A 47,587-nucleotide genomic window follows, 5' to 3' on the forward strand; every position below is an offset into this window, starting at 1 on the left:
TGGCAGGACTGGGCGAACGCGGCCGGGTTCTGCGCCGCCTGACCGAAGCCACCGGACCACGTCCAGCCACCGAAGGACCAGATCACCTTCAGGTCCGGGTGCAGCCGCTTGAGCTCACGCAGCTGGTTGAAGTTGCCCCGCAACGGCTGGTCCCACGTGTCCGCCACACCGTCCACGCTCTGCTCGGCCGTGAACGCCTTCTCGTAGTCCGCGAACGCATCCCCGATCGTGCACCGACCGTTCTGCACGTTCCCGAACGCATACATGATGTGCGTCAGCTCATCCGCCGACCCCGACGTCTCGATGTTCTTCACCTGGTAGTTCCGCGCATAGGTCGCCCACTGCGCGTAGTAGCCGACGACGTACTCACCGGGCTCCGCGGGCTCGCCCGGGTCCGTGGGGTCGGTCGGGTCGGTGGGATCCGTCGGGTCGGTCGGGTCCGTCGGACCTGCGGCGCACGGACCGAGGTCCTTCCACACGCCCGAGCCGCCCGTGCTCGGGGCCTCGCCCTGCGTCCACCACCGGGCCTCCCAGTCGTGCCCCGCGTACGAGGCGCGCATGCCGCCCGTGTAGGTGGAGCCGGCCGCCCACGCGACCGCCGTGCACGCGCCCGGCTCTGTCGGGTCGGTCGGGTCGGTCGGGTCGGTCGGGTCGGTCGGGTCCGTGGGGTCCGTCGGGTCCGTGGGACCCGTCGGGTCGGCGGCGCACGGACCGAGGTCCTTCCACACGCCCGAGCCGCCGGTGCTCGGCGCCTCGCCCTGCGTCCACCACCGGGCCTCCCAGTCGCGCCCCGCGTACGAGGCGCGCTGGCCGCCCGTGTAGACCGTCGACGGCGCGTACGGCGCGGCGACGCACGCACCGGGCTCCGTCGGGTCGGGGTCGGTCGGGCCCGGGTCGACGACGCCGCCCACGTTGATGTCCACGCAGTTGTAGAAGGCCATCGCCGTGTTCGAGACGTTCCACCGTGCCAGCACGGTGTGCCTGCCCGCGGGCAGGTCGGTCAGGGTGTGCGTGACCGTCGACGGCGGCTGCTGCCCGTTCTGGTCGAACGTCCGGTGCAGCACCCCGTCGACGAAGTACTCCCACGTGCTCGTGTTGTGGGCCGCGGTCAGGTTCCAGCGGAAGTCCACCGTGCTGCCCACGTTCGTGACCGGCCACGGCTTGCTCGCGTCGTTGAGGACCTGGAACGCGGCCTGGCCGCCGTTGCACTGCGTCGAGCCCTTGGGCGCCTCGACGCTCTGCGGCTCGTACGTGATCTGCCCGCAGTCGAAGGACGTCGTGCGCTTGGCGCAGTGGTCCTGCCTGCTCGGCGGTGAGGTGACCCACCCGTGGGCCTCGGCACTCGGGGCTGTGCTGATCGGGACGGCCAGCGCTGCCACGAGCGCGACAGCCAGTGCTGCCGCGCGGAATCGCTTCATCGGGATTCTCGCTCTCCTGCTCGGTGTCGTGCGGTCGTCGCGCAGGCGGTCCGACCGTCGGACCCGCACGCTGCGCGGAGCGGCGTTCACCGTCCCTCCGGCATCGCCTTCGGCACCCCCGCGACCGACGTCGGGCGCGGCGAATGTGTATAGAAGCTTTCCTAACAAAAACGTCACCGGCGCGACACCCGGATGACCGCAGGAACGCAGAGGGAAACCCCGTAGCGGATTTCCCGTACCGGGCGCCATGCGCCACGTGCCTATGGTGAAGGAGTCCGAACAAATTCCGGCGCGACGCCGGCCGAAGAGCAACGAGGCCTTCATGAGACCCCTGCCCCCTCCCCTGCCGCCCTCGCCCGGCGCCCGCCTCCGGCGCGGCACGGCCCCGACGGCGGCCGCTGCCGCGGCCGTGCTCGGCGTCACGCTCCTGGCGACGCCGGCCTCCTCCGCACCGGTCGTGTCCGCGAAGCCCGCACCGGCCGTGGCCGGCCCCTCCGACATCAACGGGTACCGGAGCGTCGGGTACTACATGGCCGACGCGCCCGTGACCCGCGACTTCCACATCGCCGACCTCGTGACCTCGGGGGCGATCGAGGACCTCACGCACCTCAACTACGCCTTCGGCAACGTCACGACGGACCTGGTCTGCGACATCGCCGACGTCCCGGGCGAGGGCGACCCGCACAACGACTTCCTCCGGAGCGTCAGCGCGAAGGACTCCGTCGACGGCGTCGCCGACCAGCCGGGGCAGGCTCTGGCCGGCAACTTCAACCAGCTGCGCAAGCTCAAGGAGCTCAGCCCGGACACCAAGGTGCTCGTGTCCCTCGGCGGCTGGACCTGGTCGGACAACTTCTCCGAGGCCGCCTCGACGCCCGAGGGCCGCACCGCCCTGGTCGACTCGTGCCTCGACCTCTACATCGACGGCGACCTGCCCGAGCTCGAGGGTCGGGGCGGCGCCGGAGCCGCCGCGGGGCTCTTCGACGGCATCGACATCGACTGGGAGTGGCCCGTCACGGGCGGCGAGACGGCCAACGCCCGGCCGGAGGACAAGGAGAACTTCCTCCTGCTCATGGAGGAGTTCCGCGCCGAGCTGGACGCGCGTGGCGCGGCCGACGGGGAGGACTACCTGCTCACGGCGTTCGCGCCGGCCGGCGGCTGGAACGCCGGCGAGGGCGGCTGGCTCGACCCGCGCCTGTTCGCCGTCGTCGACTTCCTCAACGTCCAGGGCTACGACTTCCACGGCGGGTGGGTGCCGAACCAGACGGGCCACCAGGGCAACCTGCACCCCGACGGTGACCACAACTGGGGCCTGGGCCTCGACGGCGCGATGGGCATGTACGTGGCCGCGGGTGCCGCACCCGAGCAGCTCAACGCCGGCCTCGCCGCGTACGGCCACGGGTGGTTCGGGGTCGAGGACGGCTCGCAGGCGTGGCAGCCGGCGGCCGGCTACGTCGGCACCAGCACGTACGCCCAGCTGCGGAGCCTCGGGAAGGCGTACTTCGACGCCGAGCTCGGCGCCTCCTGGCGCTACGACGGCGACCAGTGGTGGAGCTACGACGACCCCGCGTCCGTGACGGCGAAGGCCGAGTGGCTCGCGGTCGAGGGCTACGGCGGTGCCATGTGGTGGGACCTCTCGGGCGACTACCGCAACGAGCTCGGCGACGCGCTCGGCAGCACGCTGCGCCTGGCGACCCCCGGACCGCAGGTCGACGAGAGCTGCGCGGCGCCCTGGTACGCGTCGGGCGTCTACACGGGCGGCGACGTCGTCGCCCACGAGGGCGTCGAGTACCGGGCGATGTGGTGGACGCGGGCGCAGACGCCCAGCGACCAGCCGTGGGGCCCCTGGAAGCCGGTCGGCCCGTGCGGCACGGTGCCCGCGGCGGACCCGGTCGACTGCGGCGACGCGTGGTCCCGCGAGACCGTCTACACGGGCGGACAGGTGGTCTCACGCGCAGGCGTGAACCACACGGCCCAGTGGTGGACCCGCGGCGAGCTGCCCGGCTCCGCCGTGCACGGCGCCTGGGATGCCGGGGTCCCGTGCGTCTGACCTGACCGACGACGGAGCCCGGCGCACCTCCCCCGGTGCGCCGGGCTCCGTCGTCCGTGCGGCGTCGTCAGCACGCGCGCAGCGGTCAGACGTGCTGCCAGGCGGGCTTGCTGGCCCAGGTCTCCCGGTAGTAGTCCGCGAGCTGCAGGCGGCTGGCGGCCGCCTCGTCGACGAGGACCGTGACGTGCGGGTGGTGCTGCAGGACCGTCGCGGGCCACAGCGCGCTCACCGGCCCCTCGACGAGCTGGTGCACCGCCTCGGCCTTGCCCCGCCCGGTGGCGAGGAGGATGAGGTGGCGGGCGTCGAGGATGGTCCGCAGCCCCTGCGTGAGGACGAGTCGCGGCACGGCCTCGACGTCGCCGTCGAAGAAGCGCGCGTTGTCCCGACGGGTCTGGGCGGTGAGCGTCTTGACCCGGGTCCGGGACCCGAGGGACGAGCCGGGCTCGTTGAAGGCGATGTGCCCGTCCGTGCCGACGCCGAGCAGCTGCACGTCGACCCCGCCGGACTCGACGATCGCGGCCTCGTAGCGCGCGCACGCGGCGACGAGGTCGTCGGCGGTCCCGTCCGGCCCCTGCACGGCATTCGGTGCGAAGTCGACGTGCTGCTCGAGCTCGCGCTCGATGACGCGGCGGTAGCGCTCGGGATGCTCCTCCGGCAGGCCGACGTACTCGTCGAGCAGGAAGGCCCGCGCCTCGCGGAACGACAGCGTCCCCGCGGCGCAGCGCGCCGCGAGCTCGCGGTAGACCAGGAGGGGTGACGAGCCGGTCGCGAGGCCGAGGACGGCGCGCGGGTTGCGCTGCAGCACCCGCTCGACCGCCTCGGCGGCGATCTCGGCGAGGCGCTCCGGGGATGCGTCGATGACGACTTCCATCAGCTGGCCACCTTCACGGTCGAGGGGTCGGTGTGCGCCATCCGTGCGGAGAGCGCCGCGCCGAGCGGCGCGAGCTGGCTGCCGCGAGGCGCGAGCAGCAGCCGGTCCGCGATGCGCAGGCTCGTCAGGAACGCGGACCCGACGGCCTGCCGCCGCAGCGCGGCCACGACGGCGGCCTGGAGCGGCGCACCGACCTCGGCCACACCACCGCCGAGCACCACGTGCGCGACGTCGCAGGTCAGCACGAGCGTACGCACACCCGCGGCGACGGCGTCGGCGTACTCGTCCCGCACCCGGACGGCGGCCGCGTCCCCGGCCTCGGCCGCCTCGAAGAGCTCGGCCGGCGCAGGCCTGCCCCAGCGGCTGGGCCACGCGGCGTCGAGCGCCGAGCCGGACGCGTACAGCTCGAGGCACCCGTGCTGGCCGCACGCGCAGCGCGCGCCGTCGGCGACGTACGGGATGTGCCCGACCTCGCCCGCGATGCCGAGGTGCCCGCGCCGGAGCCGACCGTCCAGGATCAGCCCCGCGGCCACGCCCGTGCCGAGCGCGAGGAACGCGAGGTCGCCCGTGAGCCGCAGCACCTGCGCGGCACCGAGGGCAGCGACGTTGAGGTCGTTCTCGACCCAGACCGGACGCCGGCCCATGCGGTTGCCCAGCAGGTCGCCGAGCGCGACCGGGACCCCGTCGATGCCGAGGTTCACCGCGTGCGAGACGGCGCCCGTGGTCGAGTCGACCATGCCCGGCACGCCCGCACCGACGACGTCGAGGTCGGCGGGGGTCAGGCCGGCAGCGGCGCACAGCCGCTCCGTCGCCTCCGCGGCGGAGTCCACGACGCCCTCGACACCCCGGCGGGTCGGCACACGCAGCGCGGACCGCGGCATGGCGTCGGCGTCGACCAGCACAGCGCTGATCTTCGTCCCGCCGATGTCGAGGCCAACCGACCAGCCGCGCCCGGGCTGGTCGGCCGCCGCCGTCAACCCTTCACCGCCCCGGCCACCAGCCCGCTCGTCATGCGGTGCTGGACGAAGAGGAAGAAGACGATCACCGGGACGGCGATCATGGTGGCGCCCGCCATGACGACGCCCCAGTCCGTCGCGCGGTTCGCCTCGACGAGCCCCTGGAGCCACAGCGGGAGCGTGCGCTTCGACGGGTCCGTCATGACGACGAGCGCGAGCGTGTACTCGTTCCACGCCTGGAGGAACCCGTAGACGCCGGAGGCGACGAGGCCGGGGGCGAGCAGCGGGAACGTGATGCGGAAGAACGCGCCGGTGCGGGACAGGCCGTCCACCATCCCGGCCTCCTCGAGCTCGATCGGGATGCCCGTCACGAAGCCGCGCAGCATCCAGATCGTGAACGGGACGATGGCGGCGACGTAGACGAGCGTCAGGCCGAGCACGTGGTTGACCAGGCCCCAGCTGTCGAGCATCTGGTACTGCGAGATGAACAGGCCCTCGGCAGGGATCATCTGCACGACGAGCACCGCGACGATGAAGGACTTGCGACCGCGGAACCGGAACCGGCTGACGGCGAGCGCGGCGAGGAACGCGAAGAGGATCGCGGCGACGAGCGTGATGCCCGTGACGACGATGGACACCCGGAACGACGCCGCGAAGGTGGGGTCGGAGAAGACCGCGCGGAAGTTCGCGAGCGTGCCGTCGACCGGGAAGAACGTGGGCGTCGGTGTCCGGAGCCGGTTCGTCGGCAGGAACGAGCTGCTGATCATCCAGTAGATCGGGAAGACCCAGACCAGGGCGATGACCACGGCGAGCAGCCCGAGGAGATGGCGGGCCACCGACCCCCTGCCGCCGGGCCGACGCTGCAGGGCGGCGGCCGCGGGGGCCGTACCCGGGGCGGGGAGCTCGGCCGGCTGAGGTGCGCCGGCCGGGCGGGTCGCGGGGCCGCCGTTCATCGGAGCCGTCGGTGCGCTCACAGTTCCTCCTCGCGCAGCATGCGGCGGATGTAGAAGGCGGTCAGGGCCAGCGTCAGGACGAGCATGATCGTGGCCATCGCCCCGGCCATGGAGAACTCCTTGGCCAGCGAGTAGATGTAGGTCCCGAGCAGGTGCGTCTCGCGCGTCGGTGCGCCCGCCCGCTGGAGCACGTAGATCTGCGTGAACACGCGCAGGTCCCAGATGATCTGCAGCAGCGCGACGACGAAGAGCACGGGCCGGACCATCGGGATGACGACGAGCCAGAACCGCTTCCACTCGCTCGCGCCGTCGAGCTGCGCCGCCTCGAGCGTCTCGCCCGGGACCTGCAGGAGGCCGGCGTAGACGGTGAAGACGACGAACGGGACGCTCATCCACACGACGATCACGGTGGCGACGCCGTAGAAGGACAGCGGCTCGATGAGCCACGAGTGGTAGCGCATGCCGCTCATGCCGAACGGCTCGGCGAGCAGCCAGTTGATGACGCCGTACTGGGAGTCGAAGAGCCACTGCCACACGGTCATCGTCGCGAGCACGGGCGTGCCCCACGCGAGGAGCATCGCGACCTGCAGCGTGATCCGCGCCGCACGGCCCACGCGGGACATGAGCACGGCGAGCGCCATGCCGATCGCCATCGTGAGGGCGGCGTTAGCGAGGCAGAACGCGACGGACCGCGCGATGACGGTCCACACGTAGCCGTCCGTGAGGAGCGCCACGTAGTTGTCGATCCCGACCCACTCGGCCGCTCGGCCGAACTGCTGGGCGAGGCCGTACTCCTGGAAGGAGCGGATCAGCTGCACCACGAGCGGGTACCCGAGGCCGACGGCGATCGGGAGCGTGGCCGGGAGGAGCAGCGCGTACCCGCCGAGGCGAGGAACTCGTGACCGGCGGACCGGGGTCGTGCGGGGTGGTACGGCGGGGGCGGGCGCCACGGACATCGACGGCGGAGCCGCGGCGACCGGACGGCCGGTGGACTGGCCGGGCATGGGTTGCTCCAAGGTAGTCGGGCGCCGAGAGCGGGCAGGTGGTGGTCCGTCGGAGGAGCGACGGGCCCGCTCTCGGCGCCCAGCGGGGTCAGTTGAGCGTGTCGGCGATCAACTGGTCGGTCGTCGCGGCCGCGTCCGCGATGTCGGCACCGCTGGCGACCTGCTGGAAGAAGTCCTCCAGGAGGCGCTCGCCCTCGACGTCGGCCCACCTCTCGGCCGGCGGCGTGAGCTTGGCGTCGAGCGCGGCGGCGAGGGCTGCCTGGGCGTAGACGTCGTCACCGAGCGCGCTGGCGAGGTCCGTGTTGGCCGGGATGAGCCCGTTCTGCGCGAGCATCGTCTGGTAGTCGTCGCTGAAGATGATCCGCAGCAGCTCCTGGGCCAGCTCCTGGTTCTCCGACATGGTCGGGATGGCGATGTTCGAGCCGCCCGCGAAGACCGTCGCCGGGGTACCCGCCTCCATGCCGGGGAGCGGGAAGATGCCCGTCTTGGACTCGTTGCAGGCCTGCTGCTCCGCGCGCAGCGCGTTGGCGGCGTCGGACGTGTCGTCCGCGGCGACGCCCTTGTTGCACTCGGGCAGGTCGATGCTCCACCGCGCCCACGTCGGCGCCGAGAACATCGCGGCCTCGCCGTTGTTGAACGGCACCCACGGCTCGTTCGAGTCCGCGTCACGCGGGGCGTTGGTGCCCTCGGTGAAGAGGCGCTGGATCTCGGTGAGGCCCTCCTGCGACTCGGGGCTGCTCAGCGCGCCGGCCCACTGGTCGCCCTCCTGGACGGCGAGCTCGCCGCCGTGCTCCCAGATCCAGGGCAGGCCGTTGTACCAGTCCTGCCCCGGGAACCAGAAGCCGGAGAAGTTCGCGACCCCGTTGGGGTTCGCCTGCTGGAGGGTGATCGCCGCCTGGGTGAACTCCTCGAGCGTGGTGGGCACCTCGACGCCCGCCGCGGCGAAGACGTCCTTGTTGTAGAAGACGGCTCGCGCACCCGAGTAGTACGGCAGCGCGAACACCTGGTCGCCCACGGAGCCGGCCTCGACGAAGCCCTGGAGGAGCGTCTCGCCACCGAGCTCGGCGTAGAGCTCGGTGAGGTCGGCGAAGGCACCCGCGTTGGTGAAGGTCGGGGCCTGCGTGTTGCCGATCTCGACCACGTCGGGCGTCTGCTCGGCCGACGTCAGCGCCGTCTGGAGGCGCGGCACGAGGCCGTTCCAGTCCTGCTCCTCGATGACGAGCGTCGCGCCGGTCTCGGCCGCGAACGTGTCGATGAGGTACTGGCGCAGCTCGTCGTTGGTGTCACCGCCGTTGAGCCAGAGCGTGATCTCGGTGTCCGCGTCCGCGGTGGCGGGGGCGTCGTCGCCCGGCTCCTCCGCGGTGCCGTTGCTGCACGCCGTCAGGGCGAGAGCCCCGATCGCGAGGACCGCTGCCTTTCGTACAATTCGCATGGGGGTTCCCTCTCCCAGTCGCGGCGGTGCCTGGCAGCACCGCTGTGTGGTGTGTGTCCTGTTCGGTCGGCTCGGCGACATCAGCTGAAACCGAGCTGACCGGACAGCACGAGGACGGCGGCTCCCAGCAGGGTTCCGTCCTCGCCGAGTTGCGTCATCCGCAGCTGGACGCCGCTGCTGATGACCGGGATGGTCCGCTCCTCGATCGTGTCCAGCGCGGCGTCGCGCAGCGGACCGTCGAGGAGCTCTGGGGGGCCGCTGAGGATCACCTCGGAGAGGTTCAGCGCACTGACAACCGGCGCGAGGGCGATGCCCAGGCGCCGACCGACCGACGCCAGGGCGGCGTCGGAGGCTTGGGGGTCGAGCCCTGCGACCCGGCGCCGGAGCGCGGGCACCGAGAGCACGGTCTCGAGGCAGCCGCGGCGGCCGCACGCGCAGGCCTCGGCCTGCCCGAGCGGGGCGCTCGCCACGTCGTCGCGGTCGTCGATCACGGTGACGTGACCGAGCTCGCCGGCCGCGAAGGCGCGGCCCTGGACCAGGGCGCCGTCGAGGACGATGCCGGCACCCACACCCTGGCCGACCGTGAGGGCGAGCACGCCCTTGACGGACGCGCCGCCGTACGTCAGCTCGCCGAGCACGGCGGCGTTGGCGTCGTTCGCGACGTGGACGGGCAGGGCGACGGCGTCGGCCACCGTCCGGGCCAGCGGCACGTCGTACCAGCCGCGGTTGGGCGCCTGGACGACGGTGCCCCGGGGGTCCACGACGCCCGGGGAGCCGATGCCCACGCCGAGCAGCGGGCGGTCCGCACGTGCGACGAGGTCGCGGGTGAGGTCGACGACCGCGTCCACGGCGTCCGCGCCGGTCACGCCGTCGACGCCGACGGAGGTCCGTGCGAGCCGCTCCCCCGTGAGGTCGAGCACGGCCCCGTGGATCCGCGCGTCGTCCGTCAGGTCGAGGGCGACGATCTGGAACGCCTCGGTGCGGAAGCGGAGCCTCGTCGCGGGCTTGCCGACGCGTCCCTCCGGCTGGGCGCTGAGCTCGGCCACGAGCTCCTCCGCCATGAGCGAGTTGACGAGGTCCGAGACGGTGACGCGCGTGAGCCCCGTCGACCGGGCGAGCTCGGCACGCGAGGTCGGGCCGGAGTGGAACAGGTGCTGGAGCAGCATCGCCCGGTTGTGCGCACGGCCGTCCTCAGGGAGGACCTTGCTCGTAGGTCGAAGCGTGCGCGCCGTCGTCACGTTTGTTAGTAGACCTTCCTTACAGATCCGGTGTCAAGGGTCACATTCGCGTCCGGGCGACTTCGTGGCAGGACGGCGCGTGCCCGCCGACGCGGCCGCTGCCACACTCGAGCATGGGCACGCGGACCGCATGGGTGCTGCACGTCGACCTCGACCAGTTCGTCGCGGCGGTCGAGCTCCTCCGGCGGCCCGAGCTGGCCGGTCGACCCGTCGTCGTCGGCGGTCGCGGGGACCCGACCGAGCGCGCGGTGGTCTCCACCGCCTCCTACGAGGCCCGCGCCTTCGGCGTCCGGTCGGGCATGCCGCTGAAGATCGCCGCGCGCAAGCTGCCCGACGCCGTCTTCCTCCCGGTCGACGCGCACGCGTACGAGGCGGCGTCGGAGGAGGTGATGACGGCGCTGCGCACCCTCGGCGCCGTGGTCGAGGTGCTCGGCTGGGACGAGGCGTTCCTCGGTGCGGAGACCGACGACCCGGAGGGGCTCGCGCGGCGGGCCCAGGAGGTGGTCCTCGACGCGACCCGGTTGCACTGCTCCGTCGGGATCGGCGACACCAAGGTCCGCGCGAAGATCGCGACGGGCTTCGGCAAGCCCGCCGGCGTCTTCCGGCTCACCGCCGAGAACTGGTTCGACGTCATGGGTGACCGCGCCACGATCGAGCTCTGGGGCGTGGGCACCAAGGTCTCGCGCCGGCTCGCCGGGCTCGGCGTCCGCACGGTGCGCGAGCTCGCCGAGGCGCCGGTCGAGACGCTCGTGGCGGAGTTCGGCCCGCGCATGGGCGTCTGGTACCGCGACCTCGGGCAGGGCCTGGGGCCGACGACGGTCGACGACAGCCCGTGGGTGCCGCGCGGCCACAGCCGCGAGACGACTTTCCAGCAGAACCTCACGAGCCGCGACGAGGTGCGCGCGGCCGTCGACGTCCTGACGCGTCAGGTCCTCGAGGACGTCGCGGCGGACGGCCGCGCCGTCCTCCGCATCGGCCTCAAGGTGCGGTACGCGCCGTTCATCACCAAGGTCATGAGCCGCAAGCTGCCGGGGCCGACGCGCGAGGGCGACGTCGTCGTCGCTGCGGCCCTGGCGCTCGCCGACGAGCTCGAGGACCGTGAGGTCCGGCTCCTGGGCGTGCGGGCGGAGATGGTCATGCCCGACGAGGCCGACCGCGGCGAGCGCACGCCCGTGCGCGGGCGCATCTGAGCCTGCGGCGACGGCGCCGCCACCGCGGCTGCGGGCATCCCCGCGCGCGCGAGGCGGCGTCGGTCACCGCTCGGCGGCGACGAGCCCCGCGACGACCGGCCCGGCGACCGCGACGTACATGAGGCCGAGGAACACGGTGTGCGTCGCGCAGAACCCCAGCAGGGCGGTCCACTGCCGGTCGACGACGACGTGCCGGTGCACCCTGCGCACCAGCGCGCCCGGATGGGCCACGTCCCAGCTGTTGAGGCGCAGGTAGCGCCCGAGGTACATCCCGAGCGAGACGAGCAGCAGCAGGACGAGGACGAGCACCTGGCCGTCGCTCTGCTCGAGCCCCTCCGCGTGGTCGCCGTGCCGCAGCAGCGCAAACGAGAGGTGCGCGGTGAAGACGTTCAGCACGGTCGTCAGGACCCCCGCCATGGCGAGTGCGATCACGAGCGCGATGTCGAACCACATCGGCACCCCGTCGCCGTCGACGCGGTGGCTCAGGTTGAGCTCCGTGATCAGGTACCCGGCGTTGGGGAGCAGGAGGAGCCAGACGATCGTGGTGACCGCCGCGACGACGAGCACGGACCACCGCGGCGCACCGGCCACGACGAGCACCACCGACACCAGCAGGCCGAGCAGCAGCACGAGGAGCGGCAGCGCGCAGAGGACGAGGTTGAGCACCATCGGCCGGTAGAGCCGCGTCCCGTACACGCGTGCCCGGGCCAGGACGAGGAGCGCCGCGAACACGTCCATGCCCACGACACCGGTGACCAGGCTGGTGAGCATGCCGGGCTCCCGTCGTCCGCGCCTGTGATCGACCGCACCCAGGTCTAGCCCATGGCGGCGTCGTCGCACCACGGCCGCCGCGTCGACGGCGTCACGACGCACCTGCAGCACGTCGACGACCAGCTCGACGTCCGCGACCGCGCAGCGGCCGTGGGCGAGGGCTACCGCCGCGGGCTCCTGCGGTAGTCGGTGGGCCGCGCGTCCGACGCACGTCGCCGGGGTTCTGCGGCGGATCCCGCGGGCGCGATCAGTCGACCGGCGTGGCCGGTACGACCTCGTCCGGGTAGCACGGTCCGTCGTTCACGCTCATGCCGTACTCCACGGCCCCGTCCCCGGGTGTCTCGACGACCAAGGTGCGCACCCCTGATGTGTCGCCCACGGCTCCGAGCTCGGCGCGCTCCTCCGAGGTCACGTACCAGATGCTGACCATCTTCCACGCGCCGTCAGCAGTGCGCCGATGCGCCTTGTACGAGTACGTGTCGGCCCCGGGCGATGCGCCGTCGCGCCACGTCAGCACGAGACGGTCCGCCGACACCAGCGCGGTCACGTCCTGCGGACGGATCGCAGCGCAGTGCTCAGCGACCGTCAGCGCCGGTGACACCCACCCCTCCGGTGCCGGGATGGCCGGCACCGCGTCGTCCTCGACTGCACCTGCCCTGACCGGATCGCCCTCGACGACACCGTCGGAGCCGCAGTCGAGGACCAGCCGAAGCCGGTACTCGGGCGAGCCGGCCGGCGGGTCGGGGTCGACGAACCGGGCGGCGGACCCGCCCGGCAGCTCCACCTCGGCCAGGAGCTCCCACGATCCGGCAGCGGGCCGGCGGTACAACCGTCCGCGGAAGTCGTCATCCAGGTACCCCGGGCCCCACGTGAGCTCGACGGCACCGTCGACCGCCACTGCGGCGAGGTCGACCGGCTCGTCCGCGAAGTCGGAGCACACGTCCTCCCACGCCAGCTCGTCCTCCGGCTCGAACGCACGTGGCCCGGCCACACACCCGGCCGACATCGCGGCGACGACGACCGCCGCACCTGCGCGCACGCAGACCTGAGCGACACGACCCACCGCCGCCCCCTCTCGCGCGCACCTCGGCTCGTCGTGCCGGACGCTACCGGCGCGCGTCGCCAGGCTGCGACGAAACCTAGACAAGGCCACTCCAACGGTCTAGCGGTCACACCCGTGCGCGCGGCGCTCGGCGGGCAGCGGTCACCGAGCTCATGACGCGCGTTTCGCCGCGGCCGCGGGGCGACGCCGTGCCGGGACCGTCGGCATCGGCTCCTCGCAGGAAACGACGAAGGCCCGGACCATCAGGTCCGGGCCTTCGTCACTGTGTAGCGGGGGCAGGATTTGAACCTGCGACCTCTGGGTTATGAGCCGAGCGCACTAGCATCCACGGGTCCCGCTGACTAGCCTCGTTGCACATGAATGTGCAGGTCAGGGCCGCTTTCGCGTTCGCTTCGGTATGCCGACGTCCGCCGGTGACCGTGCACGTTCGCGTACATGCTGCGTACACAGAGGCGGGGAGAGCCGATGGGCTGGGTGGCGATGCGTCCGGCGTCCGACGGTCGTCCGCGGTACATGGCGATGTACCGGGATCTGCACGGGCGTACTCGCTCCGCTGGGACGTTCGCCAGGGAGCGCGATGCCCTGCGTGCGGCGCAGCGGCAGGATGACCAGCTTGCCGAAGGCAAGTGGCTGGATCCGGTCGCGGGCAAGGTGACGTTCGGCGAGTACGCCGTGGAGATCTGGCTTCCGTCCAGGCATCTGGAGGTCAGCACCCGTGCCGGCTACTCCTCCTACCTGCGCAATCACTTCGTGCCGTTCTTCGGTGCAATGACGCTGGCGCGCATCATGCCCTCGACCGTCCAGGACTGGGTGACTCGAGCCGTCGACCAGGGCTTGTCGCCTCGCTCGATCGCCAAGTACCACGTGATGCTGCATTCGGTCTTCGCGCGTGCGGTCCGTGACCGGCTCATCGCCTTCAACCCCTGTGAGGACACCGAGCTGCCGAAGGTCGTGACGAAGAAGGCAAGGACGCTGACGCCCGAGGAGTTCGCCGGCGTGCTCGCCGAGATCCCCGACCGCTTCAAGCCGCTCGTCATGACGGCGATCGAGACCGGCCTGCGGTGGGGCGAGCTTGTCGCGCTCCGGCCGCGGCACGTCGACTTCCTCCGCCGCACGATCACCGTCGAGGAGACGATCGTCGAGGTGTCGCGGAAGGACTCACCGACGGGCGAACGGATGATCGTCAAGCCCTACCCGAAGGACGACGAGCCCCGGACGCTCCGCGTCTCTCGGGCACTCCTCGACGTCCTGGCTGCCCGGATCGCCGAACTGGGCCTAGCGAGGGACGACCTGCTGTTCCCGTCGCGCGAGATGGCCGGTGGCCAACCTCTTTCGCGCGCCACGTTCAACACGCGCCACTGGAGACCGGCCATCCAGCGCTCGGGTGTCGAGTTCGACCTGCGCATGCACGACCTTCGCCATGCGCACGCCTCGTGGCTCCTGGCCGGGGGGGCCGATCTCAAGACGGTCATGGAGCGCATGGGGCACTCCCAGATCATGACGACGCAGCGGTACCTGCACACGCTTCCCGAGGCGCAGGACGAGGCGCTAGCCGCCTTCGAGAGGATCCGGAAGCGGTAGCCCGCGTCACGGCGGACACGTCGGTGACCGAATGCCGACGTCCACCACGACGCTCTTCACGGATCCTTCATCGGACCGCGATCGCTGATGGAGGGCGAACGGCCGACCCTGGGCACTCGAGGCCGCGGAGAGCGAGCCCATCGGACGAGGAGAAGCCATGTCATGGTGCCTGAACGGCGGCGGCTGGCTGATGGTCGGTGCGACGGCCCTGGTGGTGCTCACGGCAGTGTGGGCAGTGACCCGCCTGTTCCCGACGTCAGTCGTTGCTGACCCCGCCGGCATCCTCGACGCGCGCCTTGCCCGCGGGGAGGTCGACGTGGACACCTACCGTCGACTCCGCGCCGAGCTGGCCGGGACAGCGTCGAGTGTGGAGGCACACCGATGACGCCGCACAGGAACGCAATGACGGCGGGCCGCTCAGCGGACGCCCGACCGACCCGTGCTCAGCTAGCGGTAGCGGGCAGGACCACAGTGAAGGTCGCACCGTGTCCGAGACCCCTGCTGCCCGCTGCGATCGTGCCGCCGTGCGCCTCGACCAGCGCCTTGCTGATCGCCAGCCCGATCCCTGAACCACCGTGGGCACGGTCACGCGCCGTGTCGGCGCGGTAGAACCTCTCGAAGATGTGCGGCAGGTGCTCGGCCGCGATGCCTTCCCCCGTGTCGGTGACGGTGACGCGCACGAAGCACGAGCCCGCGGGCGCCGCGGCGAGGAAGACTTCGCCACCCGCCGGCGTGTGGCGTATGGCGTTGGCGACGAGGTTGTCCAGAACCTGTGCGAGCCGCGTGCGGTCGACGGAGACCCGCACAGTGGGAGCGCCGGTCGCGACGCGCAGCTCGACGCCCGACGTGGAGGCGCGCTCACGGGCGGCCGATGCCGCAGCTTGGAGGAGCTCGCCAGCGGCAACGTCCTCGATGTCGAGAGTGAGGTCGCCCGCCTCGGCGTGTGTGACCTCCGCGAGGTCCTGGGCCAGTCGGGTCAAGCGGTTGGCCTGATCGCGGAGTATCGCGATGGTGGCCGAGTTCAAGGGTTCTACCCCGTCCTCGACCGCCTCGAGGTAGCCGCTGAGGGTCGCGACGGGGGTACGTACCTCGTGGGCAACGTCGGCGAGCAACCGCCCGCGCAAGCGGTCGGCCTCCTGGAGGCGGGCAGCCATCGCGTTGAACGACTCGGCGAGTTCCTCGAACTCGGTCCCCAGCCCGGTGCTGGGCACCCGTGAGTCGTAGCGGCCCGCACCGAGGCGCGTCGCCGCGGAGGACACCGCGGACAGCGACCGTGCGATCCGTCGGGTCAGGAACACGCTGACAAGTACTGATGCCACCGCAGCCGCCCCCAGGGCAAGCGACAGGGCGACGGTGCTGGCGTCGCGAAAGGCCCGTTCCGCGTGCAGGACGGCGCTGTCCGTGTCGCCTAGTCCCGCGGCGACCATGTGCTCGTGGAACAAGCCCGGGCCGACCGATGCGGCCACGAGCCACGCCGTGATCGCAGCGGTGAGCAGCACGATGACGATGGCGGCGAACAGACGGGTCGCCAAGCCCCATCGAACCGTGCCAGGGGCGCCCGTCGCCGTGGTCACGACCCTGTGCCGATCCGATAGCCGACGCCACGGACCGTGCGGACGAACCGCTGGGCCTCTGCGCTGTCACCGAGCTTCTGGCGCACATGGAGCACGTGCACGTCGACGAGGTGCTCGTCGCCGACCCAGTTCAGGCCCCAGACGGTGTCGATCAGCGCGCGCCGAGAGAAGACGCGCGCCGGCTTTGCTGCGAGTGCTGACAGGACATCGAACTCGGTGCGCGTCAGCGGGATCGCTTCGCCGTCGAGCCAGACCTCGCGCCCGTCCACGTCGATGCGCAGAGCGCCGACCTCGAACACCGCAGGCGCCTCGCCGGGGAGCTGGTCCGCGGGAGCCGCTCGGCGAGGGCGACGCAGGAGCACCTGGATACGAGCCATGAGCTCTCGGGGGCTGAACGGCTTCGTCATGTAGTCGTCCGCCCCGACCGACAGACCGATCAGCGTGTCCACTTCCTCAGCCCGCGCGGTCAGCATGATCACGTAGCAGTCGGAGAACGTGCGCAGCTGACGGCACACCTCGACCCCGTCCAGTCCGGGAAGACCGAGGTCAAGGACGACGACGTCGGGGTCCACCTCGCGCAGCACGGCGACGGCCTGGGCGCCGTCGTGGGTCACGGTGACCTCGAACCCGTCGCGTTCGAGGTACCCGGCCACCAACCGGGCCAGGGCCCGCTCGTCGTCGACGACGACCGCGCGCCGCGACGACGGCAGGGTGGGGTCTGGGGAGCTGGTCACGGACCCATTGTGTGCTGGCTCCGAGTACCGGTGGGGACCTTCATCGAACCTTGATCCAAGGGCGACCGGCCCTTCGGTGCTGCGCGTCGACGCTCTACACGTCCGAACCCGCGCAAGCCTGCAGGAGAACCCGTGTCCCCCTCCGATCCCGTCGACCCGCCGGTCGTCACCGTCGTCCACGCCCCGGCGTGCCACTTCTGCCACGACGCCGAGGAGGCACTGGCTGCCCTGACGCAGGAGTACTCGCTGGTGATCCGCCGTGTCGGTATCGAGACGATGGAGGGCAGGGCGCTCGTGGCCGAGCACGGCCCGCCGATGAATCCGCTGGTGCTGGTGGACGGTCAGTTCTTCTCCGCTGGGCGGCTGCCGCGCAAGAAGCTGGCCAAGGTCCTGCAGGGCCGGCACGCCGTCGCGGTCGGCGCCTGAGATGGGCAGCGAGCTGCTGACGACCGGCAGCATCCTGGCGGCGTTCTTCGCCGGCGGGGTGGCCCTGTTCGCCCCGTGCTGCATCGTGTTCCTCGCGCCGTCCTACTTGGCCGGTGCGGTCAAGAACGCCCGCTGGCGACTGCTGCCGCTGACGTTCGTCTTCGCCGCGGGCCTGGCGGTGGTGCTGGTGCCGATCACGCTGGGGATGAGCTTGCTCGCCGGCGCTATCGCCCGATACCACGCGCCGCTGTACTGGGCCGGCGGGCTGCTGATGATCGCGCTCGCAGCACTGGCCCTGTCGGGTCGGATGTGGTCGCTGCCGTCGTTCCTGCGCGCCCCGGACACCACCCGTGGTGACACGGCGAGCTTCTTCTCCCTCGGTGTGTTCTCCGGCATCGCGTCGTCGTGCTGTGCACCGGTCCTGGCCGGGGTGATGACCCTGTCGGTCCTCTCAGGATCGCCGATCGGGGGCCTGGCCCTGGGTCTGGCGTACGTCTTCGGGATGGTCTTCCCGCTGTTCGTCATGGCTCTCGTCTGGGACAAGGCCCGGCTGGGCGAACGCAAGCTCCTCCAGGCCAAGACCGTCCGGCTGCACCTGGCGGGCCGCACCCTGGTCACCAACACCCTGAACATCGCGGTCGCGGTCGGTTTCGCCGTGATGGGCGTGTTCGTCATCGCCCTTGCCGGCAGCGAGGACATGACGGGCGGGTCGGCGTTCCAGGATGCCACCAGCCGCACGCTGACCGACGTGTTCGGCGCCGTCCAGGAGTTCCTGTCTCCGGTGCCCGAGCCCCTCCAGGCGTTGGCGCTGCTCGCGGTCGCCGCCGGCTTCATCTGGGTGACCCTCGCCGACCGCCGCCGCTCAGCGCGCCCGTTGAGCACCGCACCGGCCTCCTCCATCGAGGACTGCGCCGCCGCGGCCGGCGACGACGATGCCGCGCCCGTCCCGTCCTGCCACGCCGCCCCGACCTCGGAAGAAGTGACCCGATGACCTCCGGAACCGCTACCCGCCGCCTCGCCGAACGTCAGCAGGCTCTGCTGGAGGTCCAGGCCGCACAGGCAGAACAGACCCGGCGCCGCCAGCGCATCAGCCGGGGCGCCTGGGGCATCGGCCTGCTGATCGTCGCCGCCGCGGTCGCGTTCGGGTTGGCCACCTCGCGACCGACCACGTCCAGCGACGTGCGGGCCGCGCCGGACTTCACGCTCCCCGCCTCGGACGGCTCGACCGTGTCCTTGACCGACTACCGCGGTGAGCCGGTCGTCCTGTACTTCAATGAGGGCGCCGGGTGCGACAGCTGCCTGCTGCAGATGGCCGAGATCGAGAAGGACCCCGCGTTCGCCGAGGCCGGCATCGCCGTGCTACCGATCGTGATGAACACCTCTGAGCAGATCAACGCGGACCGCGAACGCCTCGGGGTCCAGGCGCCGTTCCTGCTCGACGACGGGACCGTGTCCGCCGCCTACGACACCCTCGGCAAGGGCATGCACGAAGGCCTCCCAGGCCACGGGTTCGTCCTGATCGACGCCGACGGGAACCAGTTGTGGCACGGCAACTACCCGTCCATGTGGCTCGCCCCGTCCGACCTGCTCAAGGAGGTCTCGAGCCGACTCTGACCACCACCTCTTCAGATCCGAGCACGTCACGACATCACGAAGGAGGGCCCGATGGGCTGCTGCCAGGACACCACCACGGCGATCACCACGACCGAGAGCACCGAGACGACGGCCGGCGACGGCTGCTGCGGCGGCGGCGCTCAGGGCACGGACACCTGCTGCGCGACCAGCACCCCTGCCTGACCGACCCGAACACCGATCCTGGGAAGGAACCAACCTTGACAACCACGACACGCCGGCGCCTCGCCGCAACGACCGCAGTGCTGGCTTTGGCAGCCACTTTGACGGCCTGCTCCAACGCCGATGAGCCAGCGAGCGAATCTCCCGCTGCACAGGAGTCCGCGAGCAGCGAGGAAACCGGGGAGGCGACCGAGCACAACGCTGCGGATGTGGAGTTCGCCCAGATGATGATCGTCCACCACCAGGGGGCGCTCGAGATGGCCGAACTGGCGGTCGAGCGGGCATCAGCCGACGAGGTGCGCACGCTGGCCGAGCGGATCGCTGCAGCGCAGGGCCCGGAGATCGAGCTCATGTCCAGCTGGCTGGTGACCTGGGACGAGGAGCTGGCCGCCGACGCCGAGCACGGCGGCATGGACCACGGTGGGATGGACATGGACGGCATGGACCAGGGGGAGGCCATGGCTGCCCTCTCCGAGCTCGAAGGGGTCGAGTTCGACCGCAAGTTCCTCGAGCTCATGGTGGCCCACCACCGCGGCGCCACCGAGATGGCTCAGACCCAGCTCGCCGAGGGCGCAGATCCGGACGCTCTGGCACTCGCCCGGTCGATCAGGGACGACCAGAACGCGGAGATCACTGAGATGGAGAACCTGCTCCGCAACCTGTGAAGAGCCCGCGTCGACCGCAGGAGGCCGCCCGACCACGAGAGGGGCGGCCTCCTGCCGTACGCGTCGGACGCCGGCGATGCAGCGACGGAGTCGGCTCGGACGTATCGTCGCCCCGTGTCCAGCCCGCGCCCGATCGGTAACGACCTCCCCGGGCTCACCGCGTGCAGCCTGTGCGCTGGGGAAACGCTGGGCGAGCGCGACACCGAGGCGGGTGGCCAGCTGCAGCGGCTGGAGCGCCTCGACGACTCCGGCGTCGCGCGCTTGACGACGGTGGAGTGCCTCGACGAGTGCGAGCGCGGCGACGTCGTGGTCGCTCGTCCGACCGGTGCCAACCGCCGTGCCGGCGCACGACCGGTGTGGTTCGAGCGCCTCGCCGGGGACGAGGCGACCGACGAACTCGCGGACTGGCTGCGCTCCGGCGGCCCGGGCGCCACGGAGCTGCCCGACGGGCTCGCCGACAACGTCATCAAGCGTTCCGGCACGGCGTCCGAGGGCCCTGCGGCGTAGCCGTCAGCACCAAGGGGCCAGGTCCGGCCGTGTCCGCCCTGCGCACGACTCGTCGTCCGGAGCCGTGCGCACCTTCATCGAACCTTCATGGCCATTCGTGCCCGCTCACCGTGCGAACACCCAGGCCTCTCCTTAGCGTCGAAGTGGTCCCGCGGCGCGCGCGATCACGCGCCCGGTCCTTGCAACCGAGGAGGAACGACGTGAAGACCACGGAGATGCTCGAGACCTACCCCGCCACGATCAACCTCGACCGACAGCTGCTCGCCCGCGTCATCGAGACCCTCGTCGCCTGCTCACAGGCGTGCACCGCGTGCGCCGACGCGTGCCTGAGCGAGGAGATGGTCGCGGACCTGCGCAAGTGCATCCGGTCCAACCTCGACTGCGCCGACAGCTGCACGGCTACGGCGCGGATCCTGTCCCGCCACACCGGCTACGACGCCAACATCACGCGGGCGCACCTCGAGGCCTGCATCGCCGCGTGCCGGGCCTGCGGTGACGAGTGCGAGCAGCACGCGAGCATGCACGAGCACTGCCGTGTCTGCGCCGAGGCGTGCCGCGACTGCGAGGCCGCCTGCGGCGAGCTGCTCGCGGCCATCGGCTGAGCGCGCCCACGCGGTCCCGGTGGGCAGCCCGCCCGCAGCACCGCGTGAGCCGTCCGGCACCCCAGCAGGCACGGAGCAAGACGAGGAGACGCAGCGATGTCCATGCAGCGCGAGCACGACCACGAGCCGAAGAGGGAGCACGACGGCGGTGACGACACCGGCTACGGCGGCGAGCACCATGGCGGTCAGCAGGGCCATCAGATGAAGGGCATGTACCTGCGGTTCGCCGCCATGATCCTCACGGCCATGGTGGTCATGTACTTCGTGATGTTCGTCGGCTCCTGGGAGCTCGACCACGTCCGGTTCAGCCAGAGCCGCGTCTTCATGGCGGTCACCATGGGCGGCACCATGGGGCTGATCATGCTCGCCTGGATGCTGAACATGTACAAGAACGCCAGGGCGAACATCGCCGTCGTCGCCGTCAGCCTGCTGCTCCTCGCCGGGGGCGTCGTGCTCGACCGCAGTCAGGCCACGGTCGGCGACACCGCATTCATGCGCGCGATGATCCCCCACCACTCCCTGGCGATCACACGCTCCGAGCAGGCGCAGATCGACGACGTCCGGGTGTGCGAGCTCGCCGTCGAGATCATCAAGGCCCAGCAGCGTGAGATCGCCGAGATGGACTGGCTCATCCAGGACATCGAGCGCAACGGCATCGCCACGTCGGCGGCTGATGCCGACGAGCGTGCGGTCCCGGACTTCGAGGGCACCGCGCTGCGCTCGTGCCCGACGTCCTAACCCAACCCGCCCGGCGTCGAGGCGTTGCACGCGAGGAATATGCGCCATGGATGGACGGTCCGGCAGTCAGATACCCCCTGGGGTATCACCGGGTGACCGGTCGGAGGAGAAGAGCCATGAGCAACGCGCACCAGGGCCACCCGGTCCACTACCCGCGACCATCGCCCCTCGAGCCGTACCGGAATACCCCGCCGGGGTATACGCTTGACCGTGGTGATACCCCCTAGGGGTACGCAGGACCACGGGGGCTCGCCAAGGGCGCACCTCCCCCGACGGCCGAGGAGAGACGATCATGAGCAACGCGCACCACGGTCACGACGCCGGTGAGGACGTGCGGCCGACGACGGATCGCTCGCTCGGTCACGGGACCGGCCACGACGAGGCCGCACCCGCGCATGACCGACACGGTGGGCACGACGCCGACCAGATGGCCCACGAGGGGCACCGTCCCGGTGGGCACCACGCCGCCCACGGCACCACCCCGGAAGGTGACCACGGTGCGCACGGGGGGCACGACGGCCACGGGGGCCACGGGGGCCACGGCGACCATGTCGCCATGTTCCGTCGCATGTTCTGGATCACGCTGTTCCTGGCGGTACCGACCGTCTTGCTCAGCGGGATGTTCGCCGACCTGCTCGGCTACTCGCTGCCTGACCTCCCCGGCCTCGCATGGGTCGCCCCGATCCTCGGCACGGTCATCTATCTCTGGGGCGGGCGCCCGTTCCTCACCGGAGCGGTCGCCGAGGTCCGCGGCCGCAAGCCGGGGATGATGCTTCTGATCGGGATGGCGATCACCGTCGCATTCGTCGCCTCCTGGGGCGCCACGCTGGGTCTGCTGTCGCATGAGCTCGACTTCTGGTGGGAGCTGGCGCTCCTGGTCGCCATCATGCTGCTCGGCCACTGGCTCGAGATGCGCTCCCTGGCGCAGACGTCCTCCGCGTTGGACTCGCTCGCCGCGTTGCTTCCGGACGAGGCCGAGAAGGTCGACGGCGACACGGTCGTCGTCGTCCCGCCGTCCGCGCTCGGTCTGGGTGACGTGGTGATCGTGCGCCCGGGGGGCCGGGTCCCGGCCGACGGCGAGGTCGTCGACGGCGCCGCCGACGTCGACGAGTCGATGATCACCGGTGAGTCACGACCGGTCCCGCGCACGGTCGGCGACCGCGTCGTCGCCGGAACCGTGTCGACCGACAGCGCACTACGCGTGAGGGTTGACGCCATCGGCGACTCCACCGTGCTGGCCGGCATCCAGCGCCTGGTCGCCGAGGCGCAGTCGTCCACCACACGCGCGCAGCTTCTCGCCGACCGCGCCGCCGGCTGGCTCTTCTGGTTCGCCGTCGTCGCGGCCGTCATCACCGTGACCGCCTGGAGCGTCATCGGCACGCCCGACTTCGCCATCGTCCGCGCCATCACCGTCCTGGTCATCGCCTGCCCCCACGCCCTCGGGCTCGCGATCCCGCTCGTGGTCTCGATCTCGACCGAACGGGCCGCCCGCGCGGGCGTCCTGGTCAAGGACCGGGCCGCGCTGGAAAGGATGCGCGTCGTCGACACGGTCCTGTTCGACAAGACCGGCACGCTCACCAAGGGCGAACCAGCCCTGCACGACGTCGCCACCACCGGGCTCCCCGAGGACGAGCTCCTGACCCTCGCCGCCGCCGCCGAGGCGGACAGCGAGCACCCCCTGGCGCGCGCCATCACCGCCGCCGCGGAACGCCGCGGGCTGAGCGTGCCGCGCGCGCAGGATTTCCAGGCCTCGACAGCGGTCGGGGTCTCCGCCACCATCGACGGGCGCCGCGTCGCCGTCGGCGGACCGAACCTCCTGGCCGAGCACGGGCTGACTCCCCTGCCCGACGCCCAGCCCTGGTCCGATCGCGGCCAGATCGTCCTGCACGTACTGGTCGACGGGCAGGTCGCCGGCGCCTTCGGGCTCGCCGACGAGGTCCGCCAGAAGTCCCGGGAGGCAGTCGACGCCCTCCACGCACTCGCGATCCACGTCGTGATGATCACCGGCGACGCGGAGCCCGTGGCCAAGGCCGTCGGTGCAGAGCTCGGCATCGACCAGGTCTTCGCGGGGGTGCGCCCCGAGGACAAGAGCAGCACGGTGGCTTCCCTGCAGGGAGCGGGTCGGACCGTGGCGATGGTCGGCGACGGCGTCAACGACGCCCCCGCTCTCGCCCAGGCCGACGTCGGCATCGCCATCGGCGCCGGCACCGACGTGGCGATCGCCTCGGCCGGAGTCATCCTCGCCTCCGACGACCCACGATCCGTGCTGTCCGTCATCCGGCTCTCCCGCGAGGGCTACCGCAAGATGAAGCAGAACCTCTGGTGGGCGGCCGGCTACAACATCGCCGCCGTCCCCCTCGCGGCCGGCGTCCTGGCACCGATCGGGTTCGTCCTGCCGATGGAGGTCGGCGCGATCCTCATGTCGCTGTCCACGATCGTCGTGGCCGCCAATGCCCAGCTCCTGCGCCGCCTCGACCTGACCCCGCAGGGCTCGACCGCCTCGGCGCACAGCGCACCGCGCGTCCAGCCGAGTCCCCTGATCGGCACGCCGGCCGCCTGACCCACGTGTGCCCATCTTCATCGAACCTTCATGGCCGAAAGGCCGTAGGTCGGCACGATCGAGGTACGCCATGGCGACCTTGGAGGGCAGCGTGCCCTTCAGCACGACCGAGGGCAGCCCGACGTGCCTGACAACCCTCAAGCTGACCTAGCATGGCCCGTCTTGGCGGCGTGACTCGCCGGCCCATCGACGCGGCGCTCGGGTGTGTTCCGTCAGCCGACGCGGATGAACGTGGGGTTCGACTGCCAGATCTCACGAATCTGGATGGTCTTGCCGGGAACCGGGGCGTCGATCTGCGTGTTGCCCCCCGCATAAATCGAGATGTGCCCCGGGGTCCAGATGAGGTCTCCGGGCTGCGCCTGCTCGAAGGGCACCACCGTGCCCGCGTCTCGCTGAGCGCCTGACGTACGCGGCAGCGCGATGCCCACCTGCGCGTACACGTACGAGGTGAAGCCTGAGCAGTCGAAGCCGTCCGGCGTCGTGCCTCCCCAGAGGTAAGGCACCCCGACGTAGCGCGAAGCGATCTCGACGATCGCGTTGCCGTTCGCGCTTGCGGGCGCCGGTGCTCCGATCTCGGCAGGAGCCGACTCGGCCGCGGCTTCCCGGACCTGGCTCCGAGAAGGCGCAGCCTCTACCGGCGCAGGCGGTGGAGGCGGGGGCGGGTCGGCGACGACCGTGATTGCCGGGACGTCGAAGGTCCATGCGGCGTCGCTGGGAACCGAGACGACCGGGGACGTATCCAGCACGGTACGAGCGGAGGCAGTGAGAGCCCGGGTGTCGACGGTCGGCAGCTGGCCCTCGTTGTGGCTGTGCGCTGCCGACGCCGGACTCGCCAGCATCGAGACGACCAGACCGGACGACGCGGCCATGACCGCCCCGCGACGACCGCTCAGTGCTACGTGGGCGACGGCCGTCGACGCGGCGATCGACAGCGGGGTGGTCGCCGACCCCGCGGCGCGGTGGCGTGCGGCCTCAGATCGTGCAGGCATGGACAGCCTCTCCGATCGCCTGTGAAGTGAGCTGTCGGGTTCGGGCTGGAGCAGCCCGGTCGGCCGTAGTGCACCGACTTCACCCCAAGGGCACCGCAAAGGTGCCCGTACACGTGGGTCCCCCACTCCTGCCATGTGAATCGGGGAGCGCGCCCTCGACGGTGGCAGGACTCGGCGTCCGCCTTGAGCGGCGCCGAACGAGCGTCCGGCGCTCGCCGATAATAGGGGGCTCCACCGAGGCATGTCACGAATCGATCACGACGCAGGCCATGAAGTTTCGATGAAGACCGTCGTCCCGGGACACACGGTGGCCTCCTGATGTAGCGACACCCCGCGGTTGCGGGTCGATCGCGTCTTCCTGCGGACCAGCTGCGGTCAGTACGGTCGACAGGTGGCGAACGAGGCCCGTCCGCGGCCGCACGGCACCGCTTCCCGACCGAGCGCACCCATGGGGCGGGTGGTGGCTGTGTCTCTGGCCGCGGGTGTGGTCGCCGCCGCCATGCTTGTCGTGGCGCCGTTCGTCCCGCCCACCGAGGCCGCGATCACGGGCGCCCTCTTGTGCGGGTTGGCGCTGGGCTGGGCGCTGCTAGCTGTTCTCTCGGCGCGGTTCACCGACCAAGCCCTGCGCTGGGCGATGGTCCCTGCCCTGTTCATGGGGGTCAGCGGTCTTCTGCTGCTGATCGTCGGCTGGCCGGTGCTCGAGCCGTTGGCCTGGGTGTGGCCTCCGGTCATGCTGGCCCTGGTCGTGTCGATGTTCGTTCGCACCCGTCGGGACGTTCGCAGCCGCAGCGGACGGTGGCTGCTGTACCCGGTGCTCACCGTGCTGGCACTGGCCTCGGTCGGTGGCGCGTACCAGACCGTGCAGGCCGCGGTGGACGCGTCACGTCCGATGCCTGGCCGGCTGATCGACGTCGGCAACCACCGCCTGCACCTGAGCTGCACCGGTTCCGGGGGCCCGACCGTCGTCCTCGAACCTGGTGCCGGCATGGTTTCTGCCCAGCTGGAGCTGGTCGCGCCCGCCGTCTCTGAGCAGACCCGGGTCTGCGTCTACGACCGCGCGGGACGTGGGTGGAGCGAAGCCGCGAGGACCCGCCAGGACGCCCACCAGATCTCGGCAGACCTGCACACCCTCCTCGAGGAAGGTGGCGTCCCCGGACCGTATGTGCTCGCCGGACACTCCTTCGGCGGCCTGTACGCGCTGGCCTTCGCCGCCCGCTACCCCGACGACGTGGCCGGGATGGTGCTGGTCGACACCACACCCCCGGCCTCCGGACCCCAGTCGAGCGCCACGCACGCGAGCGAGGAGGGCTCCTCCGACCTCGGGGACAGGCTCGCCACGCTGGTGTCCGTCTCCGCTCGACTGGGCGTCACCCGCCTGCTCGACCAGCCCACCCCGGACAGCGTGCGCAGCACGATTGAGGAGTACGGCCAAGGCGGCGCCTCGGCACAGGAGGCGGCCGCCCTGCGCGACCTCGCCGACAAGCCGCTGGTCGTCCTGACGGCCGCGGTCGGTCAGGACCCGGCCGACGCCGCCGCACACGAGGATCTCGCCAGGTTGTCCAGCAACAGCGTGCACCGCGTCGTCGAGGGCACCGACCACGGCGGGATGATCACCGACGCGACCGGTGCGGCCGCGACCAGCCGCGCCGTCCTGGACGTCGTCACCTCATTGCGGACCGGGCAGCCCCTGGCGGAGTGACCTGGCTGGCGCACGAGTGGAGCTGCGGGTCCTCCCGGGCGACCAACGGCACCTGGCGAACCGGGCGCCCGGCCTCATCATGGGACGGCAAGGCGACCCTTCCTTGCCGGGCTGTGCCGCCGATGGCAGCATCGCATTATGGCGATAACACAGACACCCGACGATGCGCCTGTCTCGCGCAGGGGGCTAACGACGGCGGCGTGCCTGTTCCACGGCTTTTCCGACGCCTCACGCCTGGAGATCCTGCGTCACCTCGCCCTGGGCGAGCACCGGGTGGTGGATTTGACCGCACACCTGCAGCTGGCCCAGTCCACCGTCTCCAAGCACCTGGCGTGCCTACGCGACTGCGGGTTAGTGACCTCGCGGGCCGAGGGTCGGGCGTCGGTGTTCTCCCTGACCCAACCCGACGCGCTCATGAACCTTCTGGCGGCGGCTGAGCGTCTGCTCGGTCTGACCGGTGACGCCGTCGCGCTGTGCCCGGTGTACGGCGTCGAAGGTGCCGCGACCGTCGCCCACGATGGGGGGGCCGCGGGATGACCGCCGCCGGGCTGAACGCGCCGGAGGTCGAGGGACTGACCGCAGCGGGCTCCACCTAGCGCAGTTCACTGTCGCCTACAACGTCGTCGCGATCACCGCCAACAATGAGAGGGATGACGATGACCGGTGAGGTCAGCGCCGTCGTGGCGCTCGTTCTGTACGCGCTCGGCCTGGTCGTCACCTTCGGTGTGCGGACCTGGGCGCACCACCGAACCACCGGCAGCTCGGGGTTCCGCGGCCTGTCCGGCCGGCCCGGCTCGGCGCCCTGGTGGGGCGGTGTCCTGTTCGCCGCCGCCCTGCTGCTGGCCACGATCGGTCTCGTCCTGGCCACCACCGGCACCCTGCCGACGGCGGCCGTCCCGGCCGCTGCGCGGTGGGTCGGCATGGCCGCGGCAATCTCCGGGTTTGTCGGGGTCGTGCTCGCGCAGAGCGGGATGGGCACGTCCTGGCGCATCGGGGTGGACCCGGCCGAGCGCACCACCCTGGTCACCAGTGGAGCGTTCGCGATCGCCCGGAACCCGATCTTCACCGCGATGTGTGTGGCCCTCGCGGGCCTCGTCTTCATGGTCCCGACCGTGCTGACCGTCACGGGGCTCGTCTGCCTGGTGGTGGCCGTCCAGCTGCAAGTCCGCGTCGTCGAGGAGCCGTACCTGCTGGCCACCCACGGGGAGAAGTACGCGGGCTACGCGGCGCGGGTGGGCCGGTTCGTGCCCGGCGTGGGCCGGCTGCGCGCGACGAACCCGATGGTGCGCTAAAGATGTCCGGGTGCCCGGCGCTGCTGGCCGACGCCGGGCACATGCTCACCGACGCCACCGGTGTCGCGAATCGCGTTGATCGCCTCTGTCCTCGCGGCGCGCCGGCCACTCTGTCCTCGCGGCGCGCCGGCCACTCTGTCCTCGCGGCGCGCCGGCCACGAAAGCCTGCACGTATGGGCTGCAGCGTCGCCGCGGCGCAGGAGGCGCCGCTAGATTCGGCTGACGGGTACGGGCGAAGGGGGCGTCGTGCGCCAGGTTCCCTCGATGGCCGCGCGGGCGGTTGCGGCGGATCAGCCGCCGCGACGCTGGCGTAGCACCTGGGTGCTGCTCGGTCCGGCGTTCGTGGCCGCGGTCGCCTACGTCGATCCCGGCAACTTCGCCACCAACTTCGCCGGCGGCGGCAGGTACGGGTACCGCCTGCTGTGGGTCATCGTCGCAGCGAACTTGATGGCGATGCTGATCCAGTCCCTGACCGCCAAGCTCGGCCTGGCGACCGGCAAGGACCTGGCCTCGCTGTGCCGGGCGCACCTGCCACGGCCGGTCACCTGGGGGCTATGGGTCCAAGCAGAGGCGGTCGCGATCGCCACCGACCTGGCCGAGGTCGTCGGCGGCGCCGTCGCCCTCCACCTGCTGTTCGGCGTGCCCCTGCCGATCGGTGGCCTGATCACTGCGGTCGTCGCATTCGGGCTGCTGACCGCGCAGACGCGCGGCTACCGGCCGTTCGAGGCGGTCATCACCGGGCTGCTCGCCGTCATCGCGCTCGGCTTCGCCTACACCCTGCTGGTCTCAGGGCTCGAACCGGGTGCCCTGGCGCGCGGGCTGGTGCCCGGGTTCGCCGACACTGAAAGCGTCCTGCTGGCCACCGGCATCCTCGGCGCGACCGTCATGCCGCACGTGATCTACGTGCACTCCGCGCTCACGCCCGGCAGGTACCGGTCGACGATCGGCTCGCCATCCGCAACCGGTGCGCCCGTCTCCACCAAAGCGCTGCGGCGGGTTCTGCGGGCGCAGCGCCTGGACGTGCTGCTCGCAATGGGTGGCGCCGGGCTGATCAACGCAACGATGCTCATCGTCGCCGCCCAGATGTTCGCCGGCGACTCCGTCGCGGGCACACTCGAGGGCGCGCACGCAAGCCTGGCCACTGCAGCCGGCTCCGGTGCGGCCCTGGCATTTGCCCTCGCACTGCTGGCGTCCGGGTTCGCGGCGTCCTCAGTCGGCACGTTCGCCGGCCAGGTAGTCATGGCCGGCTTCCTGCAACGTCAGATCCCGCTGTGGCTGCGCCGCACCCTGACGCTCGCGCCCGCACTCCTCGTCCTCGGCGCCGGCGCGGACCCGACCATCGCCCTGGTGTGGTCCCAGGTGGTCCTGAGCTTCGGCATCCCGTTCGCGCTGATCCCGCTGGTCATCTTCACCGCCCGGCGGTCCCTGATGGGCGACCTCGTCAACCGCACGGCGACGACCGTCACCGCCTCAGCGGTCGCGACACTGATCGTCGCCCTCAACGCGTTCTTGCTCTGGGACCTGGCTACCTGAGCTGTCCCGCAAGCGCCTTGCCTACGGCTTCATCCGGGTGCTGTCCCTCCCCCGAAGTGACTGTTCCCTAGGGGAGCCCTGCGACCGCGCCATCGAACAGCTCGTTCTCGGGTCGCGACCGGCGACCAGCCCTCTGGTTCTCTCATCTTGGCAAGGCGCCGGCTGCTGGCGCTCCGCGGCCCGGCCGGCACGGCATGCTTCGTCGCTGGAGCGTTCACAGACGGTCGGTCGTCGACGATCCGGACACCTACTAGCCTCGCGCAGTGCGCGGCCCGGCCTTTCGACCAGCCGACGACCCCTCGCGAAGCGCTCGAAGGCGGGGCGAGCGTTTCTGTGCCCCGTCGTTCCCGCCGGCCGGGTATCGTCATCCGGATCGACGGGGCTCTGTTGGGCCCGCAGGGCCGAGGAAGCGGAGCTTGATCGGGAGGGTGACGTCGACAATGCAACAGGCCCTCGAGATTCTCGGCGCCCTGACCCCGAGCGTGGGAGTCGGCCTGATCTTCTGGCTCGCGATGCGCAAGATCATTCATGCGGACCGCAACGAGCGGGCAGCCCAGGCGGCGCTCGATCGGTACCACCAGGCCGGCCCCGGTCACGAGCCCGACGCGGGTCGTCGAGCCAGCGTCTATGGCGAGAGACGGCAACCGGACGGGACGCGGGACATCGACATGCGCGCAGGTAGTGCCGCGGCACCCACCGCTCAAGTGTCGGCGTCGCCTGCGCGGTCCGGCTCCACGTTGTCCGACGGTCACGCGTCAGAGGGATCCGATGACTGAACCAGGAAAGAGGCCCTCCCGGCTCGGCTTGGTGCTGCCGCTGGTCGCATTCGGCGTGATCATCGCGGGCTACGTGGTCTCTCTCGTGATCGAGCTGAGTTAGCCGAGGTGCTCCCGATTGGCGGGGCCAGGGTAGACGGTCCCGCCCTCTCGAGGTGGCACGCTCCGGTCATCGGGGAACGTGTGGGCAATAGCACTGCCTGGTCGCTCATCCTCACGTCGAGCGGTTCCCAGCCGATCTGGTCGATGGCTCGCGGTGACTGTGGAGCCGTCCAACGAGAGATGCGGCCACGATGTGACTGAGCAGCGCGTTTTCGCCAGCAAGCCGAAGATCGGCGCTCGGACCGGCGCGGCCACGGCGCCTGCCGAGCCGTCGAGCGCCGACGGCGCGCCAGCCCGACGAAGCAGGAAGCTGGTCGTCCTCCTGGTGATCGTCGCACTCCTAGGTTCGGGGGCCGGCTACTGGTTCCTCATCGGTCCTGGAGCCAGCGCCGAGCAGGGCGCGGCGCAGGAGCCTCCGGCGCCGGAGCCCGGCGTCGTGCAGGAGCTCGAGCCGATCAGCCTCAACCTCGCCGGCGGTCGGTACCTCATGATCAGCCTAGGTCTACAGCTCACGGCGGAGGTCGAGGACGAGATTGACCCGTCCATCGCCCTGGACCGGACGATCACGCTGTTCTCTGGGCGCACGATCGAGGATGTCAGCAGCGCTGAGGGCCGGACAGCGCTGAAGGCAGAGCTTGCAGCCGCGCTCAAGGAGGGCTATGACGGCGAGGTCATCGACGTCTTCTTCACCACGTTCGTGACGCAGTAGCGCACGAACCCTGGCCGTGCACTAGTTCAGCATCGGCTCGGGATCCGTCGTCGCGCCGTTGAGATAGGTCTCGAAGTGCAGGTGGCAGGCACCGGACAACCCGGTGTTGCCTGCGTATCCGATCAGCTGGCCCTGCTGGACGGACTGCCCGCCGCTGACGGCGAAGCTGGTCATGTGGTTGTAGCTCGTCATGAGCGACGATCCGTTCCAGTAGCCGTGGTTGATCATCACCTGGTTGCCGAAGCCGCTGCGTGACTTCGCCCACTCGACCGTGCCGGACGCTGCGGCGTACAGCGGGGTGCCGCAGTAGGCCCGCAGGTCCAGGCCGGCATGCAGGCGCCAGTACTTGAGCACGGGATGGAACCGCATTCCGTACTTGGAGGTCCGCACCCACGGTGTGAACGACGTGGGATTCGCGAACGGCCGGCTCCCGGTTGCCGACGGCGGCGGAGCCGGAGCCGGAGCAGCTCCTCCTCCGTTCTGGCGAGCCGCCGCGGCGGCCGCCTCCTGCTGGCGTCGCGCCTCCTCCTGAGCCTGGATGATCGCCGCCAGCTCCGCCTCGAGCGCAGCCTGTTGGGCTTCGAGCTCCACCTGTCGGGCCAACTGCGTCGCCTTCTGGCTCTCGATCGACGCCGCCTTCTGCGCCTGCTCGTCGCGCATCAGCTCCAGCGCAGCCTTCTTCGCCTCTGCGTCCGCCCGGGCCACCTCAGCGGCGACCACGTTGGCGTCCGCCTCGGCCTTCAGTGCTGCGACCTCCTCTCGCACCGCTCCGAGCCGGACCTCGCGGTTTCGATTAACGCCATTGAGCTGTTCCAGGTCACGCAGGGCCTGTGTCTGGGTACGCAAGGCGGTCTCTGCCAGAGCAGACTGCCGGACGAAGTCGTCGGTGCTCTCCGCGTCGAGCGCGGCGGACAACGCCGACTCGGCCATGTCTCCCTTGTACGCGTCGCGTGCCATCTGACCGACGGCCGCGCGGATGTCGTCGGCGCGCTCCGTGTCGGCCTGGACCTGCGCAGTGATGCTCCGCTCTTCCGCCTCTGCGGCGACCAGGCGCTGTGCGATGATCTCGGCCTCACGCTGAAGCCGCATGAGCTGCTCCTCGGCCGTGACCAGCTCGGCTTCAGCGGCCGGGATCGCGGCATCCAGGGCCTGAAGCTCGGCGTATGCCTGAACCAGCGCCGTGTCGGTGTGAGCGAGCTCCTCCTCGAGCGTGGACATCGCCTCGTCCACGGCTTCCTGACGCGACTCGTTCTCGGCGCGACGGTCGTCGTGCTCGCCCGCCTGCGCCGGGGCCGACGGGACACCGGCCATGAGCACCGAACCGACGGCGAGCGCGCTCAGTCCGGCGCGAAGTCGAGTGACCTTCATGTGAGTACTTTCACCGCTGACCGGCAGTGGCGCCGTGAGGCGTTGCGGCGCGGCGCCGATCGGCGCAGCGAGGTGCCCGATGTGTGGCGCTTCGTCCCGGCGGAAGTCAAGGACCGCGCCAGCGACGCCGAGCTGGTCGCGTACAACGCGACGCTCGCACGCAGGTCAAGGCTCACCGGCGCGCCCAAGCTCCGTCGACGCACGGGGCGCCTCGAAGTCGAGGGCCACTCGGTGGAGCCGTCGAGCGAGCGAGGGACTACCAGGTGAGGTCGGAGCACTCGTGCTGCTGCTGGGCCGTCTCGACCTGCAGCGTGGCGTGGGCGATGCCGAACCGGTCGCGCAACACCTCCCGGGCGCCGGTAAGGACCGTGGTGTGGTCCGCTCCAGTGTTCGCGACGAGGTGGGCGGTGGCGACGTTCATCCCGGAGGTCAGCACCCACAGGTGCAGGTCGTGGATGGCGCTGACACCCGGCACGGTGCCCAGCTCCCCGCTGACCGCCTCCGGGTCGATTCCCGCCGGGGCGTGCTGACCGAGCACCCCGATCACCTGCCGGCCCAGCGCGATGGCCCGCACGATGACGAAGAGGGCGATGGCCAGGGCGACAACGAGGTCCCAGATCGACCGCCCGGTAAGGATGATCAGCCCCCCCGCAACCATCACTCCGACCGATCCAGCGGCGTCCGCGACCACCTCGAAGTAGGCGCCGCGGACGTTCAGGCTGTCCTTGGAACCGCTGCGGAGCAGCAGCATGGAGATGACGTTGATCACCAACCCGACGAAGCCGACCACGAGCATGACACCTGAGGGCAGCGACGCGTCCTCGCCGATCCGGCCGATGGCCTCGACGACCACGTACACCCCGACCCCGAGCATGATGAGCACGGTCAGGCCGGACGCGAAGACCTCCGCGCGGTAGGAACCGTAGGTCCGTCGTCCTGAGCGGTCGGGGCGGGTGGCGATCCGGGTGGCGAGCAGGCTGGCGCCCAGCGCCACTACGTCGGCCGCCATGTGCCCGGCGTCGGATACCAGGGCGAGGGAGCCGGAGATCAGGCCCGCTGCCAGCTCGACAACGAAGAACGCGGCGGTGAGGGCGAACGCGCCGGCAAGGCGGCGGCGGTAGCGTCCGCCAGCGTGCTCCCCGACGGGGCCGTGACTGTGCCCGGCGCCCATCAGCGGCTCACCTCATGACCGGTGTGCGCTCGACACACGTCCAGGAGCATCCGCACGTGGGCGTCCGCCAGCCTGTAGTAGACCCGGCGGCCCTCGCGCCGGTTGTCCACCACTGCGGAGGCCCGAAGGAGCCGCATCGTCTGGGACACCGATGCCTCGGGGACCTGCACCGCAGCGGAGATGTCGCACACGCACAGCTCGCCAGCCTCAAGCAGCGCGTAGAGGATCTTGGTCCGCCGTACGTCGCCAAGGAGCCGGAACAGGGCCGCCAGCGCGCCCGCCTCGCCGTCGTCGGGGACCCTGTCGCGGACCAGGGCGATCCGCTGCGACTCAGGATCAGCGCCGACACAGCCGTCCAGCGGCAGAACCTGGCTCATCTCATCTCCTCATCTGCGTGGATCTTCAGATAACGTGATCATAGCGCGCCTTCCTGGCGCGACTCGTTCTCGCTGCGGCGGTCGTCGCACTCATCGGCATGAGCCGACTCGAGAGGCGCACCCGCCATGAGCACCGAACCGACGAGCGCGCTCACCCCGCGCGAAGTCGAGCCACCTTCATGCGAGTGCTTTCACCGCTCACCGACCGTCGTGGCGTCAGGTCGAACGGCGCGGCGCGGCGCGGCGCGGATCACGATGCGACGGCGCCCCCGTGTGCCGCTTCGCGCCCGGTGATTTCGGACCTGCCTTGAGGCGTTGACATCGGCCTAGCCGCGGACGGTGCCGACTCGGGGTCGGTGCAACGCCGGGCGTCGGGCAGGATGGTCGGAAGCCCGCTCTGGACTTCAAGCGCCGGACGGGCACCAGCAGACGACAAAGGAGGGTCCGATCCCATGGCCGCGACAGCCGAGCCGCAACCACCGCCCCACGCCCGGGCGGCAATGCGCCTCGCCCGCGCTGGCGCAGTAGTGGTTGCCACGCTGCTGCTGCTGCTGGGCTGGACCCCGCGCCAGGCCGTCGCCCACGACGCCCTGGTGAGCACCGAGCCCGGTGACGGGACGACGGTCGAGGAACCTGAGGCCGTAGTGCTGACGTTCGCCGCCGACCAGCTCGCCGTGGGCGCCGTCGTCGCGGTGACCGGCCCTGACGGGCAGGAGTGGGGCGACGGCGCGACGACGGTGTCCGGCGTCACCGTGACCCAGCCGCTTCGCGATGGCCTCCTGGCCGGGGACTTCCAGGTCGCGTGGCGCTCCGTGTCCGGTGACGGACACCCTGTCGAAGGGACGTTCGGCTTCACCGTTGAGGCGGCGCCTGAAAGCCCGAGGGCGCCGGAGCCGTCACCGAGCGAGCCGGCGACGTCGCCTTCGCCGGCAGCTGCGGCGGCGCCGGAGCAGCCCGGCTCCAGCGCCGGGGTGCCGGGACCGGATCGGGGTGAGCCCGAGGACAGGGGCGGTAGCAGCATCGGTGCGCCGACGGCTGTGGGGCTTGCCATCGCCGCCGCGATCGTGGCGGTCGGGGGCGCCGTCTTCCTGCGGCGGCGCAGCGGCGGTGAGCGGCGCACTGAGCCGTGAGCAGGATGCTCCCGACTCGAGCCGGGGTAGCGCCCGACGCCGGCCCGGGAGAGGCACGCGCTGGGCGCCGTCGCCTCGGCGTGATGGCGGGTGCCGTGGTGGCGGTGGTCGTGGTGCTTGTCAGCGGCGGGTGGTCTGGTGCATGGCAGGGGACGGCGCTGGCCGATCCCGGTGCACTGGTCCGCTGGTCCTCGCCGATCGTCACCGTGCTGTCGGAGCTGGCGGCGGCGGTGACCGTAGGGGCGTTGCTCCTGGTGGTGGCGATCCTTCCCAGCGGATCTGCCCGGGAAGCCGTCGGGCCGAAGGCGTGGCCTGCCGCGGGGGTGGTGGCCGGGGCGGCCGCCGCCGTGTGGACGGTGCTGAGCGTCGTGGATCTGGTGCTGACGTACGCCAGGATCACCGGGACTTCGCCGCAGGGCGAAGGGTTCGGCAGCCAGCTCGCGCTGTACCTGGGGTCGGTCTCCGGTGGGCGCACCCTGCTGGGCGTCACGGTGTTGGCGGCGATCACCACGGTCCTCGCGCTGCTGATCACTGGGCCACGGAGCGCCGTCGTCGCCGCCGTGCCTGCGTTGACGGCGTTCGCGCTGTGGTCCCAGACGGGGCACGCGTCGGGTGACGGGAACCATGAGCTCGCAGTGGGCGCGATGTTCTTGCACCTGGTCGGTGCTGCGCTGTGGATCGGGGGGCTCGCGGCGATCACGCTCGTGTCCCATCATCTCGGCGGCGCCCTACGCACCACCGTCGCACGCTGGTCGCCCGTCGCGGCGTGGTCGCTCGCCGCTGTCACCGTCTCAGGTCTGGTCAACACAACCCTTCGCACCGGCGGGCTCGAGGACCTCACGACGCCCTATGGAACGCTGGTCGTCGTCAAGGTGCTGCTGACCGGAGGTCTGGCGCTCCTCGGTCTGGTGCATCGACGGGCTGCGATCCCGCGTATTGCGCCGACCGCGTCGGGCCGAGCGCCCGCGCTGTTCTGGCGGCTCGTGGCCGTCGAGCTCGCCGTCATGGGCGCCGTCTCCGGTGTCGCTGTCGGGCTCGGAAGCACCGAACCACCCGGCGCCGTGACTGCCAGCGGTAACCTCACCCCGGCCGAGCTCATCACGGGCCATCCGATGCCGCCGCCCCCCACCGTCGAGCTTTGGCTGACGTCGTTCCGGTGGGACCTGATCATCGCGACCGGCTGCGCCAGCGCCCTGGTCGTCTACGCGCGGTGGGTGCGCCGCCTACGTGCTCGCGGGGACCGGTGGCCGTTGACCCGGACGGCGTGTGCCGTCACGGGGTTCGTGCTGCTGGGATGGGCGACCTCCGGTGGCCCGGCCGTGTACGGGCACGTGCTGTTCAGCGCGCACATGATTCAACACATGTTCCTGATCATGGTCATTCCCATCTTCCTAGTCTTGTCGGCGCCTGTGACGCTCGCCGCACGCGCTCTTCCGGTGCGGCACGACGCCTCCTGGGGACCACGGGAGTGGCTGCTGCGACTCGTCCACTCGCGCTGGGCGCGGTTCTGGGCGCACCCCGTCGTGGCTGCGGTCAACTTCGCCGGGTCGATGGTGATCTTCTACTACACGCCGGCGTTCGAGTACGCCCTTCGGTGGCCGATCGGAACCGTGCTGATGGTGGCGCACTTCACCGTTGCCGGTTACCTGTTCGTCAACGCTCTGGTCGGCATCGACCCAGGCCCGCGACGGCCCGCGTTTGCGATCCGACTCCTGCTTCTCTTCGCGACCATGGTGTTCCACGCGTTCTTCGGCGTCGCCCTGGTCATGCAGGAGAGCCTCCTTGTCCCTGAATGGTTCGGGATGCTGGGTCGGCCGTGGGGCCCGTCTGCGCTGGACGACCAGCGGGCCGGTGGTGCGATCGCGTGGGGCATCAGCGAGCTGCCGATGCTCGCCCTGGCCATCGGGATCGCCCTCGCGTGGAGCAAGGACGACGAGCGCACCGCGAAGCGCCTGGACCGCGCCGCGGACCGCGGCGGCGACGTCGACCTGGCTGCCTACAACGCGATGCTCGTACGTTTGGCCCAGCGGGGCGATGCCAGCGCCCCTGGGCGCAGCGAGCGACCGGGATCCCACACGGGCTCGGCGGAGGGGCCGGGCGATTGAGCGGCTACCAGGTGAGGTCCGAGCACTCGTGCTGCTGCTGGGGCGTCTCCACCTGCAGCGTGGCGTGGGCGATGCCGAAGCCATCACGCAGGACATCCCGCGCGGCGGCCAGGACCGCGGCGTGATCCGATCCGCTGCTCGCGACGAGGTGAGCGGTGGCGACGTTCATCCGGGAGGTCGGCACCCACAGGTGAAGGTCGTGGATGGCGCTCACGCCGGGCACGGCGCCCAGCTCTCGGCGGACGGCCTCCGGGTCGATACCTACGGGTGCGTGCTGGCCCAGTACCGCGACGACCTGCCGCCCCAGCGTGACGGCGCGCACGATGACGAAGACGGCGATCGCCAGGGCGACGGCGACGTCCCAGACCGCCCGCCCGGTGGCGATGATCAGAACACCGGCGACCATGACGCCGACGGAGCCGGCAGCGTCGGCCACCACCTCGGAGTAGGCGCCCCGGACGTTGAGGCTGTCCTTGGACCCGCTGCGCAGCAGCAGCATGGAGACGAGGTTGATCACCAGGCCGGCGAGGCCGACCACGAGCATCACGCCCGAGGGCAGGGATGGGTCCTCGCCGATCCGACTGACCGCCTCGACCACCACGTACACCCCGACACCGAGCATGATCAGTACCGTGAGGCCCGAAGCGAAGACTTCCGCGCGGTACGAGCCGTAGGTTCGTCGCCCGGTGGGGTCGGGGCGGGTGGCGATCCGGGTGGGGAGCAAGGACGCCCCCAGGGCCACGACGTCGGCGGCCATGTGCCCGGCGTCGGAGATCAGCGCGAGCGAGCCGGAGGTCAACCCTGCCGCCAGCTCGACGACGAAGAAGGTGGCGGTCAACAGGAAGGCGCCGGTCAGGCGGCGGCGGTAGCGCCCACCGGCGTACTCAGCGACGGGACCGTGCCCGTGACCAGCGCCCATCAGCGGCTGCCACCGAGGAGTCGGAACACCTTGGCGAGCGTCGCTGCCTCGGCGTCGTCCGGGACGCCGGCGCGGACCGGTGCCACGCGTTGGGACAGCGGATCGCCACCGACGCAGCCGTCCAACGGCAGGACCCGACCCTTGGGCATCTCCTCATCTGCGCGGATCTTCAGATAACGTCACCCTAGCGCGGTGTGGTTGCCCCGGGCTCGCGACCCGATCGATGGCCTGCAGACCTATGTGGCTGTCAGGAGGGGGCGCGCAGAGTCGGAGGAGGAGCGGTGCAGGACGACCCGGGCGTCACGGGGCCGGTGTGGCTGCCGACCGCACCGCCGTCGCTGGAGACGATGCTGGCCCCGACGCTGCAGCCCGTGCCGGTCCTTCCGGTGTTGGCGGTGGTGCTGCTGGTGCTGTACCTGGCGGGCGCGTGCCGGCTGTGGCTGCGAGGGCGGCGCTGGTCGATCGGTGCGACCGTCTCGTTCACGGTGGGCTGTGTGGTGCTGGCGGTCGTGACAGGTGCGGGCATCGAGGGATACGGGTTGCGGCTGTTCTCGGCGTTCATGTTCCAGCAGCTGACGTTGATGATGCTCGTCCCGCCGCTGCTGGTGCTGGGGCGCCCTGGCACGTTGCTGCTGCGCGCGACCCCGCACCGGGGTGTGGGCCGGGTGGTGCTGGTCACGGCGCGGCGGGCACTGCGCAGCCGGGTCAGTCGGGTGGTGCTGCACCCGGCGGTGATGGTGCCGTTGTTCCTGCTCGCGTTCTACGGGCTGTACCTGGCCGAGCTCGCCGACCCGTTGCTGCGAACCTGGCCCGGGCACCTGACCCTGGAGGTGGGGTTCCTGGTGGCCGGGCTGCTGTTCACCGTCCCGGTGCTGTCCACCGACCCGTTGCCGATCCGGCAGACGCATCACGGGCGGGCACTGGACCTGGTGCTGGAGATGCCCCTGCACGCGTTCTTCGGGGTGATCGTGATGATGGCTACCGTGCCGATGGTCCCGCTGTTCGCTGCCCCACCGGCTGGGTGGGAGATCGATCCCCTGCGGGACCAGCAGCTGGCCGGTGGGCTCGCCTGGTCGTACGGGGAGGCGCCGGGACTGCTGATGCTCCTGCTGATCGCCAGCAGGTGGCAGCGCAACGACACCGAGCGGTCCACCGCCCGAGACCGACGGATCGATCGTGACGGCGGCGCCGACGCCGAGCTCGAGGAGTACAACGCCTACCTCGCGCGCTTGAACGGCTCGCGGCCCTCGGGGACGCCACCTGCACAACCGTGATGGTCGAGCCTCAAGGGACCGCGGCATCGGACGTTGTCGACTCCGTGGTGGTGGTCTCCTCGACGATGTCCTGGCCGAGCCGGATCCCGGTGTAGGCCGCGACAGCCATCAGCACGAGGAGCCCGACGATCAGGCGCCACTCCGACCACAAGGGCTGCACGCGGGTGTCCCACACCCGGACCGGCACCGGCAGGGCCCGCAGCCGCAGCGTCGGGGCGTGGTCGTCGGCCGCGCGGAGCCGCCGCGGGAAGCGACGGCGGCTGCGGTCGCGGCCGGGTCGTCGGCCGCCTGCCAGCGCACCGCTGACGACGGCGGCCGCCGCCAGGAGGTAGGCGGCCGTCTGCGGCGTGGCCCCCAGTCGCGCCGCCGGGGTGAGTGTCGTACGCAGCGGGAGCGATGCGATCAGCTCCTGATCGGTGAACAGACCGGTCCGCGCGACGACCGTCCCGTCCGCCATGATCATGGCGCTGACGCCCACGGTGGAGACCTGGACGGTCGACCTGGCGTGCTCCACCGCCCGGAAGCGGGACATCGCCAACTGCTGGGTCGACTCCGGGGTGCGCCCGAACGAGGCGTTGTTGGTCGGGATGACGATCAGCTCTGCCCCGTCGAGGACCCCTTCGCGGATGAGGTCACCGTAGGCGACCTCGAAGCAGATCCCGGTGGCGAGGCGCACGTCACGTCCGAGCGCGTCGATCCGCACATCGAGGACGGCCGGGCCGCCGCCGGCTGCCATGTCCGTGGCGACCCGGTCGACGAGCGGTGTGAGCTGCCGGAAGAACGAGCGGAAGGGGACGTACTCCCCGAAGGGCACCGGGTGCTGCTTGGCATAGGTATCGCCGACCCCCGAGCCGGCGGTCCAGACGATGACCTCGTTGTAGCGGACGTCTTGCCCGTTGGGGAACCGCTGGGTCCCGAGTAGCAGTGGGGCGCCAGCCGCTGCGGCGGCGCGGTCCACGGTCGAAGCCTGCGCGCGGTCGGTGCGGGGGTCGATGTCGGCGGCACTCTCCGGCCACACCACCAGGTCCAGCTGACGTCTTCCGGCGCTCACCGCGAGCCGCTCGGTACCTTCGGCGTGATTGGCCGTGACGTCACGGGCCTGATCGGCCCAGTCGGCGCCCTGCTGCGGGACGTTGCCCTGGACCGCGCCGATCAGCAGTGAGCCGCTCTCCGGGCCGGCGCTCACAGGAAGCAGGTTCGGGGCCCCGGCCAGGAGCCCAGCGGCAACCAGCGCCCCCGTCGCGGGGGTAACCGCATGGTTGCGAAGGTGCTGCAGCCCCAGCGCCATCAGCGCCCCCGTCGCGGCGACGAACGCGGAGACCAGGACTTCCCCACCGTAGGGCGCGAGTCGCAGCAGGGGCGCCTCGGTCTGGGAGAACGCCAGGAAGCCCCACGGGAAGCCCCCGAAGGACCAGGAGCCGCGGACCTGCTCGATGGCGACCCACAGCACGGCTGCGGTGACCGACTGGGCCAGCGGGCGACCAGTGAGCCAGGCGGCCCTGCGCGCGTACGCCCACAGCGCGCCGAAGCCGGCGACGTACAGCGCCTGGAACAGGCTGAGCGCGACCCACGGCAGCACCGATCCGGTGGCCTGCAGTGCCCAGTGCACCAGCGGCAGGAAGAACGCCAGGCCCCAGACCAGGCCGATGCCTGCGGCGCGGACCGGTGACGCGCGGCGCAGCGCGAGCAGCAGGCACGCCATGCCGGCGTAGGCCAGCGGCCACCATCCGCGGTCAGGAAACGCGAGACTCGTCGCCCAGCCACTCACAGCTGCTCCGAGCAGCACCAGCCCCGGCGGCATGAGGCCGAGTGATGAGGCGCCACCGTTGCGGCGTCGCGCATTCACGCGCTCGACCGCTTGATGGGAGGAACCGGCGTGGACACCAGGATCCCCACCTGCCGCACGAGCCGGACCCAGCCGCGTGGCCGACAACGAAGGGCGGTCGGGCACCGTGCTCACCTGGCGCCTCCCGATGGGTCGTCACGCACCCTCCGGGCGCGCATCGGCGTCGGCAGGTCCTCAGACGCCGGCATAGGAGTGCAGGCCCGTGATGAACAGGTTGACGCCGACGAAGTTGAAGAGGAACGCGGCGTATCCGGCCAGGGCAAGCCACGCGGCCTTCCTTCCCCGCCACCCGGCGGTGGACTGCGCGTGCAGGTAGGCGGCGTAGAGCACCCAGGTGATGAAGGCCCAGGTCTCCTTGGGGTCCCACCCCCAGTAACGGCCCCAGGAGTCCTCGGCCCAGATCGCACCAGCCAAGACGGCGAAGGTCCACACGGGGAAGGCGAACAGGTGGGCGGTGTGGGCAACGCGTTCGAGGGTGGCGCCTGCGGGCAGTCGGCCGGCGTAGCCGCGCGTCGCCTGCCCGCTGGTGTCCCGTGCGTCGGCGCGGCGGCGCAGCAGGTACAGGCCAGTTGCGGCGGCGCCGACGGTGAAGACGCCACCGGCGATGATCGCCGCCGCGACGTGGATGACCAACCAGTACGAGTTCAGCGCCGGGACCAGGTCGCCCGCGGGGGTGTAGAGGACGGTCACGGCGAGCCCCAGGCACAAGGTGACCAGAGCGAGGATCCACACGCCGAGGTCACGCACCGGCTGGCGTCGCAGGAACGCCAGGTAGGCCGCAGTAGCGGCGAGCGTGGCGGCGGCGGTGAACTCGTACATGTTGCCCCACGGCGCTCGGCCTGCAGCGAGACCCCGGGTCAGGACGCCGGCCAGGTGCAGCACGAACGCGAGCATGGTGAGCGCAGCGGCAATCCGCTCCAGGCGTTGCGTCGCCGCGCCCTCCGTGGTGGCGCGGTCGACAACCGTCCGAGGAGGCGACGAGGCGTTGCGGCCGGTGTGAGCACCGGCGGCGACGTGCTCCATCTGGCGGACGTCGTGGGCCACGGCCGGGGAGCGCCTCGCCGCCTGGCAGGCGTAGGTGAGCATCGCCAGGGCATAGACGGCGATGGCGCTGTAGATCAGCCGGTCGCTGAGCTCCGCCAGGAAGGTGGGGGTCGGCACGGTCAGTCCTCTCGGTCGTGAGGTGAAGCGTCGGTGGCGGCCGGTTCGGCGCCCGGCACGGCGGCGAGCACCGAGGAGAGTTCGTCAGGGACCGGTCCGCGACGGGTCAAGGCGTAGGTGGCGGCCTCGATCGTCGAGGCGCCGCCTTCGCGTGCGGCGGTCACGCGGATCCAGATCCGGCGCCGGCGTACGGCCAGCGACACGGTCAGGCCGAGCAGCAGAGCGACGGCTGCCGCGAGAGCGATCTCCTTGCCCGGGTCGTGGGCGATCTGGAAGTTGGCGAACCGGGAGACGGACTCGAAGGTGAGGGTTCCCTGCCCGTCGGGCAAGGTCATCGACTCGCCCGGCACCAGAGCCCGCGCGAACGGCTGGTCCCCGCTCGTGACCTGGGTCAGGTCAGTCTTGTCGAGACGGAACACGGACTGCGGCGCGCCGTCGGCCAGGCCTAGGTCCCCGGTATACGCGGTAAGCAGGAGCTGAGGGTCGACCAGATCCGGGTAGAGCGAGCGGGGTCCGGCGGCCGGGTCGACGGAGGCGGTAGGAAGGAAGAAGCCCTCGAAGCCCAGCTGGGTCGGCTGCGCGTCCGGGACCTTGATCACCCCTTCGGAGGACAGGTTCCCGTCGAACGGCACGAACACCACCGGGCCGGTGAAGACGGTCTGTCCGCGTCCGTCGCGGACGCTGACGACCGGTGCATAGCCGTGGCCGGTGAGGAACACCTTGGTCCCGTCGACCTGCAAGGGGTGGTTCACCGCGATCGTGTCTTCCTCCGCGACACCGCCAGGCGTACGCAACACGGTCACCTCGGCTTGGAAGTCCCTCGCGCTACCCCGTTGGGGACCGGACATCTCGAACTCGGCGGTGAAGTCCTCCAAGGTGAAGGAGAAGGGGGTCAGGCTCTCGGCGTCGGTCAGCGGTCCGGGGGTGAACTCGTCGTACTGCAGGCGGGTGTTGGTGAAGGAGGCACCCTCCACGACGATCACCCGCCCCTCGAAGCCGAACAACGAACCGATCGCCACTCCGAAGAGCAGGACCAGCAAGGACAGGTGGAACACGAGGTTGCCGACCTCGCGCAGGTATCCCTTCTCCGCTCGGACCGAGGTCTCGTCGACCACGACCCGGAACCTCCTGGCTCGCAGGTGGGAGGCCGCCACCTCCAACACCTGAGCCGGCTCCGCCGTCACGTTCCCGCGACGGTGCTCGTCCAGGCGCGCCAGGTTGGTCGGCGCCCGCGGGGGTTCCGCGCGCGCGGACTGCCACAGGCGAGCTGCTCTGGGCAGGACGCAACCGGTCATCGACACCATGAGCAGCATGTAGATCGCGGCGAACCAGGACGAGGAGTAGACCTCGAAGAACCCCAGGCGATCCAGCCATGGACCCAGCACCGGGTTGTCTGCGAGGAACCTGGTGACGGCACCGGGGTCGAACGCAACGCCGCGTTGAGGAAGCAACGAGCCCGGCACAGCGGCCAGGGCCAGCGCGAGGAGGAGCAGCACCGCGGTCCGCATGGACGTCAACGTCCGCCACGCCCACCGCAACCATGCCAGCAGCCCTTGACCGGTCGGACGGGACGGCATCGCCATCACCCCCGGCCGGGCCGCCTCCTCGAGACGTGCCGTCACCGCGCCGTCCTCGAGCGCGTCCCCCGTTGGCGGGGATGCCGCGGCCTCGGTCACGGCGTCACGGGCGAGGGCACCGGTTCGCTCGGTCACTGGTCCGCAGACGCGGCTTCCCGCGCGTCGAGCATGTCGCTGAGCACGGTGAGCTCGGTGGTCTGGGAGCTAACGATCGCCTGGGCCAGGCGGCGCACATCCTCGTCCCCGACCAGGTCGAGGGCGGCCTGCGCCATGGCGACGCCGCCTTCGTGGTGCGCCACCATGAGCCGCAGGTACAGGATCTCCGCGTCGACACCACCTGCGTGGGCCAAATTTCCCAGATCCTCGTCGCTCGCCATCCCAGGCATCGCCGCGTCGGAGTCCGGCGTCGCCGTCGCTTCAGCACCGTGGTCCATGGAGCCCATGCTGGAGTCGGTCGCCCTCATCCACTGCATGCGCGCGGACCGGCTGGCCTGCGGCAGGTCCCACTGCTCCAGCCAGCCGTACATCTGCCCAGCCTGCTGCTGCTGTGTCAGCATGATGTCCAGCGCCAGGGATCGAACCTCGGGATCGTCGGTGGCGTCGCGAACCATGGTGGACATCTCCACCGCCTGGACGTGGTGCGCCTGCATGTCGCGAGCGAACCCTGCTTCGGCGGAGTCCTCTCCAGGCCGCGAGACGGGGTCGCCCCCGTCGGTCAAGGCCGAGCCAGCGACCATGCCGGCGACCCCGACCACGGCGGCGACCAGGATCACCACCGCAACGGTCGGGATCCTGCGGGCCGCCGTCCCGTTCTCGCTCATCAGGCGTCCACCCCACCGGTGCACGGCGCACCCGGCTCCGGGGTCTGCTCACCTTGCTGGTACTTGACCACGAACTGTTCCAGGCGCGGGTCGTCCGCATCCTCCAGCGCGAGCTGGGTCCCCCAGGCGCTGGCCACCACCGACTGCTCTGGGAGACCGTCGAAGGGGCTGAGCAGCACGTAGGCGTTGCCCTCGGCAAGATCGGTCAGCTGTTGCACCTGCTCAGCCGGCAGGTCCGAGTTGTAGGTGATCCACACGGCACCGTGCTCTAGGGAGTGCACGCCCAGCTCATTGGTGATCGGTTCGAAGTATGTGCCGCAGTTGGCCCACACGCCCGCGTGGTCGCCCCCGACGGGCGGGGTCTGCTCGTACTGCACGGGCTGCTGGACATGGCTGGCAGACAGGTCGGTGAAGGTCTGAACGCCTTCGATGTCACCGGTTGCCGCTTCGACGACCTCGGTTGCGCGTCGCTGCTCACCGACGATCACGACGGCCGTCGCGGTGACGAGCACGCCTGCGACGAGCAGGCTCGTACCGGTGATGACCGCCGTCCGGCGGCGTTCGGCCCGTCGTTGCTGCTCGCGGATCTCGGTCAGGCGGGCGGCGCGCTCGGCCGCTTCTTGCTTTCGGTTCACCATCAGGTCAGGTGCCTTCCGTTCAGGGTCGTTCACAGGACGGTGGAGTAGCCAGAGATCGTGGACTGCAGTGCGCGCATGATGTGGTCCCACACACCCGTGGCGAGCAGGAGTCCGGTCGCGATGAGCATGACCGCACCGGCGCGTTTGATCGCCACGGTGTGCCGACGCGCCCACCCGGTCGCGGTCAGCGCGCGCCGCATTCCCAGACCCACAGCGATGAACGGCAGCCCTAGCCCGGCGGCGTAGACGGCGGCCAGCGCCGCCCCACGTCCCGCGCTGGCCTCGGTGAACGCCAGAGTCTGCACCGTGGCGAGCGTCGGACCGAGGCATGGCGTCCAGCCCAGCCCGAACGTGACGCCCATCAACGGGGCGCCCATCAGACCCGTCTTCGGGCGCAGCCGCGGCAGCAGCTGAAGCTGCGACCGGGGGAGCCAGCCGGCGAAGACAAGACCCATGATCACGACCACGACGCCCAGGACACGCGTGAGGAGCGCCTGCGAGGACTGGAGCGTGGCCCCGAGACCACCGAAGAGCGCGCCGTAGGCGACGAACACCGCAGCGAACCCCAGGATGAAGAGTGAGGTGCCCACCACCACCGGACGGCGGCGCGTCGGTGCTTCCTGATCGAGCAAGGGGCCACCAGCGACGTACGACACGTACCCGGGCACCACGGGAAGCACGCACGGGGACACGAACGAGATCAGCCCGGCCAGGGCCGCGACTGCCGCCGCCGCCAACATCGGGCCGGCCGCGACGACGTCCTGAGCTGCCTCACTCACGACTGCCCCGCCGTCTGCTCGCTCAGGACCGCGTCGAGCAGGGCGGTCAGGGTCGACTCCTCGACCGCCCCCAGGACGCGGGCCGCCGGGCGACCGTCACGGTCCAGAACGAGGGTCACCGGAACCCCCGCACCGGGAAGGTGCTCGGCCAAGCTCAGCAGGGCCTTGCCGTCGCTGTCGTCGATGCTCGGGTAGGTGATCGCGTAGGTCTCCTCGAACGCGATCGCCGCGGGCGGGTTGTCCCGTACGTTCACTCCGAGGAACCGCACACCCTCGTCGGCATACGCCGTTGAGGTGGCCGCGAGGACGGGGGCCTCCTCGCGGCACGGCCCGCACCAGGAGCCCCACACGTTGATGACCACGACATCGCCGCGCCATTCCGCGATGTCGATCGCCTCACCGCTCAGCCCGGTTCCCGACAAGCTCAACGGTTCGGCCCGGTCCTCAGGCGGGTACTCCGTCGCCGCCCTACTGACCGTTGTCGACGGGCCTTGCTCAGCCGCGACACCCTGGTTCGCCGAGAACAAGCCGGCGAGCTGCACGGCCACCAGGGCCCCGGTCACCAGGGCCAGGACGACGGCGATGATCCGCGGACGGAGCAGCAGCGGGCGCGACTGCCCCGACGCGGGCGTTACCTGCACCGGAGTGCGGGCGGGGGTCGGCTCATCCACGCTGGGCGACCGCCAACGGTCCAGACGCCCCGTCAGCAAGAGCAGTGGGGACCGTCCCACCCGCGTGATGGCGATCGCTGGCCGCTGGGAGTTCCGGCTGCCCTGGCTGCGGTGGGATGTCACCTCCTGCGGCGACGCCCAGCACCTCCAGCAGCGTCGAGCCGTGCGTCGTCAGCCGGCACATGACCAACTTTCCGTGCCTGCGGGCGGTCACCAGCCCGGCTCGACGCAGGATGCGCAAATGGTGCGAGACCAGGTTGGGCGCGGCACCGACAACCCAGGCGAGATCGCACACGCACAACTCGGTTCCGAGCGCTAGCGCCGCTGCCATACGAAGCCGCACCGGGTCGGCGAGCGCCTTGGCCGTGCTCGCCATCGTCTGAGAACGGTCGACCTCAGGCAATGCCCCGCGGACCGCCTCGGCGCGCGGCACGTCCAGGCACAGCAGGTCACATCCCTCGGCCGTCATGGCAACATCGTAACGAGCGTTGATAGGGACTGCTGCAGGGCTGGTTGACACTCCATC

At 71.0% G+C, this 47,587-nt stretch carries 47 protein-coding genes and 1 riboswitch; of the genes, 23 read left to right on the forward strand and 24 right to left on the reverse strand.

Annotated features, from left to right (window positions below):
* Window positions 1-1,418 (reverse strand): lytic polysaccharide monooxygenase (locus ICW40_RS02035; protein WP_221652163.1); only part of this gene is annotated, 1,418 nt, incomplete at its 3' end.
* Between the two features lie 322 nt (window positions 1,419-1,740).
* On the opposite strand from ICW40_RS02035, the gene ICW40_RS02040 reads away from it, so the two are divergent.
* Window positions 1,741-3,465 carry a glycosyl hydrolase family 18 protein gene (locus ICW40_RS02040; protein WP_221652164.1) on the forward strand — a complete coding sequence of 575 codons (1,725 nt, stop codon included), beginning with the start codon at window positions 1,741-1,743 and terminating at the stop codon, window positions 3,463-3,465.
* Window positions 3,466-3,550: 85 nt separating this feature from the next.
* Here ICW40_RS02040 and nagB read toward each other — a convergent pair whose 3' ends face one another.
* The 6 genes from nagB to ICW40_RS02070 all read right to left on the reverse strand — a co-directional run bounded on the left by nagB (window position 3,551) and on the right by ICW40_RS02070 (window position 9,847).
* Window positions 3,551-4,336, reverse strand: a complete 786-nt coding sequence (gene nagB / locus ICW40_RS02045) for a glucosamine-6-phosphate deaminase (protein WP_221652165.1) — start codon at window positions 4,334-4,336, stop codon at window positions 3,551-3,553.
* Window positions 4,336-5,313, reverse strand: coding sequence for an ROK family protein (locus ICW40_RS02050; protein WP_221652166.1), 978 nt, complete (start codon window positions 5,311-5,313; stop codon window positions 4,336-4,338). The genes nagB and ICW40_RS02050 overlap by 1 nt, the downstream gene beginning before the upstream one ends.
* On the reverse strand, window positions 5,310-6,245 hold the full coding sequence (locus ICW40_RS02055; protein ID WP_221652195.1) for a carbohydrate ABC transporter permease: 936 nt from the start codon (window positions 6,243-6,245) through the stop codon (window positions 5,310-5,312). Before ICW40_RS02055 ends, ICW40_RS02050 begins: the two co-directional genes overlap by 4 nt.
* A gap of 17 nt (window positions 6,246-6,262) precedes the next feature.
* The gene (locus ICW40_RS02060; protein ID WP_260458655.1) at window positions 6,263-7,249 is read right to left on the reverse strand and encodes a carbohydrate ABC transporter permease; all 987 of its coding nucleotides are present in this window, start codon (window positions 7,247-7,249) and stop codon (window positions 6,263-6,265) included.
* 88 nt (window positions 7,250-7,337) lie between these two features.
* Entirely contained in the window at window positions 7,338-8,681 is a 1,344-nt protein-coding gene (locus tag ICW40_RS02065; protein WP_221652167.1) for an extracellular solute-binding protein, read from the reverse strand.
* 80 nt (window positions 8,682-8,761) lie between these two features.
* On the reverse strand, window positions 8,762-9,847 hold the full coding sequence (locus tag ICW40_RS02070; protein ID WP_221652168.1) for an ROK family transcriptional regulator: 1,086 nt from the start codon (window positions 9,845-9,847) through the stop codon (window positions 8,762-8,764).
* A 185-nt stretch (window positions 9,848-10,032) separates the two neighbouring features.
* Between ICW40_RS02070 and ICW40_RS02075 the strand changes: the two genes are divergently transcribed.
* Entirely contained in the window at window positions 10,033-11,109 is a 1,077-nt protein-coding gene (locus ICW40_RS02075) for a DNA polymerase IV (protein ID WP_221652169.1), read from the forward strand.
* Window positions 11,110-11,172: 63 nt separating this feature from the next.
* On the opposite strand, the gene ICW40_RS02080 is transcribed toward ICW40_RS02075, so the two are convergent.
* On the reverse strand, window positions 11,173-11,880 hold the full coding sequence (locus ICW40_RS02080; protein ID WP_221652170.1) for a DUF1361 domain-containing protein: 708 nt from the start codon (window positions 11,878-11,880) through the stop codon (window positions 11,173-11,175).
* 51 nt (window positions 11,881-11,931) lie between these two features.
* Between ICW40_RS02080 and ICW40_RS20650 the strand changes: the two genes are divergently transcribed.
* The gene (locus ICW40_RS20650) at window positions 11,932-12,066 is read left to right on the forward strand and encodes a hypothetical protein (protein ID WP_260458656.1); all 135 of its coding nucleotides are present in this window, start codon (window positions 11,932-11,934) and stop codon (window positions 12,064-12,066) included.
* Window positions 12,067-12,127: 61 nt separating this feature from the next.
* Here the strand turns inward: ICW40_RS20650 and ICW40_RS02085 are convergent, their stop codons facing one another.
* A complete protein-coding gene (locus tag ICW40_RS02085) occupies window positions 12,128-12,919 on the reverse strand; it encodes a hypothetical protein (protein ID WP_221652171.1) in 792 nt (263 codons plus the stop codon).
* 489 nt (window positions 12,920-13,408) lie between these two features.
* Between ICW40_RS02085 and ICW40_RS02090 the strand changes: the two genes are divergently transcribed.
* The gene (locus ICW40_RS02090) at window positions 13,409-14,524 is read left to right on the forward strand and encodes a tyrosine-type recombinase/integrase (protein WP_221652172.1); all 1,116 of its coding nucleotides are present in this window, start codon (window positions 13,409-13,411) and stop codon (window positions 14,522-14,524) included.
* Between the two features lie 157 nt (window positions 14,525-14,681).
* Window positions 14,682-14,909, forward strand: a complete 228-nt coding sequence (locus tag ICW40_RS02095; RefSeq protein WP_221652173.1) for a hypothetical protein — start codon at window positions 14,682-14,684, stop codon at window positions 14,907-14,909.
* A 58-nt stretch (window positions 14,910-14,967) separates the two neighbouring features.
* On the opposite strand, the gene ICW40_RS02100 is transcribed toward ICW40_RS02095, so the two are convergent.
* Both ICW40_RS02100 and ICW40_RS02105 read right to left on the reverse strand, forming a co-directional pair.
* Window positions 14,968-16,098, reverse strand: coding sequence for a sensor histidine kinase (locus tag ICW40_RS02100; protein WP_221652174.1), 1,131 nt, complete (start codon window positions 16,096-16,098; stop codon window positions 14,968-14,970).
* Entirely contained in the window at window positions 16,095-16,832 is a 738-nt protein-coding gene (locus ICW40_RS02105; protein WP_221652175.1) for a response regulator transcription factor, read from the reverse strand. The genes ICW40_RS02100 and ICW40_RS02105 overlap by 4 nt, the downstream gene beginning before the upstream one ends.
* 132 nt (window positions 16,833-16,964) lie before the next feature.
* Between ICW40_RS02105 and ICW40_RS02110 the strand changes: the two genes are divergently transcribed.
* The 9 genes from ICW40_RS02110 to ICW40_RS02145 all read left to right on the forward strand — a co-directional run bounded on the left by ICW40_RS02110 (window position 16,965) and on the right by ICW40_RS02145 (window position 24,124).
* Window positions 16,965-17,258, forward strand: a complete 294-nt coding sequence (locus ICW40_RS02110; protein WP_221652176.1) for a glutaredoxin family protein — start codon at window positions 16,965-16,967, stop codon at window positions 17,256-17,258.
* A 1-nt stretch (window position 17,259) separates the two neighbouring features.
* The gene (locus ICW40_RS02115; protein ID WP_221652177.1) at window positions 17,260-18,249 is read left to right on the forward strand and encodes a cytochrome c biogenesis CcdA family protein; all 990 of its coding nucleotides are present in this window, start codon (window positions 17,260-17,262) and stop codon (window positions 18,247-18,249) included.
* Window positions 18,246-18,872, forward strand: coding sequence for a peroxiredoxin family protein (locus ICW40_RS02120; protein ID WP_221652178.1), 627 nt, complete (start codon window positions 18,246-18,248; stop codon window positions 18,870-18,872). The genes ICW40_RS02115 and ICW40_RS02120 overlap by 4 nt, the downstream gene beginning before the upstream one ends.
* A 51-nt stretch (window positions 18,873-18,923) precedes the next feature.
* Window positions 18,924-19,055, forward strand: coding sequence for a hypothetical protein (locus ICW40_RS20655; RefSeq protein WP_260458657.1), 132 nt, complete (start codon window positions 18,924-18,926; stop codon window positions 19,053-19,055).
* 35 nt (window positions 19,056-19,090) lie between these two features.
* On the forward strand, window positions 19,091-19,717 hold the full coding sequence (locus ICW40_RS02125) for a DUF305 domain-containing protein (RefSeq protein WP_221652179.1): 627 nt from the start codon (window positions 19,091-19,093) through the stop codon (window positions 19,715-19,717).
* Between the two features lie 114 nt (window positions 19,718-19,831).
* On the forward strand, window positions 19,832-20,224 hold the full coding sequence (locus tag ICW40_RS02130) for a hypothetical protein (RefSeq protein ID WP_308121569.1): 393 nt from the start codon (window positions 19,832-19,834) through the stop codon (window positions 20,222-20,224).
* Window positions 20,225-20,424: 200 nt separating this feature from the next.
* Complete coding sequence (locus ICW40_RS02135) at window positions 20,425-20,826, forward strand: four-helix bundle copper-binding protein (RefSeq protein WP_308121570.1); 402 nt, start codon at window positions 20,425-20,427, stop codon at window positions 20,824-20,826.
* Between the two features lie 96 nt (window positions 20,827-20,922).
* Window positions 20,923-21,564 carry a DUF305 domain-containing protein gene (locus tag ICW40_RS02140; RefSeq protein WP_260458658.1) on the forward strand — a complete coding sequence of 214 codons (642 nt, stop codon included), beginning with the start codon at window positions 20,923-20,925 and terminating at the stop codon, window positions 21,562-21,564.
* 292 nt (window positions 21,565-21,856) lie between these two features.
* Window positions 21,857-24,124: a heavy metal translocating P-type ATPase gene (locus ICW40_RS02145; RefSeq protein ID WP_374199122.1), complete on the forward strand. Its 2,268-nt coding sequence runs from the start codon at window positions 21,857-21,859 to the stop codon at window positions 24,122-24,124.
* Window positions 24,125-24,336: 212 nt separating this feature from the next.
* Here ICW40_RS02145 and ICW40_RS02150 read toward each other — a convergent pair whose 3' ends face one another.
* Window positions 24,337-24,993 carry a C40 family peptidase gene (locus ICW40_RS02150; protein ID WP_308121571.1) on the reverse strand — a complete coding sequence of 219 codons (657 nt, stop codon included), beginning with the start codon at window positions 24,991-24,993 and terminating at the stop codon, window positions 24,337-24,339.
* A gap of 122 nt (window positions 24,994-25,115) precedes the next feature.
* Window positions 25,116-25,269, reverse strand: a riboswitch (cyclic di-AMP (ydaO/yuaA leader).
* A 235-nt stretch (window positions 25,270-25,504) separates the two neighbouring features.
* Here ICW40_RS02150 and ICW40_RS21350 point away from each other — a divergent pair.
* From ICW40_RS21350 to ICW40_RS02180, 6 genes are all read left to right on the forward strand, one after another.
* Window positions 25,505-26,812: an alpha/beta fold hydrolase gene (locus tag ICW40_RS21350; protein ID WP_221652181.1), complete on the forward strand. Its 1,308-nt coding sequence runs from the start codon at window positions 25,505-25,507 to the stop codon at window positions 26,810-26,812.
* A 138-nt stretch (window positions 26,813-26,950) separates the two neighbouring features.
* Window positions 26,951-27,349 (forward strand): ArsR/SmtB family transcription factor, encoded by a 399-nt coding sequence (locus ICW40_RS02160; RefSeq protein ID WP_221652182.1) that lies wholly within the window; start codon window positions 26,951-26,953, stop codon window positions 27,347-27,349.
* Window positions 27,350-27,462: 113 nt separating this feature from the next.
* Entirely contained in the window at window positions 27,463-28,104 is a 642-nt protein-coding gene (locus ICW40_RS02165) for a methyltransferase family protein (protein ID WP_308121572.1), read from the forward strand.
* Window positions 28,105-28,350: 246 nt separating this feature from the next.
* Window positions 28,351-29,637 carry an Nramp family divalent metal transporter gene (locus ICW40_RS02170; protein ID WP_308121573.1) on the forward strand — a complete coding sequence of 429 codons (1,287 nt, stop codon included), beginning with the start codon at window positions 28,351-28,353 and terminating at the stop codon, window positions 29,635-29,637.
* Between the two features lie 440 nt (window positions 29,638-30,077).
* Complete coding sequence (locus ICW40_RS02175; protein ID WP_221652207.1) at window positions 30,078-30,413, forward strand: hypothetical protein; 336 nt, start codon at window positions 30,078-30,080, stop codon at window positions 30,411-30,413.
* Window positions 30,414-30,708: 295 nt separating this feature from the next.
* Entirely contained in the window at window positions 30,709-31,224 is a 516-nt protein-coding gene (locus ICW40_RS02180) for a flagellar basal body-associated FliL family protein (protein WP_221652183.1), read from the forward strand.
* 21 nt (window positions 31,225-31,245) lie between these two features.
* Here the strand turns inward: ICW40_RS02180 and ICW40_RS02185 are convergent, their stop codons facing one another.
* From ICW40_RS02185 to ICW40_RS02195, 3 genes are all read right to left on the reverse strand, one after another.
* Complete coding sequence (locus ICW40_RS02185) at window positions 31,246-32,592, reverse strand: M23 family metallopeptidase (protein ID WP_221652184.1); 1,347 nt, start codon at window positions 32,590-32,592, stop codon at window positions 31,246-31,248.
* Window positions 32,593-32,848: 256 nt separating this feature from the next.
* Complete coding sequence (locus ICW40_RS02190; RefSeq protein WP_221652185.1) at window positions 32,849-33,763, reverse strand: cation diffusion facilitator family transporter; 915 nt, start codon at window positions 33,761-33,763, stop codon at window positions 32,849-32,851.
* Entirely contained in the window at window positions 33,763-34,140 is a 378-nt protein-coding gene (locus tag ICW40_RS02195; RefSeq protein ID WP_221652186.1) for an ArsR/SmtB family transcription factor, read from the reverse strand. The genes ICW40_RS02190 and ICW40_RS02195 overlap by 1 nt, the downstream gene beginning before the upstream one ends.
* Before the next feature lie 452 nt (window positions 34,141-34,592).
* Here ICW40_RS02195 and ICW40_RS02200 point away from each other — a divergent pair, with 452 nt between their 5' ends.
* Both ICW40_RS02200 and ICW40_RS02205 read left to right on the forward strand, forming a co-directional pair.
* Window positions 34,593-35,270 (forward strand): copper resistance CopC family protein, encoded by a 678-nt coding sequence (locus ICW40_RS02200; protein WP_221652187.1) that lies wholly within the window; start codon window positions 34,593-34,595, stop codon window positions 35,268-35,270.
* 83 nt (window positions 35,271-35,353) lie between these two features.
* Complete coding sequence (locus ICW40_RS02205) at window positions 35,354-37,375, forward strand: cytochrome c oxidase assembly protein (RefSeq protein WP_221652188.1); 2,022 nt, start codon at window positions 35,354-35,356, stop codon at window positions 37,373-37,375.
* A 4-nt stretch (window positions 37,376-37,379) separates the two neighbouring features.
* Here the strand turns inward: ICW40_RS02205 and ICW40_RS02210 are convergent, their stop codons facing one another.
* Entirely contained in the window at window positions 37,380-38,294 is a 915-nt protein-coding gene (locus ICW40_RS02210; RefSeq protein ID WP_221652189.1) for a cation diffusion facilitator family transporter, read from the reverse strand.
* A gap of 281 nt (window positions 38,295-38,575) precedes the next feature.
* Here ICW40_RS02210 and ICW40_RS02215 point away from each other — a divergent pair, with 281 nt between their 5' ends.
* A complete protein-coding gene (locus ICW40_RS02215; protein WP_221652190.1) occupies window positions 38,576-39,568 on the forward strand; it encodes a cytochrome c oxidase assembly protein in 993 nt (330 codons plus the stop codon).
* Window positions 39,569-39,578: 10 nt separating this feature from the next.
* Here ICW40_RS02215 and lnt read toward each other — a convergent pair whose 3' ends face one another.
* The 8 genes from lnt to ICW40_RS02255 form a co-directional block, all read right to left on the reverse strand.
* A complete protein-coding gene (gene lnt, locus ICW40_RS02220) occupies window positions 39,579-41,414 on the reverse strand; it encodes an apolipoprotein N-acyltransferase (protein WP_221652191.1) in 1,836 nt (611 codons plus the stop codon).
* A gap of 174 nt (window positions 41,415-41,588) precedes the next feature.
* On the reverse strand, window positions 41,589-42,575 hold the full coding sequence (gene ccsB, locus ICW40_RS02225; protein ID WP_221652192.1) for a c-type cytochrome biogenesis protein CcsB: 987 nt from the start codon (window positions 42,573-42,575) through the stop codon (window positions 41,589-41,591).
* Window positions 42,576-42,577: 2 nt separating this feature from the next.
* Entirely contained in the window at window positions 42,578-44,251 is a 1,674-nt protein-coding gene (gene resB, locus ICW40_RS02230; RefSeq protein WP_308121574.1) for a cytochrome c biogenesis protein ResB, read from the reverse strand.
* Window positions 44,252-44,283: 32 nt separating this feature from the next.
* Window positions 44,284-44,973, reverse strand: coding sequence for a DUF305 domain-containing protein (locus ICW40_RS02235; RefSeq protein WP_221652193.1), 690 nt, complete (start codon window positions 44,971-44,973; stop codon window positions 44,284-44,286).
* The gene (locus tag ICW40_RS02240) at window positions 44,973-45,644 is read right to left on the reverse strand and encodes a DUF3105 domain-containing protein (RefSeq protein ID WP_308121575.1); all 672 of its coding nucleotides are present in this window, start codon (window positions 45,642-45,644) and stop codon (window positions 44,973-44,975) included. The genes ICW40_RS02235 and ICW40_RS02240 overlap by 1 nt, the downstream gene beginning before the upstream one ends.
* A complete protein-coding gene (locus ICW40_RS02245) occupies window positions 45,641-46,390 on the reverse strand; it encodes a cytochrome c biogenesis CcdA family protein (protein ID WP_308121576.1) in 750 nt (249 codons plus the stop codon). Before ICW40_RS02245 ends, ICW40_RS02240 begins: the two co-directional genes overlap by 4 nt.
* Window positions 46,387-47,061 carry a TlpA family protein disulfide reductase gene (locus ICW40_RS02250; RefSeq protein ID WP_308121577.1) on the reverse strand — a complete coding sequence of 225 codons (675 nt, stop codon included), beginning with the start codon at window positions 47,059-47,061 and terminating at the stop codon, window positions 46,387-46,389. Before ICW40_RS02250 ends, ICW40_RS02245 begins: the two co-directional genes overlap by 4 nt.
* Complete coding sequence (locus ICW40_RS02255) at window positions 47,054-47,530, reverse strand: ArsR/SmtB family transcription factor (RefSeq protein ID WP_221652194.1); 477 nt, start codon at window positions 47,528-47,530, stop codon at window positions 47,054-47,056. The genes ICW40_RS02250 and ICW40_RS02255 overlap by 8 nt, the downstream gene beginning before the upstream one ends.
* Between the last annotated feature and the right edge of the window lie 57 nt (window positions 47,531-47,587).

Source organism: Actinotalea ferrariae (genome assembly GCF_019733465.1).
Lineage (GTDB): Bacteria > Actinomycetota > Actinomycetes > Actinomycetales > Cellulomonadaceae > Actinotalea > Actinotalea ferrariae_A.

Excerpts from the sequence above, each read along its gene's own strand:
- ICW40_RS02040 (WP_221652164.1), top strand. The coding sequence starts at position 1,741 with ATGAGACCCCTGCCCCCTCCCCTGCCGCCCTCGCCCGGCGCCCGCCTC.
- nagB (WP_221652165.1), bottom strand. The coding sequence starts at position 4,336 with ATGGAAGTCGTCATCGACGCATCCCCGGAGCGCCTCGCCGAGATCGCC.
- ICW40_RS02055 (WP_221652195.1), bottom strand. The coding sequence starts at position 6,245 with ATGAACGGCGGCCCCGCGACCCGCCCGGCCGGCGCACCTCAGCCGGCC.
- ICW40_RS02060 (WP_260458655.1), bottom strand. The coding sequence starts at position 7,249 with ATGCCCGGCCAGTCCACCGGCCGTCCGGTCGCCGCGGCTCCGCCGTCG.
- ICW40_RS02065 (WP_221652167.1), bottom strand. The coding sequence starts at position 8,681 with ATGCGAATTGTACGAAAGGCAGCGGTCCTCGCGATCGGGGCTCTCGCC.
- ICW40_RS02070 (WP_221652168.1), bottom strand. The coding sequence starts at position 9,847 with ATGCTGCTCCAGCACCTGTTCCACTCCGGCCCGACCTCGCGTGCCGAG.
- ICW40_RS02075 (WP_221652169.1), top strand. The coding sequence starts at position 10,033 with ATGGGCACGCGGACCGCATGGGTGCTGCACGTCGACCTCGACCAGTTC.
- ICW40_RS02080 (WP_221652170.1), bottom strand. The coding sequence starts at position 11,880 with ATGCTCACCAGCCTGGTCACCGGTGTCGTGGGCATGGACGTGTTCGCG.
- ICW40_RS20650 (WP_260458656.1), top strand. The coding sequence starts at position 11,932 with ATGGCGGCGTCGTCGCACCACGGCCGCCGCGTCGACGGCGTCACGACG.
- ICW40_RS02090 (WP_221652172.1), top strand. The coding sequence starts at position 13,409 with ATGGGCTGGGTGGCGATGCGTCCGGCGTCCGACGGTCGTCCGCGGTAC.
- ICW40_RS02095 (WP_221652173.1), top strand. The coding sequence starts at position 14,682 with ATGTCATGGTGCCTGAACGGCGGCGGCTGGCTGATGGTCGGTGCGACG.
- ICW40_RS02115 (WP_221652177.1), top strand. The coding sequence starts at position 17,260 with ATGGGCAGCGAGCTGCTGACGACCGGCAGCATCCTGGCGGCGTTCTTC.
- ICW40_RS02120 (WP_221652178.1), top strand. The coding sequence starts at position 18,246 with ATGACCTCCGGAACCGCTACCCGCCGCCTCGCCGAACGTCAGCAGGCT.
- ICW40_RS20655 (WP_260458657.1), top strand. The coding sequence starts at position 18,924 with ATGGGCTGCTGCCAGGACACCACCACGGCGATCACCACGACCGAGAGC.
- ICW40_RS02140 (WP_260458658.1), top strand. The coding sequence starts at position 20,923 with ATGTCCATGCAGCGCGAGCACGACCACGAGCCGAAGAGGGAGCACGAC.
- ICW40_RS02145 (WP_374199122.1), top strand. The coding sequence starts at position 21,857 with ATGAGCAACGCGCACCACGGTCACGACGCCGGTGAGGACGTGCGGCCG.
- ICW40_RS02150 (WP_308121571.1), bottom strand. The coding sequence starts at position 24,993 with ATGGCCGCGTCGTCCGGTCTGGTCGTCTCGATGCTGGCGAGTCCGGCG.
- ICW40_RS02160 (WP_221652182.1), top strand. The coding sequence starts at position 26,951 with ATGGCGATAACACAGACACCCGACGATGCGCCTGTCTCGCGCAGGGGG.
- ICW40_RS02165 (WP_308121572.1), top strand. The coding sequence starts at position 27,463 with ATGACGATGACCGGTGAGGTCAGCGCCGTCGTGGCGCTCGTTCTGTAC.
- ICW40_RS02175 (WP_221652207.1), top strand. The coding sequence starts at position 30,078 with ATGCAACAGGCCCTCGAGATTCTCGGCGCCCTGACCCCGAGCGTGGGA.
- ICW40_RS02185 (WP_221652184.1), bottom strand. The coding sequence starts at position 32,592 with ATGAAGGTCACTCGACTTCGCGCCGGACTGAGCGCGCTCGCCGTCGGT.
- ICW40_RS02190 (WP_221652185.1), bottom strand. The coding sequence starts at position 33,763 with ATGGGCGCCGGGCACAGTCACGGCCCCGTCGGGGAGCACGCTGGCGGA.
- ICW40_RS02195 (WP_221652186.1), bottom strand. The coding sequence starts at position 34,140 with ATGAGCCAGGTTCTGCCGCTGGACGGCTGTGTCGGCGCTGATCCTGAG.
- ICW40_RS02200 (WP_221652187.1), top strand. The coding sequence starts at position 34,593 with ATGGCCGCGACAGCCGAGCCGCAACCACCGCCCCACGCCCGGGCGGCA.
- ICW40_RS02205 (WP_221652188.1), top strand. The coding sequence starts at position 35,354 with ATGGCGGGTGCCGTGGTGGCGGTGGTCGTGGTGCTTGTCAGCGGCGGG.
- ICW40_RS02210 (WP_221652189.1), bottom strand. The coding sequence starts at position 38,294 with ATGGGCGCTGGTCACGGGCACGGTCCCGTCGCTGAGTACGCCGGTGGG.
- ICW40_RS02235 (WP_221652193.1), bottom strand. The coding sequence starts at position 44,973 with ATGAGCGAGAACGGGACGGCGGCCCGCAGGATCCCGACCGTTGCGGTG.
- ICW40_RS02255 (WP_221652194.1), bottom strand. The coding sequence starts at position 47,530 with ATGACGGCCGAGGGATGTGACCTGCTGTGCCTGGACGTGCCGCGCGCC.